The organism is Pseudomonas sp. UF-293, from assembly GCF_058245595.1.
In genome coordinates this window covers 1-44,393 of the sequence record NZ_JBSICA010000041.1, presented here as the reverse complement: position 1 = coordinate 44,393, position 44,393 = coordinate 1, and the positions used below count along the sequence as shown (strand labels likewise).

23 protein-coding genes are annotated in these 44,393 nt (G+C 62.0%); 11 read left to right on the top strand and 12 right to left on the bottom strand.

Going from position 1 to position 44,393, the window contains the following annotated elements; translation table 11 throughout:
* On the top strand, positions 1-639 hold a 639-nt coding region (locus AC4IHP_RS25925; RefSeq protein ID WP_490833088.1), incomplete at its 5' end, for a hypothetical protein.
* Between the two features lie 574 nt (positions 640-1,213).
* Positions 1,214-1,564 (top strand): DUF6124 family protein, encoded by a 351-nt coding sequence (locus AC4IHP_RS25920; RefSeq protein WP_490833087.1) that lies wholly within the window; start codon positions 1,214-1,216, stop codon positions 1,562-1,564.
* A gap of 408 nt (positions 1,565-1,972) precedes the next feature.
* Here AC4IHP_RS25920 and AC4IHP_RS25915 read toward each other — a convergent pair whose 3' ends face one another.
* The 4 genes from AC4IHP_RS25915 to AC4IHP_RS25900 all read right to left on the bottom strand — a co-directional run bounded on the left by AC4IHP_RS25915 (position 1,973) and on the right by AC4IHP_RS25900 (position 5,103).
* Positions 1,973-2,392, bottom strand: coding sequence for a type II toxin-antitoxin system YafO family toxin (locus AC4IHP_RS25915; RefSeq protein ID WP_490833086.1), 420 nt, complete (start codon positions 2,390-2,392; stop codon positions 1,973-1,975).
* A 6-nt stretch (positions 2,393-2,398) separates the two neighbouring features.
* On the bottom strand, positions 2,399-2,635 hold the full coding sequence (locus AC4IHP_RS25910) for a hypothetical protein (protein ID WP_128615234.1): 237 nt from the start codon (positions 2,633-2,635) through the stop codon (positions 2,399-2,401).
* 298 nt (positions 2,636-2,933) lie between these two features.
* The gene (locus AC4IHP_RS25905; RefSeq protein ID WP_490833085.1) at positions 2,934-4,325 is read right to left on the bottom strand and encodes a surface-adhesin E family protein; all 1,392 of its coding nucleotides are present in this window, start codon (positions 4,323-4,325) and stop codon (positions 2,934-2,936) included.
* Positions 4,326-4,404: 79 nt separating this feature from the next.
* Complete coding sequence (locus AC4IHP_RS25900; protein WP_093102949.1) at positions 4,405-5,103, bottom strand: hypothetical protein; 699 nt, start codon at positions 5,101-5,103, stop codon at positions 4,405-4,407.
* A 248-nt stretch (positions 5,104-5,351) separates the two neighbouring features.
* Between AC4IHP_RS25900 and AC4IHP_RS25895 the strand changes: the two genes are divergently transcribed.
* On the top strand, positions 5,352-5,729 hold the full coding sequence (locus AC4IHP_RS25895; RefSeq protein ID WP_045122361.1) for a c-type cytochrome: 378 nt from the start codon (positions 5,352-5,354) through the stop codon (positions 5,727-5,729).
* Positions 5,730-5,955: 226 nt separating this feature from the next.
* Here the strand turns inward: AC4IHP_RS25895 and AC4IHP_RS25890 are convergent, their stop codons facing one another.
* From AC4IHP_RS25890 to inhA, 3 genes are all read right to left on the bottom strand, one after another.
* Complete coding sequence (locus AC4IHP_RS25890) at positions 5,956-7,521, bottom strand: methyl-accepting chemotaxis protein (protein ID WP_217863877.1); 1,566 nt, start codon at positions 7,519-7,521, stop codon at positions 5,956-5,958.
* Positions 7,522-7,623: 102 nt separating this feature from the next.
* Positions 7,624-8,415, bottom strand: coding sequence for a CPBP family intramembrane glutamic endopeptidase (locus AC4IHP_RS25885; protein ID WP_490833084.1), 792 nt, complete (start codon positions 8,413-8,415; stop codon positions 7,624-7,626).
* A 351-nt stretch (positions 8,416-8,766) separates the two neighbouring features.
* On the bottom strand, positions 8,767-9,453 hold the full coding sequence (inhA, locus tag AC4IHP_RS25880; RefSeq protein ID WP_490833083.1) for an isonitrile hydratase: 687 nt from the start codon (positions 9,451-9,453) through the stop codon (positions 8,767-8,769).
* Between the two features lie 89 nt (positions 9,454-9,542).
* Here inhA and AC4IHP_RS25875 point away from each other — a divergent pair, with 89 nt between their 5' ends.
* The gene (locus AC4IHP_RS25875) at positions 9,543-10,526 is read left to right on the top strand and encodes a GlxA family transcriptional regulator (RefSeq protein ID WP_490833082.1); all 984 of its coding nucleotides are present in this window, start codon (positions 9,543-9,545) and stop codon (positions 10,524-10,526) included.
* Here the strand turns inward: AC4IHP_RS25875 and AC4IHP_RS25870 are convergent.
* From AC4IHP_RS25870 to AC4IHP_RS25855, 4 genes are all read right to left on the bottom strand, one after another.
* Positions 10,495-11,382, bottom strand: a complete 888-nt coding sequence (locus tag AC4IHP_RS25870) for an alpha/beta fold hydrolase (RefSeq protein WP_490833081.1) — start codon at positions 11,380-11,382, stop codon at positions 10,495-10,497. The two genes, AC4IHP_RS25875 and AC4IHP_RS25870, sit on opposite strands and share 32 nt — an antisense overlap.
* Before the next feature lie 94 nt (positions 11,383-11,476).
* Positions 11,477-11,866: a hypothetical protein gene (locus AC4IHP_RS25865; RefSeq protein WP_490833080.1), complete on the bottom strand. Its 390-nt coding sequence runs from the start codon at positions 11,864-11,866 to the stop codon at positions 11,477-11,479.
* A gap of 389 nt (positions 11,867-12,255) precedes the next feature.
* Positions 12,256-14,082, bottom strand: a complete 1,827-nt coding sequence (locus tag AC4IHP_RS25860; protein ID WP_490833079.1) for a glycoside hydrolase family 15 protein — start codon at positions 14,080-14,082, stop codon at positions 12,256-12,258.
* Positions 14,075-14,875 (bottom strand): SDR family oxidoreductase, encoded by an 801-nt coding sequence (locus tag AC4IHP_RS25855; RefSeq protein ID WP_490833078.1) that lies wholly within the window; start codon positions 14,873-14,875, stop codon positions 14,075-14,077. The genes AC4IHP_RS25860 and AC4IHP_RS25855 overlap by 8 nt, the downstream gene beginning before the upstream one ends.
* A 233-nt stretch (positions 14,876-15,108) precedes the next feature.
* Here AC4IHP_RS25855 and AC4IHP_RS25850 point away from each other — a divergent pair, with 233 nt between their 5' ends.
* Positions 15,109-16,281 carry an MFS transporter gene (locus AC4IHP_RS25850; protein ID WP_490833077.1) on the top strand — a complete coding sequence of 391 codons (1,173 nt, stop codon included), beginning with the start codon at positions 15,109-15,111 and terminating at the stop codon, positions 16,279-16,281.
* A 185-nt stretch (positions 16,282-16,466) separates the two neighbouring features.
* Here AC4IHP_RS25850 and AC4IHP_RS25845 read toward each other — a convergent pair whose 3' ends face one another.
* The gene (locus AC4IHP_RS25845; protein ID WP_490833076.1) at positions 16,467-17,600 is read right to left on the bottom strand and encodes a cupin-like domain-containing protein; all 1,134 of its coding nucleotides are present in this window, start codon (positions 17,598-17,600) and stop codon (positions 16,467-16,469) included.
* Positions 17,601-17,736: 136 nt separating this feature from the next.
* Between AC4IHP_RS25845 and AC4IHP_RS25840 the strand changes: the two genes are divergently transcribed.
* The 6 genes from AC4IHP_RS25840 (at position 17,737) to AC4IHP_RS25815 (ending at position 44,275) form a co-directional block, all read left to right on the top strand.
* Positions 17,737-18,477 (top strand): thioesterase II family protein, encoded by a 741-nt coding sequence (locus tag AC4IHP_RS25840; RefSeq protein WP_490833075.1) that lies wholly within the window; start codon positions 17,737-17,739, stop codon positions 18,475-18,477.
* 39 nt (positions 18,478-18,516) lie between these two features.
* Complete coding sequence (locus AC4IHP_RS25835; RefSeq protein ID WP_490833074.1) at positions 18,517-19,500, top strand: TauD/TfdA family dioxygenase; 984 nt, start codon at positions 18,517-18,519, stop codon at positions 19,498-19,500.
* Between the two features lie 187 nt (positions 19,501-19,687).
* A complete protein-coding gene (locus AC4IHP_RS25830; protein WP_490833073.1) occupies positions 19,688-23,089 on the top strand; it encodes an amino acid adenylation domain-containing protein in 3,402 nt (1,133 codons plus the stop codon).
* Positions 23,086-30,915, top strand: coding sequence for an amino acid adenylation domain-containing protein (locus AC4IHP_RS25825; protein ID WP_490833072.1), 7,830 nt, complete (start codon positions 23,086-23,088; stop codon positions 30,913-30,915). The genes AC4IHP_RS25830 and AC4IHP_RS25825 overlap by 4 nt, the downstream gene beginning before the upstream one ends.
* A gap of 13 nt (positions 30,916-30,928) precedes the next feature.
* Entirely contained in the window at positions 30,929-43,243 is a 12,315-nt protein-coding gene (locus tag AC4IHP_RS25820; RefSeq protein WP_490833071.1) for a non-ribosomal peptide synthase/polyketide synthase, read from the top strand.
* Between the two features lie 69 nt (positions 43,244-43,312).
* Positions 43,313-44,275: an alpha/beta hydrolase gene (locus AC4IHP_RS25815; protein ID WP_490833070.1), complete on the top strand. Its 963-nt coding sequence runs from the start codon at positions 43,313-43,315 to the stop codon at positions 44,273-44,275.
* Positions 44,276-44,393: the final 118 nt, after the last annotated feature.

Genomic DNA, 44,393 nt, shown 5'->3' with positions numbered 1-44,393 from the left:
TCCCACGCCCGGATCAATCCCTCCACTCAGCCTTCCGACGTCGCCGGTGGATCAAGATCAAAAGCGGTACTCGAGCTTGCGCTCATTGTTGAGTGGGGCGGCTTCGCCGTGGGCAGCTGCGCTGCTTTGCTTTTTGCTTTTGTGGGAGCGAGCCTGCTCGCGAAGGCGATCTCCCAGTCGATCAATCTCTACCGTCTGGACCAATTCCCTGTGGGAGCTGGCTTTCCAGCGATGGCGGTCTCCAAGCCGACCAATCCCTCACTGATGTACTCGGTCAAAATGTGGGAGCGAGCTGCTCGCGATGGCGATCTCCCAGTCGATCAATCTCTACCGTCTGGACCAAATCCCTGTGGGAGCTGGCTTGCCAGCGATGGCGACCCCCAAGCCGACCAATCCCCCACTGACGTACTCGGTCAAAATGTGGGAGCGAGCCTGCTCGCGATGGCGCTCTTCCAGACAACCAATCTCCACCGTCTGGACCAATTCCCTGTGGGAGCTGGCTTGCCAGCGATGGCGGTCTCCCAGTCGATCAATCTCTACCGTCTGGACCAAATCCCTGTGGGAGCTGGCTTGCCAGCGATGGCCACCTCCAAGCCGACCAATCCCCCACTGACGTACTCGGTCCAAATGTGGGAGTGAGCCTGCTCGCGATGGCGGTCTCCCAGTCGACCAATCTCTACCGTCTGGACCAATTCCCTGTGGGAGCTGGCTTGCCAGCGATGGCGACCCCCAAGCCGACCAATCCCTCACTGACGTACTCGGTCCAAATGTGGGAGCGAGCCTGCTCGCGAAAGCGCTCTTCCAGACGACATCAAACTACCAGCCTGTCAGAGGCAATCCCTGCACTTAAACATCATCAAATACCAATGTTTAAACTACACGATCCGTTACGCCATCCTGGCTACAACTCCTTGCGCCGTTGCCTACGCGTACGCCAGAATCCGCCGGCTTACACGGCTATGAGGTTGGCTATATCGTTCCTCGGTCACTGACACAAAGCAGTGATCGGGTTTGGTAGCCCGTCTGTAATGGCCGTATGTCTACGCCTTCAGACCGTCCTTTTTTGGGGCTCGGTTCATATGGTGGTCATGCGTGGGGCTCGTTCGCGAGCGCCGGGTTCCTATTGCAGCCGGTCTACCAACCCGCGTATGGCCGCCACCCTCTTTTGGTAGCGAAGGTGATGGCTCCTTCAGTCTGCGATAGGAGTTGCATCATGTTCAAAGTCACCCCAAACCCGCCACCCCCACACGACCGCGCCCCAGACCCGCAAAAAATCCAGGAAGCCACCGACCGCGCCCTCGATTACTACCTCAAACCCGAAGACCTGGCAGCCCCGCCAAGTTCGCCGAAATATCGCCCCATCTATGTTGTCGACTCCATGCTGGATGACGAAACCCTGTTGGTCGAGGCCTGCGAGTCGCTCTCATACGCGCATGCCATGGCCGGTAACATCGCCAACTCAATCGGCGGACCGGAACGCAAACCACTGCTGGCGCTGCAACAGGTGATCATGCTCAACGAACTGTTGGTCAATCGGCTGCTGGATAAGCTGAAGTTGCCTTAATAATTTCATTGGCTGTTATGCCTCATCGCGAGCAGGCTCGCTCCCACAGAGGATTGGTGTCTGGCACATAATCTGTGATTACCGCAGATCCAGTGTAGGAGTGAGCCTGCTCGCGATGGCGATCTCCCAGTCGACCAATCTCTACCGTTTGGACCAAATCCCTGTGGGAGCTGGCTTGCCAGCGATGGCGACCTCCAAGCCGACCAATCCCTCACTGACGTAATCGGTCCAAACGTGGGAGCGAGCCTGCTCGCGAAAGCGCTCTTCCAGACGACCTCAAACCACCTGACTGTCAGAGGTAGTCCCTGCACTTAAAAATCATCAAATAACCCCGATCAGAGCTGCCGAAGACATTTAGTGATCACCCAGTCCGACCTGTGAATCTCGCTTTCTACCGGCCTGGGCTGGTTACAGATTATCCAGATCAGGGAAGATAATCCTGCCAAGCGTCCAAGGTTCAACGATGTCGCAATGCATGCTGCGCAAAAAAGATCCCCACTCTATTCGGTTATGGGCATCCGGGCCGGTGATTGTCAGTAGCAAATACTCATCCCGAAAAGCGTCATAGGCATAAATCAGCCAAAAGTCATTATCAGCATCATTTACCAATGCTGTCCGGTAATACTGACGATTGATTTTTGCCCATCGAGCCTGCAGTGCCTGTGTACTGGCAAGGTGGATATGGTGCATGTCGCTCAGATCGAGTCGTTCATCCCGCCCGAAAATGGCAGGTAATTCATCGCAGATTTTGTAGTTGTAGAAGTGTGCAGCGAAGTTTTGCCAGTTATTGATTCGTTCAAAAAGTGCAGAGATTTTGATGGCTGGCATTCAGGCCTACTTTGTGATCGGTAGCCTGCCAGTGATCACAAATTTATCGAACACTTTCTGCCCATCACGCGCGGCTTGCCGAACATCGAGGAATGTCAGTTCTTCACGAACTTCCTTTTTGCTGGGTTTGTCGGTTTTTCGGGTGGTGGCCATCGGAGCCTCCGAAGGATGTGTATTCATGCTGACCAGCTTATGTGAATAAGTTTTGACCGGCAAACGATAGAACCTGGCATCAACGAGCACCAGTCGGCTCATTCTGGCGCAGTTGTAGGCAGTGTCTGCATTGCTTGAGTGAGATCGTCGTCGGCAGAGAAGGCCTCTTCGCGAGCAGGCTCGCTTCTACAGGGGATCGTGACCGGGTACATAAACCAGTGATCACCGCAGATCCAATAGAGGCCTTCGCATGTTCGCGATGACGATCTGCCGGCCCCCAAAAATCCCAGATCACAAACAAAAGGCCCGGAAGCGCTCGCTTGCCGGGCTTTCAAGTGTAAAAAGAGCGACGTGGGAAGGCGGCGCTATTTTGGCGTCCCGTCGTCGACTACTTCACGCTTTGCACGTGCATCTCCAGTGCAATCCCGTCGCCTTTATCCGTACTAGCGTGATAGAAAAAACCGTAATCCACCAGATAGTAGTAATGATCCATCGGCACGGGTTTCAAGCTCTTGCGCTGATCACGGCAACTGATCGCTTTGGCGTTACCACTCAATGCCGGGTTCAGCAGTTTGGCGGGTGACTCGCTGTCGACGGTGCAATCCACGGTAACCGGTTCTTCCCCCAGCGAGCCGATCAGGTTGCTGTTGACGCTGCCTTGGCGGGTGTAGCCCAGTTGGCTGCCGACGCGCATTTGCTGCCAATCACCTCGGAAACTCAAATTGTCGATCACAAGGGTGTTGCGGGACAGTTTGGCCTGTTCCCGACCGGACAGGGTGAGCAGGCCGCGCCAGCTGATTCCATGGCCGACGAGGTTTTCGCTCTTATTGTCAATGCTCAGTTGTTGGGTGACCGGGTCGGTGGAAATGAAGTATTCGGTGCGTTCCGGCCAGCTCTTTTTGCTATTGCTGGCAGTTCCGGCGAGGTCCAGGTAAGTCAGGGTCTTGAGTGGTTTCGGCAGATGCAGCTGTTCGATGCTTTTCAGCACGTTCGGGTTGATGTCGGGGATAGCGTTGGCATCTACCGCCGCTTTGCTGCGTCGGGTCAGCGCCGGCAGGCTGGCGATGGACATTGGTGCGTTGCACACCAGTTCAACCATCTTTGACTTGTCCGCATCGGACGCCTTGATCGCTTTGGTCTCGGGGAACATGTCGATTTTGCCGTCGGTGACCTGGTTGTCGGCGTTGAGGAAATAGCGGGCCAGCAGCGTGGAATTGCGTGTGGCGCAATCGAACGTGTAATGCTCGCGAGTTTGGGTGAACGGTGCGCTATTGACCAGGTTGAGGCGGGTTTTCGGCTCGTCGTAGGCCACCCATAAATCGACTTGCCCGGCCTTGTTTCGCAGGTTGTTTTTATCGACCAGCAACCAGCGGCCCGTGTCGTCTTGCGCCACTTTGCGCCAATCGGCGACGGGCAGGTTTTTGCATGCCTGGAGGAAGTCGCGGTTGTTCAGCAGTGTGGCGTGGTAACGCTCGGGCAACGCCTTCGCCGGCGCATAGTGACCCGGATTGCCCGGATAAATGTGGCGCATCAACAGGAATGAATACACTTCGTTGATTTGCGCCGTGCTGCAGGCCGCCGAGTACTGGAAGCGCTGTATCACTATGGATTGCGGATCGCTCGGCTCGATCACCTGAAAGTTGATGACGTCGCCTTCACGCATCAGGCTGTTGGGCGTCAACGGCTGGGCCAGCAACACTGCCTGGCGGTCGGTATTTTTGGGCTGGGTGACGCAAGCGGCCAGCAGCAATGTACTGATGCAAAGAATGATGCGCTGCACGGAACTCTCCGGGGGATCGATTGAAAGAGGCATTACGATTCATATAACCCTGCTTGGGCTCAGCGCAGCGCCATCACTCTTACTCGTTCAAATCCTTGACCAGATAGTCGCCGACGATCTGCGAGACGCCGGTCAACGCGGTGCGTACCAGTTCCGGTTCGGTGCGATAGCGCAGCGGCTCATAACCGTAGGTGTTGGCGCCGTTAAACGCGGTGATCGGCTCGTTGCGCTGCCAGATCAACTCGTCGCCGCGCTTCATCACACCGTTGACCGCGATGGTCGGGTAAACCACGCTGCTGAAGCCTTGGGTCAGGGCGAAGCCCCAGTTGAATACGGTCAGTTCAATCTGCGCGTCCGCCGGTTCGTTGTCGCCGACGATTTTGAAGCGGCCGCTGGCGGCGAGTTTTTCTTCGAAGCTCTTTTTCACCAGGTCGCCGAGGTTGATGTTGGCTGTTTCCATGTTGTACAGAATCGCATCGACGGTCGACATGGAGGCCAGGTCGCCGGCCTTCAAACCAGCGGCAAAACCGGCACCGCCGAGTGCCGCCGTACCGATTTTGCCTGCGCCCGCCGCCAGACCTACGCCGGTGCCGACGCCCGCGCCAATGGCCGCGCCCCATGCTTGTTCGCGGCCCATATAGCTCATTTCCCGAGGTTTCCATGACACCGGGAGGATTTTCACGGTGTGGATCTGGGTACGGTATTCGGGCTTGAATTTCTGGTTGGCGCATCCGGCCAGGAACAGAACGGCGAACATCAGGACAGCGAACTTCTTCATGAAGGACTCACAACAAGGAACGGATTTGTGGAGGTTGTCGTCCGCATGCAGGAATTCTGAAGGGGTGGTGGATATTAATATGCCACTATCGCGGCGATCGATTTCCGCATCTGAATTGCGCTGTTGCCAGGACGTGGAATTGCGCATCGCAAAACTCGCTGGACACACACAGCCCCAGGCGTTAGCGTCTCGCGCTCTATTGCGAGAGACCTGTCATGGATGACCTGTTGGCTACATTATCCGGGCGCATGAAATATCTGGTGTGCACGTCGTTCGCGGCGCTGCTGGCCAGTCAGCCGTCGCTGGCCCTGGCGGAAAACGTCAACGGGAAAGCTCTCTATTCCCAGCGATGCGCGGTGTGCCACGGGCCGGATATCAAAGGCACGGGGCCGTTGGCGAAAAAGAGCAATCCGTCCACACCTGATCTGACCACCCCCGCGTTCAAGCAACGGCTGAATGATTACCCGGGGGTGATTGTGTCGTCGGTGATCCTGCGCCCGAACGGCAATCTGATACCGAAAACCTTGCAGGAGAATGGCGTGAAGATCCCGGCGCATGTCTGGAGCGTTAAGGATTTTCGTGATTTGCATGAATACATGGTTGGTGTGATTGCGAAAAAGCCATGAACGGATGCCTGCTCGAGAATGCTCGGAAGCAACTGGACCTGGAGTGATGATCCGTGAGGCATAAAAGGCCTTATCGCGAGCAGGCTGCCAGACGTCACCAATCCCGAAACCAAAAAAAACCGGGCAGCTTTCGCCGTCCGGGCTTTCAAGGTCAAAAGATCGCAGCCTGCGGCAGCTCCTGCACCGATTATCTGTAGGAGCTGCCGCAGGCTGCGATCTTTGGCTGTTAGCGGTTAAACCGCGCCACCAACGAATACTGCGTGTTGGCCGTCTTCGTCAGTTCTTCACTCAGCAACGCCGAGTTATGCGCCTGTTCCGAGGTCTGATCCGCCAGTTCCGAAATATTGCTGATGTTACGGCTGATCTCCTCAGCCACGGCACTTTGCTCTTCGGTCGCGGCGGCGATCTGGGTGGTCATGTCGGTGATGTTGGCCACCGCTTCGCTGATGCCGACCAGGGCCTGATCCGCTTCCAGTACCCGCGCCACGCCTTCTTCGGCCTGGCGATGCCCGGCTTCCATGGTCTGCACGGCGCTGGAGGCGGTTTGCTGCAACTTGGCGATCAGGGCATGAATCTGCCCGGTGGATTCGCTGGTGCGTTGCGCCAGTTGACGGACTTCGTCAGCCACTACCGCAAAACCACGGCCCATTTCGCCGGCACGCGCGGCTTCAATCGCAGCATTGAGGGCGAGCAGGTTGGTCTGGTCGGCGATGCCTTTGATCACGTCGACCACACCGCCAATTTCGTCGCTGTCCTTGGCCAATTGCGTCACGGTCAGGCCGGTTTCGCCGACGACCACAGACAGGCGCTGAATCGCTTCGCGGGTTTCTCCGGCGATGTCACGACCGCGACCGGTCAGGCGATTGGCTTCCTGGGTGGCGTCAGCAGTGCGCTGTACGTGGCTGGCGACTTCCTGGGTGGTGGCGGCCATCTGGTTGACGGCGGTGGCGACCTGTTCGGTTTCCACCCGCTGGCGTTCCAGACCGGTCGAGCTGTTGTGCGCCAGGGCGTCGGACTGCTTGGCCTGATCGGTCAGGTGTTCGGCGGTGTCCTGCAAGCGGGTCAGGCAGGTTTTCAGGCGCGCTTCCTGGCTGAGGATCGACATTTCCAGGCGCGCCTGGGCACCACGGCTGTCGGTGTACATTTGCGCGATCAGCGGGTCGGAGGTGGTCTGTTCGGCCAGGCGCAGCAGGCGCTTGAGTCCGCGTTGCTGCCATTGCAGGCCCATCAGGCCCAGCGGCACCGACAAACCGGCGGCGAGGGCGAAGCCCCAATGCGAGTTCAGCGTCGCGCCGATCATGAAGCTCAGCTGGCTGACCAGAATGAACGGCAGCCAGTCCTGCAGGAGCGGCAGCCATTTGTCCGTCGAAGGAATCGCCGACTTGCCCTGGTTGATGCGTTGGTAGAGCGCTTCGGCGCGGCGGATCTGTTCGGCGGTGGGCTTGACGCGCACCGACTCGTAACCGATCACCTGATTGCCGTCGAACACCGGTGTTACATAGGCGTTGACCCAATAGTGGTCACCGGATTTGCAGCGATTCTTGACGATGCCCATCCATGGCAAGCCTTGTTTCAGTGTGCCCCACATGTGCGAGAACACCGCCGACGGCACGTCAGGGTGACGGACCAGATTGTGCGGCGCACGGATCAGTTCCTCCCGCGAAAACCCGCTGATCTCGACAAAATCGTCGTTGCAGTAGGTGATCACGCCCTTGGCATCGGTGGTGGAAATCAACCGTTGCTGAGCTGGAAAGGTCCGCTCGCGTTGTGTAATGGGCTGGTTGTTACGCATGGTTTTTCAATCCGCAAGGCTTTGAAAGGTTGTCGGCGCTGACAGGTTTTTATTGAAGTTTTTTTTCAGATTTAAGTACGGCGTCGCAAAACCGCGCTTGCGTCAACTGGCCAGCATCGGATAGGTGAACAGGCCGAAGTGCAACAGGTTCAGGCCGAAATGCGTGGCGATCGCCGCGCTCAGTCCGCCGAAACGATAGGCCAGACCATAGCCGACCCCGGCCAGTCCCGCCAGCAACACCCAGGTCCAGCCGGCGCCGGCATGCACCAGACCAAACAGCAGTGAGGCCGACAGCAGCGCGAGGTTGTCGCCATAGGGCAAGTGCTTGAAGCGACGGCTGAGTCCGCCTTGTATATAGCCGCGAAACAATGCTTCCTCGACCAGCGTCACCAGTAACAGATTGTTCAGCACCCACAGCCAGGCCTGATCCGGCCACTTCGGCGCCCAGGCGATTACGCCCAGCAACAGCGCGCCGCCGAGGGCGAGAATTGCGCACAGCGTCAGGGCGAGGGCGGTGGCATAAACAGTCAGTCGCAACGACCGCCGCGCGACGATCCACGGACAGACCAGCAGCAGCCAGAAGCCCACCAGCGGTTTGTCGAGGTTGAGGTACATCGCAAACGGCACGGCGTTGTCCGTGAAGCGTTGCGGGTTGATCGCGCGTCCGTTGGCGAAGCCCGGTAACCAGTGCAGCGCAAGTGCCACGGCCAAAACGATGAACAGGCCATGGCCAAGCCAGCGCGCAAACGGTACTTGCTGCTGGCGCACGGCGAACGCGGCGAACAGCAAAAGCCCCACGGAGATCAATGCCAGCCAACCGAGTTGGCCGTAGCTCAGGGCCAATCCGTAACCGAGGCCGAGCAGCGCGAGATAGAGCCAGGGCAGCGCCTTCATCGAAAATCCTTGTGCGAGATTTCTGGAAGGGGCTTTCTACACGGGCGAGGGAGGTGGGACAAGTGAAGGTGTGGCGACAAACCGGGACAACGTAACGCTGGATAGTCATATACAGAACCCAATGTGGGAGCGGGCTTGCTCGCGAATGGGGTGTCACCGATACAGAACAGGTGACTGACACAGCGCATTCGCGAGCAAGCCCGCTCCCACATTGGATCATTTCAATCAGAAATCGGTGGGCGTTCGGTATCAGCGCAGGCCGAGGTTCGTTTTCCAGATGACATCACAGGCGACTGACACTCCGCCTTCGCGAGCAGGCTCGCTCCCACATGTTTTGCATTCAGCTGGATATCAGCGCAGGCCCAGTTTGGCCGCCGCGCGCTCGGTAATTTCGGTGCGCAGTTTCAACGATAGCGCTGCGCGCAACCGCGCTTCATCGACAATCGCATTCGGTGCCACGTCCGGGCTGCCGGCGTTGAACGGCGGTGCCGGGGCATATTCCAGTTGCAACTGCACCAGTTGCGCAGTGTCGGCGTCGACCAGTTCCGCCGCCAGCACCAAGGCGAAATCGATGCCAGCGGTGATTCCGCCACCGGTAAACAGATTGCCGTCGCGTACCACCCGATCCTTCACCGCAATCGCCCCCAGCGTCGGCAGCAACTCGTGATACGCCCAATGCGTGGTCGCGCGCTTGCCCTGCAGCAGACCCGCCGCGCCAAGCACCAGCGAGCCGGTGCACACCGAGGTCACATAACGTGCCTGCGCGGCCTGACGTTTGATGAAGTCCAGCGTCTGCGGATCCTCCATCAACGGCCCGACGCCAGCGCCGCCGGGCACGCAGATCACATCGAGATCCGGGCAGTCGTCGAAGGTCGTGGTCGGTTTCAGCAGCAGGCCGGTGCTGGAGGTCACTGGCATCAGATCCTTCCAGATCAGGTGTACCTGCACGCCGGGCAACGAGGCGAGCACGTCGTAAGGGCCGGTCAGGTCGAGTTGCTGGACCTGCGGGAATAACAGAAAACCGATCTGCAGCGTCATCGTTCTTGCTCCGTTGAAAGAAGTGGACGACTTCACTGTAGGCGGGTAGGTTCTGGCGCATACGCCAATCAACCCACGAATTACGCCAAATGCCTAAAGCCATTCACGTCCTCGCGTTCGCCAATATGCAGATTCTCGATGTCACCGGGCCGCTGCAGGTGTTTGCCTCGGCCAACGATCTGGCTCGCCAGCGCGGTTTGCCGACGCCCTATGCGCCGAGCGTGATCGCCAGCGGCGGCGGGGCGGTGATGTCATCGGCGGGGTTGGCGGTGCTCGCCGAACCGTTGCCGCAAACGCCCAGCGACACCTTGATCATCTCGGGTGGCTGGGGCATTTATGCGGCATCGGAAGACCTGCAATTGGTCGACTGGGTGCGCGATCATGCGCGCGGCTGCCGGCGGGTGGCTTCGGTGTGCACAGGGGCTTTTCTGCTCGCCGCCAGCGGCTGGCTCGATGGCCGCCGCGTGGTGACGCACTGGACGCGCTGCGAGCAATTGGCCGAGCAACATCCGAATCTGCGTGTCGAAGCCAACCCGATTTTCATCAACGACGGCCCGGTATGGACTTCCGCCGGGGTCACGGCCGGCATCGATCTGGCGTTGGCCATGGTCGAAGAAGACCTCGGCCGCGATATCGCCCTCGACGTCGCCCGGCACTTGGTCGTCTTCCTGAAACGCCCGGGCGGGCAGGCGCAATTCAGCGTGACGCTGTCGCTGCAACAACAAGGCAACCGTTTCGATGAACTGCACGCCTGGATCGCCGAAAACCTCACTTGCGACCTCGGTGTCCCGACGCTGGCCGAACAGGCCGGCATGAGCGAACGCAGTTTTATCCGCCACTACCGCGCCGACACCGGCCAGACCCCGGCGCGGGCGATCGAATTGATCCGCGTCGAAACCGCCCGGCGACTGCTCAGCGATACCGGCCTGCCGGTCAAACGCATCGCCGCCAATTGCGGGTTTGGCAGTGAAGAGACGCTGCGGCGCAGTTTTCTCCGTGCCATTGGCGTGACGCCGCAGGCTTATCGGGAGCGGTTTTCGGTCAGCGCTGTAACAGATCCAGTATCGCCTTGAGGGTTTCCTGCGGCGCTTCTTCCGGGATGTTGTGCCCGACGCCGGCCAATACGCGCCGCTCATAGAAACCACTGAAATGCTCGGCATCTTCATCAATCAGCGAAGGCGGGCCGACGCCATCATCGGCACCGCACAGCGAAATGCTCGGTACGCTGATCACCGGCTGTGTGGCCAGCGCTTCCTCCATCCACTCCAGGGCCGGATCCCCCGAGGCGTATCCGAAGCGATGCCGGTAGGAATGAATCACCACGTCGACAAAATCAGGATTATCAAAAGCGCCAGCGGTCAGCGCGTAGCGTTCGTCCTTTCGCGCCCATGTCGGCGACCACAGCCGCCAGAGCAACTGACACAACTCCCGGCGATTCTGCCTCAGACCCTCGGCGCCACGGGGCGTGTGGAAGTAGTACTGATACCAGAGCCGGTGTTCGTCTTCGGGGGCTAGCGGTTGAGCCGAACCCGCAATGTCCTGCACGAGGTAGCCATCGCCGCTGACCAGCCCGCGCACCCGCGCCGGAAACAACGCCGCGACAATACACGCCGCCCGACCGCCCCAGTCATAACCGCAAAGCGTGGCCTGTTCGATGCCCAGCGCATCCATCAGATCGAGCAGGTCCTGCGCCATGGCGGCTTGCTGGCCCGAGCGCAAGGTTTGCGCGTTGTTGAAACTGGTTGGCCCATAACCGCGCAAGTACGGCACGATGACGCGGTAGCCTTGCGCGGCCAGCGCCGGGGCGACTTCGTCGAAGGTGCGCGGGGAATAGGGGAAGCCGTGGAGCAGAATCACCGGGGCGCCGTTGTTCTGGCCATGCTGTTCGTAGGCGATGGTCAGGGTTGGCGTGAGTACGGTTTCGATCATGACTAACCACTCCGTTTGAATCGCAACAAACACTCTGGACCCGCGAAAGGGCTGCGCGGCACAATTCAACTGACGGGACGCCTGCCAGGCAGCCCTACGCCTCAAGCTCCGCGATCTGATTGAAATACTTCGTCCGATCCGGGGTAAACGTCACCTTCATCTTTGTCCGCGAACACACCAGCGAGCGCTCCTGCGCCAGATCAATATCCAGATCCTCACCGCGCAGACCCTGCCACTGCGCCAGATATTTCAGTGAGCCGTATTTCTCGTTTTTCTTCAGGCTGCGACTCACGCCACCCTTCCAGCCCAGCACCGGCAATTCACCGGCCAGGCAACGCTGGGCCAGTTCAGGAAAACGTTCGGCGCGCTGGCGGCCGATTTCCCAACATTTGATCAGGCCTTTGTCGGCGGCTTCCCAGAGCTGGGTGCGGGTCAGTCCGCTGCGAAGAGGGGAGGCGATGCTGCGCTGGACGTGGTGAGGCATTCCGGTTCCTTGAATTCGGGGGTGGCTGGACAGCTCCGCTGTGCCCGTAAAAGATCAAAAGCCCCTCACCCTGGCCCTCTTCCAGAGGGAAATGGAACTGACTGAGGTATTGGCTTCTTGTATCGACCATTGCGCTGGATGGTAGGTGTGGATGTAACGGCTGGCAACAAGGTATTTCGGCGTGCAAGCGTACGTTGCGGGAAGCGTTTCAACGTAACGTGTGTGGCTTTTGTAGGCGCGGTTTTTACACAGACTGTCGCCAGACATAACCGCCGTGCAGGTTTCACGTTGGGTATGGGCCTGTTGCCGTTGGCTGGCGGGCAGGCCCGTTGTGGAAAAATCCCGTCCAGTCAGGGATCGGTCTGACATGCGCTGACGAAAAAACAGCGCTACGGCTGCCAGGAACTCTTCTCGCCACTCAATTTACGATCAAGGAAACTCGCGGCACTGATCAACGCCAGATGCGTCAGCGCTTGCGGCGTGTTGCCCAGATGCCGGCCATGGCTGTCGAACTCTTCGGCGTACAGCCCCAATGGATTGGCATAACGCAGCAATTGCTCGAACTCCAGATGAGCCTTTTCCACCTGCCCGGCGCGGGCCAGGCATTCGACGTACCAGAACGAACACGCGGCGAAGGCGCCTTCGGTGCCGCTGAGGCCATCGATATTGGCGTCCTCGTTGCGATAGCGATAAACCATGCCGTCGCGCACCAGGGTTTTTTCGATCGCTTGCAGAGTCGACAGCCAGCGCGGGTCCTTGGCGCTGACGAAACGCACCAGTGGCATCAGCAGCATCGAGCCGTCCAGCGCGGTACCGCCCTTGTACTGGACGAAATGCCCGCGTTCTTCATCCCAAAAGTTGTCCCAAATGTCGGTGTAGATCGCTTGCCGGGTCTCATCCCAACGGGCGAACGGTGCCGGCAGCGAACGCTTGGAAGCGAGACGGATCGCCCGGTCCAGCGCCACCCAGCACATCAGCCGCGAGTGCAGGAAATGATGGGTCTCACCGCGCATTTCCCAGATGCCGACATCTTCGCTCTGCCAGTTCTCGCAGACCTGATCGACCACTTCGCCGACATGCCGCCAGCCTTCGTGGGAGATCGCGTCGCCGTACTTGTTGACCAGATACACCGCGTCCATCAGCTCGCCGAAGATGTCGAGCTGGATTTGGTCATAAGCGCCGTTACCGATGCGCACCGGTTGCGCGCCGCCGTGGCCGGACAGGTGCGTGAGTTCGGTTTCCGGCAGTTCCTGCTGGCCATCGATGGCATAGAGGATGTTGAGTTTCATCGGTTTGCCACAGCAATCGCTGACCCTTCCGCGCAGCCACTGCATGTAGTGGTTGGCTTCATCGACAAAGCCCAGGCGCATGAACGCGTAAACCGTGAACGAGGCATCGCGGATCCACGTGTAGCGGTAATCCCAATTGCGCTCGCCGCCGGGAGTTTCCGGCAGGCCGAAGGTGGCGGCGGCGAGGATTGCACCTTGGCGCCGCGAGGTCAGCAGTTTCAGGGCGAGGGCCGAACGATTGACCATTTCCCGCCAGCGTCCGCGATAGTTGGATTGGCCGATCCAGCCGCGCCAGAATTTCAAAGTGCGCTCCATGCACAATTCGGCAGCGCCTTCGGCAAAGCGCGGGTCGTCGCTGCCACCGAGCATGAACGCGGCGGTTTCATTGTGCTTGAGGGTGAATTGCGCGACGGCCGCTTGCGCATCGATCTGCAGTGCCTGATCTGAAGCCAGACGTATCGACGGCTGGCCAGCGGCGTGGAACGTCACGTCTTTTTCGTCAATCTCTGCCCGGGTTTCGGCGCGGCCGTAGTCGTGGCGTACCGCGCACCGCAGATTGAACGTCGCCGTACCACTGACCACGCGCACTCGGCGCATCAGCAGGGGCAGGGCGTCGACATCGTCGCCGATGGGTAACAGATCGGTGATTTCCACCACCGCGTGTTCGCTCAGCCAACGGGTCTGCAAGACATTGGTGTCGGGCAGATAAATCTGTTCCCGGCGCGCATCCGGCAAGTCGGGCGCGAGCTGGAAAATCCCTGCTTCAGGTGTGTCGAGCAGCGAGCAGAAAATCGTCGGGCTATCGAACTCCGGCCAGCAGAAAAAATCCACGCTGCCCTTGTCGTTGACCAGTGCGGCGCTGCGCATGTCGCCGATGATGCCGTGAGCACCGATGGCGCTTTGTTGTTCCATTTCAGGCTCAGCCATTGCCGCGAAACTCCGGATAGAGGCTCATCCCGCCATCGATGAACAGGGTGGTGCCGACGATGTAGTCAGACAGATCGCAAGCGAGAAAAATCACGGCATTGGCAACATCCTCGACATCACCAATGCGCCCGTAGGGAATCAGTTCGAGGAGTTTTTCGCCGGCCGCGCCTGCGGTGGCTTCTGTGTTGATGGCCGTGCTGATCGCGCCGGGCGCGATGCTGTTGATACGGATGCGTTGGTGACTGACTTCCTGGGCGAGGCTCTGCATCAGCTGATCGACGCCGCCCTTGGACGCCGCGTAATTGACATGCCCCGCCCACGGAATGCGCTGATGCACCGAACTCATGTGAATGATCTTGCCCGCCGCGCGCGATACCCCTTCGCGCACGCCCTGACGCTGGAAAATCCGCAACGCCGCACGCGCACAGAGGAACTGCCCGGTGAGGTTGACGCCGATCACCGTGTTCCAGTCGTCGAGGGTCATGTCCACGGCGGCAGCGTCTTTCTGCAGACCGGAATTGGCCACCAGAATGTCCAGCGAGCCGAAGGCTTCGACGGTCTTGGCGAACAGTCTTTCGACCTCTTCTTCTTTCGAGACGTCGGCGCCGATGGCGAGGGCCTTGCCGCCTTCGGCGTTGATCTGTGCAGCCAGTTCTTCGGCGGGTTTGGCGCTGCTGTTGTAGTTGATCACGACCGCAGCGCCGGCGGCGGCCAGTGCTTTGGCGGCGGCATGGCCGATGCCGGAGCTGGCGCCAGTGACCAGCGCCACCTGATGAGCGAGGGAAATCTGCATGACGATTCGCGCCTTGGTTCAAGAGACTTAAGTAGCTGACTGATGGCAGACGCTGAGAGTTCATTTGCTGGATGCGGTGATTGCGCGGGCCCCTTCGCGAGCAGGCTCGCTCCCACAGGGGACTGCATTTCGAATGTGCGAGCGAAGGGGTCTTCACAGACCGCTAACAATTGCGCGCTTCCCCGGCATTCAAGGCTATGGCAACTTGGCCGCCCCTGATGAGGCTGCAATCGATGGCAAACCCCTACCGCGAATTGTTCACCGCCCCCGGCGCCCGTGCGTTTGTGCTGGCCGGGATGCTGGCGCGCATGCCGATTTCCATGACCGGTATCGGTCTGATCACCATGCTTGCGCAGTTGAACGGCGGTTATGCGCTGGCGGGGGCGGTGGCGGCGACGTTTGCCTTGGCCACGGCTTTTTGCGCGCCGCAGGTATCGCGGTTGGTGGACCGTTATGGGCAGGGGCGGGTGCTGCCAATCGCAGCGCTGACCGGTGGCGGCGGGTTGTTGATGTTGCTGCTGTGCACGCGTTTGCAGGCGCCGAACTGGACATTGTTCGTGTTCGCCGCGCTGGCCGGTTGCATGCCGAGCATGTCGGCGATGGTGCGGGCGCGCTGGACCGAAATCTACCGGGGCCAGGCGCAATTGCAGACGGCGTATGCGCTGGAATCGGTGCTCGACGAAGTGTGTTTCATCGTCGGGCCGCCGCTGTCGGTGGGTTTGTCGGTCGCGATGTTTCCCGAGGCCGGGCCGCTGGCAGCGTTGTTGGCGCTGGCCATCGGCGTGACGGCGTTTGTCGCCCAGCGCAGCACCGAGCCAGCGGTGCACGCGCAGGAGTCGCAGCATCAGGGCTCGATCATTCGCTCGACTGACGTGCAATGGCTGCTGGCGTTGATGCTGGCGATGGGGGTGATCGTCGGGGTCATCGATGTGGTCAGCGTCGCCTTCGCTCAACATCAGGGCCAGCCGGCAGCGGCGAGCATTGTCTTGTCGGTGTATGCCATAGGCTCGTGCCTGGCCGGCATCGCCTTCGGTGCGATGCGCTCGAAACTGCCACTGCCGCGACTGTTTCTCTACGGTGGCGTGGCGACGGCGGTGACCACGCTGCCGCTGCTTTTGGCGAGCAACATCCTCGGCTTGTCGATCGCGGTATTTATCGCCGGGCTGTTTTTTTCGCCGACGTTGATTGTGGCGATGGCGTTGATCGAACGCATCGTGCCACCGGCCAAACTGACCGAGGGCCTGACCTGGCTGGTGACCGGACTGAGCATCGGAGTGGCAATCGGCGCCGCCGGCTCCGGCGCGCTGGTAGACGCGTTCGGCGCGCGCAGCGGCTTCTGGCTGGCGATCGCAGCGGGGGCGGTGGTGCTGGTTTCAGCGTTTCAAAGTTTCCGTCACTTGAAATAACAATCCTGTTGTAGGAGCTGTAGGAGCTGTAGGAGCTGACGAGTGCAACGAGGCTGCGATCTTTTGACTTTGACTTTGACTTTGGATTTTGAAGATCAAGATCAAGATCAAGATCAAGATCAAAAGATCGCAGCCTCGTTGCACTCGTCAGCTCCTACGCTCCTACGCTCCTACAGGAAAAGGGGTTACCAGCCTCGTCCTGAGTTGATCCAGAAGTTGACGGATAGCGACGTCGACACCGACTCCACCTGATGGAACCAGCCCTCTGGCAAAAACAGCAGATCCCCAGCCTCCAGCGTCACGCGCAAAAACGTCACCTCCCGCGCTTCCGGGAAACGTTCATAGTCCGGCGCGTCCGGGTTGAAATCGCAGCCATCCAGACCACCCTTGGGCGCGGTCGACCAAGTGCCCAGCGCCTCGCGGTGATGCGGCGCGGCAAGGGTGAATTTCTTCTGGCCCCAGACCTGGGCGAAGAGGTTGTCGGTGTCATCGCGGTGCAACGGCGTCAGCGTGCCCTTGGGGCCGATCCAGATACGTGGCGGGATGAACAGCGACGTGTCGAAGTAGGGCGGGTACTGGATCTGTTGCAACAATTGCGCGGGCAGAATGTTGTTGCCCATGTACGCCGGCGGCTCGCCGTCCGCGCCTTTGACTGCCGGGCTGTCCAGCGAGGCGATGAACTCGGCCATCGAGGTCGAGCGGAAATCACGCTCGGTGGAAAAGGTCTTCTTCACATAATCGCCATGGCGGGTGATGCCCTGCAGTTCGGCGAAATGCACCAGCGACTCTTCGCGGCTCAGCCTGAACAACGGCCAGTCGTGCAGCGCATTGCTGATCACCAACGGAATGCCGTTGGGCAGATAACGGGTTTCGAATTCGTGTCGGCTCAACTCGGCGCGCGCCCGGCGTTCGACGCTGGTCTGGCGCGGCAGCGCGGCAGTGAGCTTTTCACTGAAGCGCGATGGCGTCGGGTAGCGTTTGTTCATGTCGACCTTTTCCACCGTGCCGCCACCCTGGCGGGCGTGGTCGATGATTTGCGGCAACATTGTCGCCAGGCCCATGTTGCCGCCGATCTTCAGGCGACCGCTGGCGAACAGCTCCTCGACGTTGACCACGCCGGCCATGATCCCGAGAAAGTCTTTTTCCGCGACTTCGATGGTCACGTCCGGACGCGGGTGGCGCCCGACTTCCGTGCGCTGGCTGGTCTTGATGTCATACCAGTAGGCCTGTTGCCCACTGAAGATGAACTGGAAAACCCCCTCGATGCCGACCGCGCCGGCGTTGGCGAACAACTTGCCCAGAATGCTCTGCAGGTCCACGGTGATTCCCTCGCGATTGTTGTTTTTTTCCTGAACAGGCAACGAGCGGCTGGCGGGAGAATTTAACGGCAGGGCGACTAATTTGTCCGGCGAGTGATCCGTCTTTCTTGCAGACACATTTTTCAAGGAAAGCGCGGTGACCAAGCTGACATTGCTGTGCCTGCCCTATTCGGGCGCCAGCGCCATGGTTTACAGCCGCTGGCGGCGCCAACTGCCGACGTGGCTGCAATTGCAACCGGTGGAACTGCCGGGGCGTGGCGCGCGGTTCGATGAGCCCCTGCAAACCGACATGCGCGCACTGGCGCGGCAACTGGCGCGCGAGCACAAAGCGGGGTTGCAAGGCCCGTACGCGTTGTTCGGGCATAGCCTCGGTGCATTGCTCGCCTGCGAAATGGCCCATGCCTTTCGCGAGTTGGGTGTGCCGGAGCCACTGGCGCTGTTCGCCTCCGGCACCGCCGCGCCGACCATGCGCAGCGACTACGACCGCGGCTTTGCCGAACCGCGCAGCGATGAAGAACTCATCGAACAGCTGCGCACCTTTCAGGGCACCAGCGAAGAAGTCCTCGCCAATAAAGAGTTGATGAGCCTGACGCTGCCGGTGCTGCGCGCCGATTTCATGATGTGCGGGCGCTTCACGCCTGCCGAGCGGCCCTTGCTCAATTGCCCGGTGCACGTGCTCGGTGGCAAGGAAGACCGCGCTACCACCGAACAACTGATCGGCTGGAGCAAAGAGACCTTGGGCAGTTTCTCGGTGGACATGATGACCGGCGGGCATTTCTTCATTCATGAGCACGAGGCGCGGGTCATTCGCACGATCAAGACGCATCTGGAAGTGCATCACCGGCGTCATGCGCAGGCCGCGCAACCGGCGTTCTGAGACGCGACTTATTTATCACGCATATTCAGGAGGCCAGTCATGGCTGTTGCTCTGGGATTTTCCGTGCGGCCGCTGCTGCCGCAGCGCGGGCGCTTGCCGCTGCTGGTCGAGGCGGGCGATGCCGACACCGATCTGTTGGCGGTATTCGATGAATTGAAGGCCTTGGTCGACGAGCATCTGCTGCGCGACGGTGGCGTGCTGTTTCGCGGCTTCCGCCTCGACGGCGCCGAGCAGTTTCGCCAGTTTGCCGCGAGCTTCGGCCATCCCTTGCTGAACTACGAGTTCGGCTCGACGCCGCGTACCAACGTCACCCAGGGCGTGTACACCTCCACCGAATACCCGGCGCACCAAAGCATTCCGTTGCACAACGAACAAGCGTATTCGCGCGACTGGCCGATGAAGATCTGGTTCTACAGCATGATCGCCGCCAAGTCCGGCGGTGAGACGCCGATTGCCGACAGCCGCGAAGTGTACCGACGCATCCCGGTGGCGATCCGTGAGCGTTTCGTCAGTAAAGGCCTGATGTACGTGCGCAACTTCGGCAATGGCCTCGATGTGGCTTGGGAAGACGTGTTCAACACCGAAGACCGCGAAGTCGTCGAGGCCTACTGCAAAGCCCACGGCATTATCTGCGAGTGGAAGGACGACGGTGAGCTACGCACGCGCCAGACCTGTCAGGCGGTAGCGGTGCACCCGGTAACGGGCGATCACGTCTGGTTCAATCAGGCGCACCTGTTTCACATCTCCAACCTGCCAGCGGACGTGCGCGAAAGCCTGCTCGACATCGTCGACGAAGAAGACCTGCCGCGTAACGTCTACTACGGCGACGGCTCGCCGATCGAGGACGAGGTGCTGGCGCAGATTCGTGCGGTGCTCGACGACTGTGCGATCAGTTTCCCCTGGCAGGAGGGCGATGTGCTGATGCTCGACAACATGCTCTCGGCTCACGCGCGCTCACCGTTCGAAGGGCCGCGCAAAGTCATCGTGGCGATGGCCGAGGGGCATTCGCAGGACGCGGGCTGAGCGCTTCGCAACTCTTCAACTTAAATGCCGAAGCTGGGCTTGTACTGGCTTCGGCATTTGTCTGCCTGGCCTTTGTACCGTCGGGCCGCGATTGCCGCTGGCGCGCTAAATCATCGCGCGGGCCATTCGTTCTTGTTGATACGACCGGGTCTCCAGGTCACGCCGCCGATCAGCAAGGACTCCACGCATGAATGCCGCAGACGCACAGAAACTAGCCCGCCGCTTTATCGAATTGCCCCAGGACAAACGCCGTCTGTTCCTCGCCGGCATGGCCCGCGAAGGCATCGATTTTGCGCAGCTGCCCATGACCGCCTGCGACGGCATCGCCGAGCGTGACGGCCTGTCTTACGCGCAGCAGCGCATGTGGTTTCTCTGGCAGCTGGAGCCGACCAGCGCAGCCTACAACCTGCCGATGGCCGTGCGTCTGGAGGGCGATCTAAACGTTGAGGCGCTGGAACAGGCCTTCAGCCGTCTGGCTGCGCGCCACGAATGTTTGCGCACCACCTTCGGCCAGGACGGCGAGCGTGCCTTCCAGCGCGTGGCCGAGCCTCAACCTCTGAAACTACCTCTGACTGACCTGAGCGAGTTGCCCGAAGCCCCGCGCTGGCCGCAGGCGCAGCAGCACATGATGGCCGAAGCGACCCAGGCCTTCGATCTGCAGAACGGCCCGCTGCTGAGTCTGCGTCTGTTGCGTCTGGCCGCCCGGGAACACGTGCTGCTGCTGACCTTGCATCACATCATCGCCGACGGCTGGTCGATGAACATCCTGATTGACGAATTCATGCGCACTTACGACGCGTTGGTCGCCGGGCGTGAACCGACCCTGGCGCCGCTGACCGTGCATTACCGCGACTACGCGCTGTGGCAGCGCAGTTGGCTGGAGGCCGGCGAGCGCGAGCGGCAACTGGACTACTGGCGCACGCAACTGGGCGACGAGCATCCCGTGCTGGAATTGCCCACCGATCGCGCTTATCCGGCGCAAGCCAGCCATCAGGGCGCACGCCTGGAAACGGTGATCGACGCTGCCTTGCGCGAAGAGCTGAAAAACCTTGCCCAGCGCCAGGGCGTTACCTTGTTCGTGGTGCTGTTGGCGGCGTTCAAGACCCTGTTGCATCGCTACAGCGGTCAGACCGATATTCGTGTCGGCGGGCTGATCGCCAACCGCACCCGCAGTGAAACCGAAGGGTTGATCGGTTTCTTCGTCAACACCCAGATTCTGCGCAGCGTGGTCACCGCACAAACGCCCTTCACCGAGTTGCTGCAGAACCTGCGCCAGGCTGCACTCGGCGCCCAGGCCCATCAGGATCTGCCCTTTGACGCCCTGATCGAAGCCCTGCAACCGGCGCGCAGCCAGAGCCACAATCCGCTGTTCCAAGTGATGTTCAACCACCAGCCGCTGGTCACCGATCTGCACCAGGCGCAACTGGCCTGCGGCTTGCGCGTGGGTTATCTGAGCGAAGAACAACTGGCCGGCAGCGCTCGGCAACACGCAGCCACCAGTGACCTGATGCTCGACACCCGCGAGGAGGGCGAGCAACTGTTTGCTGCCTTCACTTACGCCACGGATATTTTTGATGCCTCAACCATTGCCGCGCTGGCCGGGCATTGGCGCAACATTCTCCAGTCGGTGTGCCGTGATCCGCAGCAGTTGATCGGCGAAGTGGCGATGCTCGCCGAAGACGAACGCCAAGGGTTGATCCAGACCACCGCGCCAGCGCCTCGTTTCACCAGCGCGCAAAGCCTGTTCGAAGCGCAAGTCGCGCGCACTGCGCAAGCCCCGGCGGTGCGGTTGGCCACAGCGCCTGCGCCGGCAGTCAGCTACGACGAACTCAACACCCGCAGCAATCGTCTGGCCCATCAGTTGCGCGCACAGGGTGTCGGCCCGGACGTATTGGTCGGCGTCGCGCTGGGGCGCACCCTGGAACTGGCGGTGGCGCTGTTGGCCGTGCTCAAGGCCGGTGGTGCTTATGTGCCGCTGGATCCGCAGACCCCGGCCGAACGCTTGCGCCACGTGCTCGCTGACAGTGGTTTGAAACTGTTGCTCAGTGATCAGCAAAGCCTCGCCAGCCTGCCGCCGCTCGACGGCATCGAGTGCCTGTGTCTGGAGCAATTGCCCGCCAGCGAGCAAAGCGACAACCCGTCGATCACGGTCGAAGCCGACAACCTCGCTTACGTGATCTACACCTCTGGCTCCACCGGGCGGCCGAAAGGCGTGGCGGTCAGTCATGGCGCGCTGAGCGAGTTCATCGCCCGCGCCATCGACTACAGCGATCTGCGCGAAGGCGACCGGGTTCTGCAATTCGCCACCAGCAGCTTCGACGGTTTCGTCGAGCAGTTCTTCCCGCCGCTGTGCCATGGCGCCAGCGTGATCATGCGCGACGCGCCGTTGTGGGACAGCGCGACGCTGCATCAGGTCATCATCGATCAGGGCATCACCCTGGCCGACCTGCCGGCGGCGTACTGGTATTGGCTGGTGCAGGAATACGCGGCGAAACCGCCGGCCAGTTTCGGCGCGCTGCGGCAGATTCACGTCGGCGGCGAAGCCATGGCCGTGGACGGCTTGCGCTTGTGGCAGCAGGCCGGGCTCGGCCATGTGCGCCTGCTCAATACCTACGGCCCGACCGAGGCCACGGTGGTCTCGACGATTCATGACTGCAGCGCGCTGACCGCGCAGGACGTGTCGTGGCGCGGCATGCCGATCGGCAAGGGCCTGACGGCGCGGCGTCTGTACGTGCTCGACGATGATCTGAACCTGCTGCCGCAAGGTGCGGTGGGCGAGTTGTACATCGGTGGGCCGGGGCTGGCGCGCGGTTATCAGCGCCAGCCGAGCCTCAGCGCCGAGCGGTTCATTGCCGACCCGTGCGCCGACGGCCAGCGCCTTTACCGCACCGGCGACCGTGCGCGACTGCGCAGCGATGGCGCGCTGGAGTACGTCGGCCGGGTCGATCATCAAGTGAAAATTCGCGGCTTCCGTATTGAACTGGGCGAGATCGAATCGCGCCTGCAGCTATGTCCGGGCGTTCGCGAAGCGGTGGTGCTGGCGGTGCCGTTCGCCGGCGGTGCGCAACTGGTCGCCTACGTGGTGACGGAGCCTGCGGTGCTTGCCAGCGCGGCGACGCAAACGGCGTTCCGTCAGCAGACCCGCGCTGCGCTGCAAGCCAGCCTGCCGGATTACATGGTGCCGGGGCATCTGCTGTTGCTGGCGAACCTGCCGCTGACACCGAGTGGCAAGCTCGACCGCAAGGCCTTGCCGACACCGGATCCGGCGCAGTTGCAGGGCGATTACCGCGCCCCGCGATCGCCGGCCGAACAGTGTCTGGCACAGGTCTGGGCCGAGGTGCTGCACGTGCCGCGTGTGGGCCTGGACGATCACTTTTTTGAACTGGGCGGCCACTCGTTGCTGGCCGCGCAGGTGATTGCGCGGGTCAAGGAGCAGATGGGGGTGGTGCTGCCGCTGCGCAGCCTGTTCGAAAAACCGCTGCTGGCGGATCTCGCCGAAGTGCTCGGGCAACTGGCCGAGGCGAGCGGCGACGACGACTGGTCCGACCTGGATCAGTTCATGAATGCTTTGCAAGGAGAAGAAGTATGAGCGGCACGATGGCGGAACGTATTGCAAAAAGGTTCGTCGGCTTGTCGCTGGAACAGCGTCGGCTGTTTCTCGCCAAATTGCGCGAGGAGGGCAAGGATTTCAGCCTGTTGCCGCTGCCGGTCAGCCGCCACGACTGCGCGCAGATTCCCCTTTCATTCGCCCAGCAGCGCCTGCTGTTTCTCTGGCAACTGGAACCGCAAAGCGCCGCGTACAACATGGCCGCTGGCTTGCGTCTGAAAGGCCGGCTGGATGAGTCGGCCCTGAGCCGCTCGTTCGATCATCTGCTGGCGCGCCATGAAGTATTGCGCACGGTGTTTCACACCGACGGCGATCAAGCGCATCAGCTGATTCTCGGGGAACAAAGTATTGCGCTGGAACGCTTCGATCTGACCGGCACCGCCGCGCAAGAGCGCGAAGAACTGCTCGCGCAACACGTACAAGACGTCACCGCGCAACCGTTTGATCTGCGCCACGGCCCGTTATTGCGCGCCAGCCTGTTTGCTTTGGCCGACGATGAGTTCGTGCTGGTGGTGAGCATGCATCACATCGTCTCCGATGGCTGGTCGATGGACGTCATGGTCAAGGAATTCGTGCAGTGCTATCAGGCCTTCAGCCTGCAGCGCGAACCGCAATTGCCGGCGCTGCCGTTGCAGTACGCCGACTATGCGATCTGGCAGCGGCGCTGGCTGGAGGCCGGGGAGGGCGAGCGCCAGCTCGACTACTGGCGTCAGCAACTGGGCGACGAGCATCCGCTGCTGGAAGTGGCGCCGGACTTTGCCCGACCAATGAGCCAGAGCTTCGCCGGGCAGACCCTGAGCTTCGATTTCGGCACCGACCTGTCACAACAGCTCAATGCCTTCGCCCGCAGCCAAGGTATCAGCCTGTTCATGCTGGTGCTGGCCGGGTTCTCGCTGTTCCTTTCGCGTCTGGCCGGCGAGCGCGACATTCGTGTCGGCGTGCCGAATGCCAACCGTGGCCGTGCCGAAGTCGAAGGGCTGATCGGTTTCTTCGTCAACACCCAAGTGCTGCGTTGCCAGGTCGATGAGCGCGGCAGTTTCGCCGATTTGCTCGCGCAGGTGCGTGAAGCGGCATTCGGCGCACAGGCACATCAGGAATTGCCGTTCGAGCAACTGGTCGACGAATTGGTCGCCGAACGCACCCTGGGCCACAACCCGTTGTTCCAGGCCAAGTTCAACCAGAACGTCGGCATGCAGAAACAGCGCTCGATGGCTTTGCCCGGCCTGACCGTCAGCGAATACCCGCTGGCCAAGGACGGCACGCATTTCGATCTGGCGCTGGATATCACCGACGACGGCGCGCTGATCCATGGCCAGATGACCTACGCCAGCGATCTCTATCGGGCGGAAACGGTCGCCGGTTTTGTACCGATGTTGCTGGATCTGTTTACACAGTTGCTCAACTCGCCGCAGGCGCCACTGCACACGGTTGCCACACCACGGCCCGCTGCGCTTTCAATTCAACACGAACCGGCATTGACGGTGTTGCAGCACTGGGCGCGTGAAGTGGCCCGGCAGCCGCAGGCGCTGGCCGCTGGTGATCTCAAGCAAACGGTGACTTTCCAGGCGCTGGATGAACAAGCCAATCGTCTCGCCCATTATTTGCGTGCGCAGGGCGTCAATGTCGGCGATCCGGTGGCGGTGCTGCTCGAGCGTTCGCTGGACTGGCTGACTTGCCTGCTGGCGATTCTCAAGGCTGGCGCGGTGTACATGCCGCTCGACGTCAAGGCGCCAAGCGCGCGCCTGAAGCAGATGCTCGGCGCTGCGCAGGCCCGTGCGCTGATCGGTGCTGAAGGCGATGCACGGCTCAGCGAATTGGCGGGTGAGGGCTGTCAGGGTCTGACGTTCACACCGGGGCAATGGCAGTCGCTGCCGGCGTCAGCGCCTGAGCTGACGCTGTATGCGCAGTCGCCGGCCTACGTGATTCACACCTCCGGTTCCACCGGGCAGCCCAAGGGTGTATTGGTCAGCCACGGCGCACTGGGCAGTTATGTGCGCGGCGTCCTCGAGCGTCTGGCGCCGGCGCCGGCACCCGAGGCGAGCATGGCGCTGGTCTCGACCATCGCCGCCGACCTGGGCTTCACCGTGCTGTTCGGTGCGTTGTGCTCGGGTCGACTGCTGCATGTGCTGCCGGAAGAACTCGGTTTCGACCCGGACCGCTTTGCCGAATACATGGCCCGCCATCGCGTGGGCGTGCTGAAAATCGTTCCTGGGCATCTCGCCGCGCTGTTGCAGGCGGCCAAGCCTGCCGACGTGTTGCCGGAACACGCACTGATCGTCGGCGGCGAAGCCTGTTCGCCAGCGCTGGTCGAGCGTGTGCAGCAACTGAAACCGGGCTGCCGCCTGATCAACCACTACGGACCAAGCGAAACCACCGTGGGCGTGCTGACCCATGAGGTTGAGGCACTTGCTGCGCAATCGCGCAGCGTTCCGGTCGGCACGGCGTTGGCCGGTGCGCATGTCTATGTGCTCGACGATGTGCTCAACCCGGTGGCCGATCAGGTTGCCGGTGAGTTGTACATTGGCGGCGACAGCGTTGCCCTCGGCTACCTGAATCAGCCGGCGCTGACCGCTGAACGCTTCCTGCCCGACCCGTTCGGCGCAGCGGGCGCGCGGGTCTACCGCAGCGGCGACCGGGTCCGGCGCAATCGCGAGCAGGCGCTGGAATTCATCGGTCGTGCCGACGATCAGGTCAAAGTGCGCGGCTATCGCGTCGAGCCTGCGGAAGTCGCGCGGGTGTTGCTCAGCCTTGATGGCGTCAGCGAAGCCGCCGTGCTCGCGCTGCCACTGGATGACGATCCGGCGCGCCTGCAACTGCTGGCGTGGTGCGTGCCGGCAGTGGGCGCGAAGGAGCAGGCGCAGGATCTGCGCGAGCAATTGCAGGTGCGGCTGCCGGATTACATGGTGCCGGCGCAGTTAGTGTTGCTGGAAAAGCTACCGTTGACCGCCAACGGCAAGCTCGACAAGCGTGCGTTGCCAGTGCCCGGGGTGGTCAGCCAGCAGTTCGTCGCGCCGGTCGGTGAGATCGAGGAAAAACTGGCCGCGATCTGGGCCGAGGTGCTCAAGCTCGAAAGGGTCGGCAGCAGCGATAACTTCTTTGAACTGGGCGGCGACTCGATTCTCAGTTTGCAGATCATCGCCCGCGCCAAGCGCCAGGGGATCAAGCTGAGCCCCAAGCAGTTGTTCGAAAAACAGACCATAGGCCAACTGGCTGCTGTGGCCAAACTGATCGAAGCGAAACCGGCTGCCATCGCGGCATCAGTGGCACGCGGGCCGTTGCCGTTGCTGCCAATCCAGGTGCGTTTCTTCGAGACGCCGATTGCCCAGCGCCAGCACTGGAATCAGTCAGTGATGCTGCAACCGACCCTGGCGCTGGACGCCGCGCATCTGCGTACGGCGCTGGCAGCGTTGGTGGAACAGCACGAGGCCTTGGCCCTGAGCTTCGTGCAGTCGGGCGATAGCTGGCAGGCGTTGCCGCAGACCCAGCGCGATGCCGAACTGCTCTGGGCACGCGAACTGGAAAGTCTCGATGCCTTGCCGGCCGTGGCCGACGCGGCGCAGCGCAGCCTCGATCTGCAACGCGGGCATTTGCTGCGTGCGGTGCTGGTCACTCTGCCGAATGCCGAGCAGCGCTTGTTGCTGGTGATTCATCATCTGGTGGTCGACGGCGTGTCGTGGCGCATTCTGCTCGAAGACTTGCAGCTGGCTTACCAGGCATTGGCGGCGGGGACGGCGTCGGTGTTGCCAGGCCAGAGCAGTTTGCTGCACGACTGGGCCGGGCAATTGCACCGTTATGCTCAGAGTGAAACGTTGGCGACCGAAAGCGCTTACTGGCAGCAGACTCTTGCGGCGGATGACGCGGCACTGCCACGGGACTTCGCCGTGGACAGCCAGACCCGCGCCCAGGCCGCCCGCGCCAGTACGCGCCTGAGCCCGGCACTGACCGACAAGCTGCTGAAAGTCGCCCCGGCGGCTTACCGCACGCAAATCAACGACCTGTTGCTGACGGCTTTGGCGCGGGTGCTGTGTGACTGGAGCGAGCAGCCGTCGGTGTTGATCCAGCTCGAAGGTCACGGTCGTGAAGACCTGTTCGATGACGTCGACCTGAGCCGCACGGTCGGCTGGTTCAGCAGCCTGTTCCCGGTGCGCCTGACCCCGCAGACGAGTCCCGCTGCATCGCTTTGTGCGATCAAGGAGCAACTGCGTGCCGTACCGGGCAAAGGCATCGGTTACGGCGTGCTGCGTTACCTCACGCGCTCTGCCGAGTTGCAGACGCTCGCGCAACCACGGGTGACCTTCAATTACCTCGGCCAGTTCGACGGCGCGTTCAGCGCTGAGCAAGGCGCGTTGTTCCTGCCGAGCGCCGACAGCACCGGCGCCAATCAGGATGGGCAGGCGCCGCTGGGCAATTGGCTGAGTGTTGACGGTCAGGTGCTCGGCGGTGAGCTGGAGCTGACGTGGACCTTCGGCAGCGGCATGTACCGCGCCGAGACCATCGAGGCGTTGGCCGAGGCGTATCGCCGCGAACTGCAACGCCTGATCGAACATTGCTGCGAGAGCGGCCACGGTGGCGTGACACCGTCGGATTTCAACCTCGCCCATCTCACGCAAGCGCAGTTGTCGGCGCTGCCGATGGCGCCGCGTGACATCGTCGATCTGTACCCGCTGTCGCCGATGCAGCAAGGCATTCTGTTCCACAGCCGCAACGAGCCGGACAGCCCGGCGTACACCAATCAGCTGCGCGTCGATGTCGAGCAGCTCGATGCCGAGCGCTTCCGCCAGGCCTGGCAGCAAACTGTTGATGCTCACGACATTTTGCGTACCGCGTTCGTCTGGCCGCAGGATGCCGCCGCGCCGGTGCAAGTGGTGCGCAGCCGTGTGCAGATGCCTTGGCAAGTGCAGGACTGGCGCGGGCGCGATGATCTTGATTGCGCGCTTGATCATCTCGCCGCTGAAGATTTGCAACGTGGCTTCGATCTGCTCGACGCGCCGCTGTTGCGCGTGACGCTGGTGCGCAGCGCTGAACACACCCATCACCTGATCTACACCTGCCATCACATCCTGATGGACGGCTGGAGTACTTCGCAGTTGTTCGGCGAAGTGCTGCAGCGTTACGCCGGCATCACACCGAGCGCAGGGCAGGGGCGTTATCGCGATTACATCGAATGGCTCGGGGGACGTGATCAACAGGCCAGTCGACAGTTCTGGAGCGCGGCGCTGGCGGACCTTGAACAGCCGACGCGACTGGCCAGCGCCATACCGGTCAGGCACGCGGCCAGCGGCTATGCCGATCACGAGCATGTGTTCAGCGAACAGCTGACCGCCGAACTGAACCGCTTCGCCCGCGAGCAGAAAGTCACCCTCAATACACTGGTGCAAGCGGCGTGGCTGCTGCTGTTGCAGCGCTACACCGGCCAGGACCACGTGGCGTTCGGCGCGACGGTCGCCGGACGGCCAACCGATTTGCCGGGCGTCGAGCAGCAGATCGGCCTGTTCATCAACACGTTGCCAGTGGTGGCAGCGCCGTCGGCCGAGATCGCTGTGAATCAATGGCTGCAACAGGTGCAGGCTCTCAACCTGGCCTTGCGCGAGCACGAACACACGCCGCTGTATGACATTCAGCGCTGGGCCGGTACGGGTTCCGGGGCGTTGTTCGACAGCATTCTGGTGTTCGAAAACTACCCGATGGCGGAGGCCTTGGCGCAGGGCCCGCAGACGGGTCTGAAGTTCTCGGCAATCCGCCGTCAGGAGCAGACCAACTATCCGCTGACGCTGGTGGCGGTTACCGGCCGCGTGCTGAGTCTGGGCGTAAGTTTCGATCAGGCCAGCTTCGACGTTCAAGCGATCCGCGCGTTGAGTGCGCAGTTGCAAGGCCTGCTCGAGCAGTTCCTCGCCGACGCCACACAGCCGCTGGGCGCGCTGCAACTGCTCGCCGAGCCACAACGGCAACAAGTGATCGAGTGGGGCAAGGCGCCGGTTGCCACGCCGGATCAACGCACGGTGCTGGCGCACATCGCCGCGCAAGTGCAACGTCAGCCGCAGGCGAATGCGGTGCTGTTCGCTGAGCAATCCATCGATTACCAAGGCCTCGATACCCGGGCCAATCGTCTGGCGCACAAGCTGCAAGGCATGGGCGTCGGGCCGGAAGTGCGCGTCGGCGTGTGCATGCGCCGCACGCCGCAGATGCTGGTCGGCTTGCTGGCGATCCTCAAGGCCGGTGGCGCTTATGTGCCACTGGACCCGGATTACCCGCAGGAACGCTTGCTGCACATGCTCGACGACAGCCGCGCGGCGGTGCTGCTCACTGAGCCAGCGGCGTTGGCGATGCTGCCCGAAACCTTGAGTGCGCAGGTGCTGTTGGTGGACGAGAATGTCGCCAGCGAATACCCGGCCACTGCGCCACTGGTTAATCTCGCGGCAGACAATCTGGCGTACGTGATCTACACCTCCGGCTCCACCGGCAAACCGAAAGGCGTAGCGATCAGCCACGGCAATCTGTCGGCGCTGATTCAATGGTCGGCGGGGGTCTATCGCGAAGAACAATTGCGCGGCGTGCTCGCTTCGACGTCGATCTGCTTCGATCTGTCGGTGTGGGAAATCTTCGTCACGCTGGCCTGCGGTGGCTGTCTGGTATTGGCCGACAACGCCCTGGCGCTGGCCGATTTGCCAGCGCGCGAGCAGGTCACGCTGATCAATACCGTGCCGTCGGCGATTGCCGCGTTGCAAAGGGCCGAGCAGATTCCATCGTCGGTCGGTACCATCAATCTGGCCGGCGAACCGCTCAAGCAGAGTCTGGTCGACAGCCTCTACGCCAGCACTCAGGTGCGGCAGGTCTACGACCTCTACGGGCCGTCGGAGGACACCACTTATTCAACTTTCACCCTGCGCACGCCAAAGGGCCGGGCGAACATTGGCCGGCCGCTGGATAACACCGTGGCCTACCTGCTCGACAGTCAGTTGCAGGCGCTGCCCGAGGGCGTGGCGGCCGAGCTGTACCTCGCTGGCGCCGGGGTGACGCGTGGCTATCTGCGTCGCGCCGCGCTGACCGCCGAACGCTTTGTGCCGAATCCTTACGCGAGCAACGGCGAGCGCCTGTACCGCACCGGCGATCTGGTGCGCCAGGGCGACGATGGCAACATCGAGTACATCGGTCGCGCCGACCATCAGGTGAAGATTCGCGGTTTCCGCATCGAGCTCAGCGAGATCGAAGCGCGCCTGCTGGAACTCGACGATATTCGCGAGGCGGTGGTACTGGCGCAGGACGGCGCCGCAGGCAAACACCTGCATGCCTACCTCGTCGCTGCGCCGGACAGCGAGCGGTCGACGCTGGCCGAGCGGGTGCGCAGTGCCTTGGCCAGTCGCTTGCCGGCGCACATGCTGCCGGGGCATCTGCACCTGATCGATGCGATCCCGCTGACGCCCAACGGCAAGCTTGATCGCAAGGCGCTGATGGCGTTGGGCGAGGGCCCGACGCAGGAGCAATACCAGGCGCCACAAAGCGATCTGCAATGGGAGGTCGCGACGATCTGGCAGCAAGTGCTGGAAGTCGAGCGGGTGGGGCTGGCGGACAACTTCTTCCAGCTCGGCGGCCATTCGTTACTGGCGACGCTGGTGGTGACTCGGGTGCAGGAGCGCCTCGGCGACAAGGTGCCGCTCAAGGCGTTGTTCGAAACCGACACCCTCAAGGATTTCTGCGCGCGGATCGAAGCCCTGCGCGTCGAAATGTCGCCCGTTCAGGATGAATTGGCTAAATCACTGGAGGCCCTCAAACGTCTATCCCTCGATGATCTGGAAAAACTGATTTCTTGAGAGGGAAAAACGCGTGCAAGAGTTAATCGAGTCGGTAGGACAACTTTCGGCTAAGCAAAGAAAGGCTCTGGCGGTTCTGCTCAAGCAGAAAGGCGTCAACCTCTTTGACATTGCCCCGGTTTTCAAGCGCACGGCTGAAGAGCCGTTGCTGCTGTCCTACGCTCAGCAGCGCCAGTGGTTCCTCTGGCAGTGGGCACCGCACAGCGCGGCCTACAACATTCCGACGGCCCTGCGCTTGCAGGGGCCGCTGGATGTGCCGGCACTGGAACGCAGCATTGCGGCGCTGATCGAGCGCCACGAAACCCTGCGCACCGTATTCACTCAAGACAGCGCACAACCCTTGCAAGTGGTCCTGCCCGCAGGACCCTTTGCGTTGGAGATTCATTACCTGAGCGCTGATCTGGCGCATGACCCGGAGCACTCGATCCAGGCTTTCGTCCAGACTCAGAGCCAAAAGACTTTCGACCTGCAGCACGGCCCGTTGCTGCGTGCCGCGCTGCTGCAGGTCAACCCTGATGACCATGTGCTGGTGCTGACCCTGCACCACATCGTTTCCGATGGCTGGTCGCTGCAAGTGATGATCGAGGAACTGGTGCAGCTTTACGCCGGTTTCAACCTCGGTCACGACGCCGGTCTGCCGGCGCTGCCGATTCAATACGCCGATTACGCCTTGTGGCAGCGCCACTGGATGGAGGCCGGTGAGCAGGAGCGACAACTGGCCTACTGGCAGGCAAAGCTCGGCGGCGAACAACCGGTACTGGAACTGCCGCTGGATCGCCCGCGCGCGGTCGAGCAGAGCTTCGCCGGCGCCAGCCACAACCTGATTCTTGATCCGGCGCTGAGCCATGCCCTCAAGGCGTTTGCCCGGCAGGAAAACGTCACCCTGTTCGTGTTGCTGCTGGCTTCGTTTCAGGCCTTGCTGCATCGCTACAGTGGGCAAAGCGACATCCGAGTCGGCGTGCCGGTAGCCAACCGTGGCCGGGTGGAAATCGAGCGGCTGATCGGTTTCTTCGTCAACACCCAGGTGCTCAAGGCGGATGTCGACGCAGAGCTGCCGTTTGTCGAACTGCTGCGTCAGGTCAAACAGACGGCGCAGGAGGCGCAGGCGCATCAGGACTTGCCCTTCGAGCAACTGGTCGAAGCGCTGGAGCCGGGCCGCAGCCTCAGCCACAGTCCGCTGTTTCAGGTCATGTTCAACCACCAGGCCGAGCGCCGCGCGAGCATCGCCACACGCCTGAACGGCCTGAAAATCGAACCGCTGGAATGGCAGAGCCAGACCGCGCAGTTCGACCTGACCCTCAATACCACCGAACAGGCCCACGGCATCGAAGCCGTGCTCAAGTACGCCACTGACCTGTTCGACGCAGCGACCATCGAGCGCCTGGCGCAACACTGGACCGCGCTGTTGCAAGCGATCGTCGCCGAGCCGAGCCAGCGTATCGGCCAGTTGCCAATGCTCGATGCAGGCCAGCAGCAACAGCTGTTGGCGCAATGGAATCCGCCGCTGATTGAACAGCCGCTGACCCAGTGCATCCAGCAAGCCATCGAGGCCCAGGCCGAGCGGCATGCCGATGCGGTGGCGGTGAGCTTTGCCGGGCAACGCCTGACTTACGCCGAACTCAATCACCGCGCCAACCTGTGGGCGCATACGCTGATCGAGCAGGGCGTCGGCCCGGACGTGTGCGTCGGCGTTGCGGTCGAGCGTTCGCTGGACATGATCGTCGCCATTCTCGCGGTGCTGAAGGCCGGCGGCGCCTATGTGCCGCTGGACCCGAGCTACCCCGATGACCGCTTGAGTTACATGATCGACGACAGCGGCATCCAGTTGCTGCTGACTCAGGGCCATTTGCTCGGGCAATTGCCGCTGCCGCCGGGGCTGATCTGCCTCGATCTGAATCAGGCGCCGGAACACGGCATCGCAAGCAACCCGCCATGCCTGACCACGCCGGACAATCTGGCCTACGTCATCTACACCTCAGGTTCCACCGGCAAACCCAAGGGTGCTCTGCTGCCGCACGGCAACGTGATGCGCCTGTTCAGCGCCACCGAGCACTGGTTTGATTTCGGCCCGCAGGACAGCTGGACGCTGTTCCATTCCTACGCGTTCGACTTTTCCGTGTGGGAGATTTTCGGCGCGCTGCTGTACGGCGGCAAACTGGTGGTCGTGCCGCACGATGTCAGCCGTTCGCCGGAGGATTTCTACACGCTGCTGTGCGATGAACATGTCACCGTGTTGAACCAGACGCCGTCGGCGTTCAAGCCGTTGATGCAGGTCGCCTGCGAGTCGAGTCGCAGCAATGCCCTGCGTTACGTGGTGTTCGGCGGCGAGGCTTTGGAAGTACAGAATCTGCGTCCGTGGTTCGAGCGTTTTGGCGATCGCGCGCCGACGCTGATCAACATGTACGGCATCACCGAAACCACCGTGCACGTGACTTACCGGCCGTTGTCGCTGGCGGATCTGCAGAGCAATCACAGCAGCCCGATCGGCGCGCCGATTGTCGACCTGTCGTGGTACTTGCTCGACAGTTCGCTCAACCTGGTGCCGCAAGGCTGCATCGGTGAGTTGTATATCGCTGGCGCCGGTCTGGCCCGTGGTTATCTGAATCAGGCTGGCATGAGCGCTACCCGCTTCGTGCCCGACCCGTTCAACCGCAAGGCCGGCCAGCGTCTGTACCGTACCGGCGACCTCGCACGCCTGCGCGGCGATGGGGTGATCGAGTACATCGGCCGTATCGACCACCAAGTGAAGATCCGTGGTTTCCGCATCGAGCTCGGCGAAATCGAAGCGCAACTGCTCAAGCATCCACAGGTGCGCGAAGCGGTGGTGCTGGCGGTGGACGGTCTCAGTGGCCAGCAACTGGCGACCTGGGTCGTGCCGGTCGAGACATTGAACGCGGACGAGCAGGGCGCGCTGCGCGATTCGATCAAGGCGCACCTGCGCGAGACCCTGCCCGATTACATGGTTCCGGTCAGTTGGGCGTTCCTCGACCGACTGCCGCTGACCGCCAACGGCAAGCTTGATCGCAAGCAACTGCCGCAGCCGGACGTTGCGCAAGTGCAAGAGGCCTACGCGGCGCCGCGCAGTGAACTGGAACAGCGCCTGGCCGAGATCTGGCAGGACGTGCTCAAGGTCGAACGGGTCGGGCTTCACGACAACTTTTTCGAGTTGGGCGGCGATTCGATCATTTCGATTCAAGTGGTCAGCCGCGCGCGGCAGGCCGGTATCCGCTTTACGCCCAAGGACATTTTTCAGCACCAGACCGTGCAGCGTCTGGCCACCGTCGCGCAACAAAGCGACGCCGTACAAACGGAGCAGGGCGAGGTGCTCGGCGATGCGCCGCTGACGCCGATCCAGCAGTATTTCTTCCACAGCGACATCCCGGCGCGCCACCACTGGAACCAGTCGATCCTGCTGACCCCGGAGAAAACCCTGCAAGCCACTGCGCTGCAACAGGCGCTGGCGCAGGTGCAGAAACAGCATGACGCCTTGCGTCTGCGTTATCGCCAAACCGAGCAGGGCTGGCAGCAGAGCCACGGCGCGGCGGATCAGCCACAAGCGTTGTTGCGCACTTTCACGCTGGACGATAGCGCGGCATTGCCAGCGCTGTGCCTCGACCTGCAACGCAGCCTCGACCTGCACAACGGCCCGCTGATCCGCGCGGCGCTGATCGATTTGCCGGACGCCAGTCAGCGACTGTTGCTGGTGATTCATCACCTGGTGGTCGATGGCGTGTCGTGGCGGATCCTGCTCGAAGACCTGCAAAGCGCCTATCAGCAGATCAGCAGTGGACAGAGCGTGCATCTGCCGGCCAAGACCAGCGCGTTCAAGGACTGGGGCTTGCGCCTGCAAGAGCATGCGCGCAGCGCGGCGCTGGGCTGTGAACTGAGTTACTGGCGCGAGCAGTTGCGCGGCGCGCCGCTCGGTTTGCCGTTGGACAACCCGCAGGGCCAGCTGAATAACCGCTTCGAACGCAGCGTCGACACGCGGCTGGACGCCGAACGTACCCGACAGTTGCTGCAACAGGCCCCGGCGGCCTACCGCACTCAGGTCAACGACCTGCTGCTGACCGCACTGGCGCGGGTGCTCTGCGAGTGGACCGCCAGCGACAGCGCGCTGGTCCAGCTCGAAGGCCATGGCCGCGAGGACCTCTTCGACGACATCGACCTGAGCCGCACCGTTGGCTGGTTCACCAGCATGTTCCCGGTGCGCCTGACACCAAACGCCAGCCTGGAAAGTTCGATCAAAGGCATCAAGGAGCAACTGCGCGCGATCCCCAACAAGGGCATCGGCTACGGCTTGCTGCGTTATCTCGGCACGGCCGAAGCACAAGCGGCACTGCATGAACTGGCGCAACCGCAGGTGACGTTCAACTACCTCGGCCAGTTCGATAACAACTTCGATGACGACGTCTTGTGGCGGCCGGCCACCGAGGACAAGGGCGCCGGTCAGGACGAAAACGCACCGATGGCCAACTGGCTGACCATCGATGGCCGGGTTTATCAGGGCCAGTTGAGCCTGACGTGGACCTACAGCAGCGACGTCTTCGCAGAGACGACCATTGCCGCGCTGGCCCGCGCCTACGAAGTGGCGCTGAACGAATTGATCGAGCACTGCCTCAGCCATGCGGGCGGGCTCACGCCGTCCGACGTGCCGCTGGCCGGTTTGTCCCAGGCGCATCTGGACAGCCTGCCGATTGCCGCCCAGCGCATCGAGGACATTTATCCGCTGGCGCCGATGCAGCAAGGCATTCTGTTCCACAGCCTGTACGACGCGGACGCCAGCGCCTACGTCTATCAGATGCTGCTGGACATCGACGGCCTCGACGTTGCGCGGTTCCAGCAAGCCTGGCAACGGGTGGTCGATCGCCATGAAGTGCTGCGCGCCGGTTTCATCTGGGGCCGCGATGGCCTCGATGCACCGTTGCAGGTGATCAACCGCCAACTGACCCTGGAAATGCCGGAAATCGATGTGCGCGATGCCGCCGATCTGCCGGCGGTGCTTGAAGCACGGGCGCAGGCCGACCGCGAACGTGGCTTCGATCTGCAGAATCCGCCGCTGTTGCGCCTGTGCCTGCTGCGCACTGCCGACGATCGCCATCGACTGATTTTCACCTGCCATCACATCCTCATGGATGGCTGGAGCAACTCGCGGATGTTCGGCGAAGTGCTGCAGGATTACGCCGGCCAGCCGGTGCCGAGCGCGCAGGGCCGCTATCGCGATTTTCTGGTCTGGCTGCAAGGCCAGGACAAGGCAGCCGCGCAGGATTTCTGGCGCGGGCAACTGGCCGAACTCGACGAGCCGACCCGACTGGCGTCGGCCTGCCACGGACGCACCGTGCCGGGGCCGGGCAAACAGATGCATCGTCTGCATTTCGATGAAGCGTTCACTGAGCGTCTGAACACCTTCTCCCGTCAGCAACAGGTGACCCTCAACAGTCTGGTGCAGGCCGCGTGGCTGCTGGTGTTGCAGCGCTACACCGGCCAGGCCACGGTGGCGTTTGGCGCCACGGTATCCGGGCGTCCGGTGGATTTGCCAGGCATCGAGGAGCAACTGGGGCTGTTCATCAACACTTTGCCGGTGATCGCCAGCCCGCAGGCCAGCCTCAGCGTCGGTGACTGGGTGCGCAGTGTGCAGGACAAGAACCTGTTGTTGCGCGATTACGAACAGACGCCGTTGCAGGACATTCAACGTCTGGCCGCGTTGAGTGGCGAAGCGTTGTTCGACACCTTGCTGGTGTTCGAGAACTACCCGGTGTCCGAAGCGTTGGAGGCCAACCCGGGCGGGCTGCGTTTTTCCGGTCTGGAGCATCGCGAGCAGACCAACTACGGTCTGACCCTGATCGCCGGCGCCAGCCAAGTGCTCAACCTCGATTTCAACTACCTCACCGAGCACTTTGCCGAACGCAGCGTGCTCGCTCTGGCCGCGCATCTGCGTGAAGTGCTGGAGCAATTTGTCGAGGCGCCGCAACGGGCACTCGGCGAGATCGGTCTGCTGCCGCTGGCCGAGCGTCAGACGCTGGCGCAGTGGAACGACAATCACGCGGCTTATCCGGCCGAGCGACTGATCTCGCAGAGCTTTGAAGCAAGGGTCGCAGCGCATCCGCAGGCACTGGCGTTGAGTCATGCCGGCGTGGCGCTGAGCTACGGCGAACTGAACCGGCGGGCAAACCAGTTGGCCCGGCATTTGGTGACACTGGGTGTCACCGCCGAAGTACGCGTCGGCGTAGCGATGCCGCGTTCGGCGGAACTGGTGATCGCCCTGATGGCGGTGCTCAAGGCCGGCGGCACCTACGTGCCGTTGGACCCGGACTACCCGGCCGACCGCGTGGCCTACATGCTCGATGACAGCCAGGCGAAAGTCCTGCTGACCCAGCAAGCGTTGCTGGCGCAATTGCCGTCCAGCGAAGCACACGTGGTGCTGGTCGAGGCCGGCGGCGAGGCGTTCGCCGCGCAGGCTCCGGACAACCTGCCGGCGCGCGCTGACTCGGCCGATCTTGCCTACGTGATCTACACCTCCGGTTCCACCGGCAAACCGAAGGGCGTGGTCATCGCCCATCGCAACGTGCAGGCGCTGATTCACTGGTCCGCCGAGGTCTACAGCGAGGACGATCTGCAGGGCGTGCTGGCGTCGACGTCGGTGTGCTTCGACCTGTCAGTGTGGGAGATTTTCGTCACCCTGGCGCGCGGCGGGTCCATGGTCATGGCGCGCAATGCTCTGGAGCTACCGGACTTGCCCGAGCGTGATCAGGTGCGCCTGATCAACACCGTGCCGTCGGCGATTGCCGCGTTGCAACGCATCGGCCAGATCCCGCCGGGCGTGCGCATCATCAATCTGGCCGGCGAGCCGCTGAAGCAGGCGCTGGTCGACACCTTGTACCGCGAGACTTCGGTCGCCCACGTCTACGATCTGTACGGGCCTTCCGAAGACACCACGTATTCGACCTGGACCCGTCGCGAACTCGGCGGCCAGGCCAATATCGGCCGGCCATTGCGCAATACCACTGCATACCTGCTCGATGAGCAATTGCAGGAAGCGCCGGTCGGCATCGCAGCGGAGCTGTATCTGGCCGGCGATGGCATCACCCGTGGCTATCTGTTGCGCCCAGGCTTGACCGCCGAACGTTTCGTGCCCAACCCGTTGGCGAGCAACGGCGAGCGTATGTACCGCACCGGCGACCTGACGCGTTTCATGGAGGACGGCCGTATCGAATACGTCGGCCGCATCGACCATCAGGTCAAGGTGCGTGGCTTCCGTATTGAACTGGGTGAAATCGAAGCGCGTCTGCTGGCCCAGGCCAGCGTGCGCGAAGGCGTGGTGCTGGCTGTGGACGGCGTCAGCGGTCAGCAACTGGTGGCTTATGTGGTGCCGACCGAGGCCGATCAGAGTCTTGCGCAACTGGACGCGCTGAGCACTGCGCTGCAAACCGCGCTCAAGGCGCATCTGCCGGACTACATGGTGCCGGCGCAGTGGCTGTTCCTCGAACAGTTGCCGCTGACACCCAACGGCAAACTTGATCGCAAGGCCTTGCCGGCGCCGGATGCCAATCAGGCGCAACGCGATTACGTCGCGCCTTCGACGCCGCTGGAGCAGCAGTTGGCCGAGGTCTGGCAGGACATTCTGAAGATCGAGCAGGTCGGCGTGACCGACAATTTCTTCGCCCTCGGCGGCGATTCGATCATCTCGATTCAACTGGTCAGCCGCGCGCGGCAGCAGGGCATTTGCTTCACGCCCAAAGACCTGTTCCAGCAGCAGACGGTGCAGAAACTGGCCGCAGTGGTTTCGCTAGAAGACGCGCAATCCGCCAGCGCCAGCGACTACCCGTTGGCGCAACTGGATCAGGCGCAGCTCGATGCCTTGCCGGTGCCGGCGGAGCTGATTGAAGACGTCTATCCGCTGTCGCCGATGCAGGAAGGCATGCTCTTCCATACGCTATCGGATAACGGCAGCAGCCTTTACGTGCAACAGGTCAGCCTGCCGATCAAGGGCCTCGACGTTGAGCGTTTCCGCCAGGCCTGGGAATTCATCATTGTCCGTCAGGCGATCCTGCGTACCAGTTTCCATTGGCAGGACGGTCTGGCCAAACCGCTGCAGGTCGTGCATCGCCAGGCGCCGTTCCAGATGCAGGTGCTCGATTGGCGTGGGCAGGACTGCAGCGAGGCGGCGATTGCCGAGTTTGCCAGCGCCGACCGCGCACTGGGCTTCGACTTGTCCGAAGCGCGATTGCAGCGGGTGACCCTGCTGCAGCTGGGCGACCAGCAGTACCAGATGATCTGGACCAGCCACCACATTCTGATGGACGGCTGGAGCAGTTCGCGGTTGTTCGGCGAGGTCTTGCAGTACTACTCCACGGGCGAGGTGACTGGCGAAAACGGCCGCTATCGCGACTTCATCGCCTGGTTGCAGGCGCAGGATCAGGATGCCCAAGAGCTGTTCTGGAAGGCGCGTCTGGCGGTGGTCAACGAACCGACCGCGCTGAGTCAGGCGATGCACCCGCGTCACAGTGCCGACGTAGCCGGTCACGATGCGATCTATTCGAACTGGGACAAAGCGCAAACCGCGCGTCTGCTGGAGTTCTGCCGCGACTTGCGCATCACCCCGAACACGTTGATTCAGGGCGCGTGGCTGCTGCTGTTGCAACGCTACACCGGCCAGCAGACGGTGACCTTCGGCGCCACCGTATCGGGGCGTCCGGAAAGCCTGCCGAACGTCGGCAACATGCTCGGCCTGTTCATCAATACCTTACCGATCATTCAGACCCCACAGGCCGATCAGCGCTTGGCCGACTGGCTGGGCGAAGTGCAGGCCTACAACCTCGACATTCGCGATTACTCCCAGGCGCCGCTGGCCGATGTGCAGCGCTGGTCGAACCTCGGTGGTCAGGCGCTGTTCGACAGCATCGTGGTGTTCGAAAACTTCCCGATCGACGAGCGCTTGCAGGAAGAAACCGACACCGAGCTGACCTTCGGCAAATCCATCGGCCACGGCGTGACCAACGTGCCGATGGACCTTGCGGTGATGCTTGGCGATGAGTTGTCGATCGAGTACCTGTACCTGCGCAGCCACTTCAGCGCCGAGGCGGTAGAAGGCATTCGCCTGACCCTGGAAAACACCCTCGCGGCGATGATGGCCGCGCCGTATGAGCGGCTGGGTAACTTGCAGCGTCTGTCCGCCGAGCAATGGCAAGCGGCGCAGGCCTGGAGCGCCGAGCCTTCCCACCGCCACGCGCCGCAGTTGCTGCCGGAGCTGATCAGCCGTCATGCGCAACAGCAACCCGATGCGATCGCGGTGCAATGCGCCGGCGAGAGCCTGAGCTACGCCGAACTCGAGCGGCAAGCCAATCGTCTCGCGCAGTGCCTGATCGCCCACGGTGCCGGGCCGGAAGTGGTGATCGGCGTGGCGTTGCCGCGTTCGCTGGAAATGCTGGTGAGCTTCCTCGCCGTGCTCAAGAGCGGTGCCGCCTACGTGCCACTGGACATCGATTATCCGCCGGAGCGTCTGGCCTACATGATCGAAGATTCGCGCATGGCCTTGCTGCTGACGCAGACCAGCCTGCGTGCGACCCTGCCGGCGCCGCCAGACGTGCTGCGCCTGGAAATCGATCAGCTCGATCGCAGTCTTTACAGTGATGCTGCCCCGGTCTGCGCTATTCACGAGCAGAGCCTGGCCTATCTGGTTTACACCTCCGGGTCCACCGGGCGGCCGAAAGGCGTGGCCGTCACCCAGGGTCCGTTGAGCATGCACTGCCAGGCCATTGCCGAGCTGTACGAAATGGACGCGTGCAGTTGCGAGTTGCACTTCATGTCGTTCGCCTTCGATGGTGCCCACGAACGCTGGCTGAGTACCTTGTACAGCGGCGGTCGTCTGGTGATTCGCGACGGATGCCTGTGGACGCCGGAGCAGACCTATCAGGCCTTGCACGATTACGGCGTGACCATCGCTTGCTTCCCGCCGGCCTATCTCAAACAACTCGCCGAGTACGCCGCCGCCAGCGGCATTGCACCGCCGCCGGTGCGCATCTACTGCTTCGGTGGCGATGCGGTGCCGGAACAGACCTTCGAACAGGTGAAAGCGGCGTTGCGTCCGCAATACTTCACCAACGGCTATGGCCCGACCGAAACCGTGGTCACGCCGATGCTCTGGAAAGTCGCCATCAGCCAGCACTGCGAAGCGGCATACGCGCCGATCGGCCGCGCAGTCGGTGCACGTTCGTTGTACGTGCTCGACGACGATCTGAATCCGCTGCCGCCGGGTTTTGCCGGTGAGTTGTACATCGGCGGTTACGGCGTCGCCCGTGGTTACTACGGGCGCCCCGACCTGACCGGCGAACGCTTCGTGCCCAATCCGTTTGCCCCTGGCGAGCGCCTGTACCGCAGCGGCGATCTGGTGCGGCGTCGCCCGGACGGCGTGGTCGATTACGTCGGGCGCATCGACCATCAGGTCAAAGTGCGCGGCTTCCGCATCGAACTGGGCGAAGTCGAGGCCAGCCTGCGTCAGTTGCCGGCAGTCAGCGATGCGCTGGTGATTGCCCGCGACAATGCCTCCGGCAAGCAACTGATCGGTTATGTGGTCACCGCCACGGGTGATGATATCGGCGATGAACTCAAGGCCGGGCTGCGTGCTTCGCTGCCGGAATACATGGTGCCGGCGCAGATCGTCTGCCTCAGCGCGTTCCCGGTTACGCCCAACGGCAAACTCGATCGCAAGGCCCTGCCGGAACCGCAATTCAAAAGCGACGAATATGTTGCGCCGCGCACCGAGCAGGAAAGCTTGCTGGCCGAGATCTGGGCGCAGGTGTTGCAGGTCGAGCAGGTCGGTATCAGCGATAACTTCTTCGAACTGGGCGGCGATTCGATCCTCAGCCTGCAAGTGATCTCGCGGGTGAGAAACCATCCAACCCTGCAGATGGAACTGAAGCTGCGCGATCTGATGCGCTATCAAACCATCGCCGGCATCGTCGAGCAGCAGGTGGTGCAGGAGGGCGCCGGGCAAGCGTTGCCGGACCTGACTCAGGTTGCCGCAGAAGGCGCGTTCAATCTGCTGCCGATCCAGGAGTGGTTCTTTGCCGAAGGCATGGCCGAGGCGCATCACTACAACCAGTCGTTGCTGCTCAGCGCTCGTCAGCCGCTGGATCTCGATGCACTGGAACAGGCGCTGGGCTTGATCGAACAACATCACGATTCGCTGCGCCTGCGTTTTTCCAACGACGGCGGGCGCTGGTTGCAGCGCTATAGCACCCGCTTATCGGACGAGGCTGTGCTGTGGCGCCGTGAAGCGCAAAACAGCGAAGAGGTCGAAGCGTTGGCCAACCTCGCGCAGCGCAGCCTCAGACTCGATGACGGGCCGGTCTGGCGGGTCATGCATGTGGCGTTGCCGGATGGCCAGGCGCGCTTGCTGGTGGTGATTCATCACCTGGTGGTCGACACCGTGTCGTGGCGGATTCTGCTCGACGATCTGAAAGTCGCTTATGAGGCGTGTGTGCAGGGGCTGGCGCCGCAACTGCCGATTCGCACCAGCAGTTATCGTTCGTTTGCCGAGGCATTGCAGGCGCGGGCGCCAGTGATTGCCGAACAGGAGTTGAGCTATTGGCTGGAGCAACTGGATCAGCCCGGCGTTGATCTGCCGTGCGACAACCCGCGCGGCAAGAACCTTGTGCGGCAACAGGCGCAGGCACGGCTCAAACTGTCCCGCGAACACACCGAACAACTGCTCAAACAGGCCCCGGCGGTGTACGGCACGCAGATCAACGACCTGCTGCTGTCAGCGCTCAGCCGTGCCCTGTGCCGCTGGAGCCAGCAACCGTCAGCGCTGATCCTGCTCGAAGGACACGGTCGCGAAGACCTCTTCGAATCGATCGACCTGAGCCGCAGCCTCGGCTGGTTCACCAGCATGTTCCCAGTGCGTTTGCGCCCGGACAGCGATGACATCGGCCAGTCGATCATCGATGTGCAGGCGCAACTGGCGGGCGTACCGCAGAAGGGCATCGGCTATGGCGTACTGCGTCATCTGGCTGGGCCGGACATTTCGGCGCAACTGGCCGCATTGCCGCAGGCACGGGTGACCTTCAACTACCTCGGGCAGTTCGACCAGAGCTTCGATGAACAGGCGTTGCTGGTGCCGGCACTGGAAGAGACCGGCGACAACTACAGCCTCAAGGCGAACCTGGGCAACTGGCTGGAAATCGTCGGCCAGGTCTATGACGGGCAACTGGCCTTGCGCTGCATCTACAGCAGCCAGCGTTACCGCGCCGGCACCATGGATGCGCTGATGAGCGATTACCAGCGCGAGCTTGAAGCGTTGATCGAACATTGCATGGCGCGGGTGGGTTGATCGCCCGGTCTTTTGCGCGGGCGCTGCCAAGGCGCGCCCGTCTTATTGCGGATACAAGGATTTTTATCGATGTCGTTACACCCTGATCTGGAAGCTTTCCTCGACCTTGCTCAAGACAGCCAGGACGCCGGCCTGCCGGCCATGCACCAACTAAGCCCGAGCGAGGCCCGCGCCACCTTCGAACAGACCACCGCGCAATTGCGCTGGCCAGCGCCGCAGGATGTTGAAGTCAGCGAGATTGAGACACTGGCCCGCGATGGTGCGGCGCTGGCATTGCGGTTGTATCGGCCCAGCGGTGTTGCCTCGTCGCTACCGGTGCTGGTGTATTTCCATGGCGGCGGGTTTGTGGTCGGCAGTCTGGATTCCCACGACGGCGTCTGCCGCGAGTTTTGCCAGCGCACGCCGTGTGCGGTGCTCTCGGTCGGTTATCGGCTGGCGCCGGAGCATCGCTTTCCGACGGCGCTGGAGGATGGCGAGGACGCTTTGGCCTGGCTGGCCGAACAGGCTGCGAGCCTGGGCCTGGATGGTTCGCGCGTTGCGTTTGGTGGCGACAGCGCGGGTGCCACGTTGGCGACGGTACTGGCGATTCAGGCTGTGCGGCAGCCGCACACGGTGGCTATCGCGCCGAAGGCGCAGTTGTTGTGTTATCCGGTGACCGATGCTTCGCGAGTGCATGATTCGCGGCTGTTGTTTGGTGAGGGGTATTTGCTCGAGAACGACACGCTGGAGTGGTTTTATCAGCACTATGCGCGTGGGCCGGAGGATTATCTGGATTGGCGTTTTTCGCCGTTGCTGGCGGAGGATTTGCGTGGGGTTGCGCCGGCCATTGTGGTATTGGCCGGGTTTGATCCGTTGCTGGATGAGGGGCAGGCTTATGTCGATAGGCTGCGTGGGCAGGGGGTGGGAGTCGAGGTCGAGGTTTGTGCCGGGTTGACTCATGATTTGTTGCGGTTGGGGGCGGTGGTGCCTAGGGTTCTGGAGGTTTATTCGAGGGTGGGTGGGGCGCTTGCGCGGGCTCTTGAGATTGGGTGAATATCCGTTGCTTCGGTAGCGGCTGCTGGCGGTTTCGCCTGACGGCGACTTACTTTTTTACAAGCCGGTACGTGTCAAGGTAACTGTCGCCTTGGTCTTGCGGTTGCTAGTCCATTGC

Bases quoted from the DNA above. Each gene is read 5' to 3' on its own strand.
- AC4IHP_RS25900 (WP_093102949.1), bottom strand. From the start codon at position 5,103: ATGAAGAAGTTCGCTGTCCTGATGTTCGCCGTTCTGTTCCTGGCCGGA.
- AC4IHP_RS25915 (WP_490833086.1), bottom strand. From the start codon at position 2,392: ATGCCAGCCATCAAAATCTCTGCACTTTTTGAACGAATCAATAACTGG.
- AC4IHP_RS25825 (WP_490833072.1), top strand. From the start codon at position 23,086: ATGAGCGGCACGATGGCGGAACGTATTGCAAAAAGGTTCGTCGGCTTG.
- AC4IHP_RS25890 (WP_217863877.1), bottom strand. From the start codon at position 7,521: ATGCGTAACAACCAGCCCATTACACAACGCGAGCGGACCTTTCCAGCT.
- inhA (WP_490833083.1), bottom strand. From the start codon at position 9,453: ATGACGCTGCAGATCGGTTTTCTGTTATTCCCGCAGGTCCAGCAACTC.
- AC4IHP_RS25815 (WP_490833070.1), top strand. From the start codon at position 43,313: ATGTCGTTACACCCTGATCTGGAAGCTTTCCTCGACCTTGCTCAAGAC.
- AC4IHP_RS25895 (WP_045122361.1), top strand. From the start codon at position 5,352: ATGAAATATCTGGTGTGCACGTCGTTCGCGGCGCTGCTGGCCAGTCAG.
- AC4IHP_RS25875 (WP_490833082.1), top strand. From the start codon at position 9,543: ATGCCTAAAGCCATTCACGTCCTCGCGTTCGCCAATATGCAGATTCTC.
- AC4IHP_RS25920 (WP_490833087.1), top strand. From the start codon at position 1,214: ATGTTCAAAGTCACCCCAAACCCGCCACCCCCACACGACCGCGCCCCA.
- AC4IHP_RS25870 (WP_490833081.1), bottom strand. From the start codon at position 11,382: ATGATCGAAACCGTACTCACGCCAACCCTGACCATCGCCTACGAACAG.
- AC4IHP_RS25860 (WP_490833079.1), bottom strand. From the start codon at position 14,082: ATGGCTGAGCCTGAAATGGAACAACAAAGCGCCATCGGTGCTCACGGC.
- AC4IHP_RS25885 (WP_490833084.1), bottom strand. From the start codon at position 8,415: ATGAAGGCGCTGCCCTGGCTCTATCTCGCGCTGCTCGGCCTCGGTTAC.
- AC4IHP_RS25850 (WP_490833077.1), top strand. From the start codon at position 15,109: ATGGCAAACCCCTACCGCGAATTGTTCACCGCCCCCGGCGCCCGTGCG.
- AC4IHP_RS25830 (WP_490833073.1), top strand. From the start codon at position 19,688: ATGAATGCCGCAGACGCACAGAAACTAGCCCGCCGCTTTATCGAATTG.
- AC4IHP_RS25855 (WP_490833078.1), bottom strand. From the start codon at position 14,875: ATGCAGATTTCCCTCGCTCATCAGGTGGCGCTGGTCACTGGCGCCAGC.
- AC4IHP_RS25865 (WP_490833080.1), bottom strand. From the start codon at position 11,866: ATGCCTCACCACGTCCAGCGCAGCATCGCCTCCCCTCTTCGCAGCGGA.
- AC4IHP_RS25835 (WP_490833074.1), top strand. From the start codon at position 18,517: ATGGCTGTTGCTCTGGGATTTTCCGTGCGGCCGCTGCTGCCGCAGCGC.